58 protein-coding genes and 1 pseudogene (1 of these 59 running past the window's edge) are annotated in these 55,295 nt (G+C 63.2%); 34 read left to right on the top strand and 25 right to left on the bottom strand.

Annotated features, from left to right (window positions below; genetic code table 11):
* Nucleotides 1-276 carry the 3' portion of a peptide antibiotic transporter SbmA gene (gene sbmA, locus NKI95_RS27455; RefSeq protein ID WP_352720653.1) on the top strand. It extends 1,002 nt beyond the left edge of the window, so only the last 276 of its 1,278 coding nucleotides appear in the window; the start codon falls outside the window, past its left edge; it ends in the stop codon at nt 274-276.
* Between the two features lie 27 nt (nt 277-303).
* Here sbmA and NKI95_RS27450 read toward each other — a convergent pair whose 3' ends face one another.
* Entirely contained in the window at nt 304-1,296 is a 993-nt protein-coding gene (locus NKI95_RS27450; RefSeq protein ID WP_352720701.1) for a polysaccharide deacetylase family protein, read from the bottom strand.
* A gap of 204 nt (nt 1,297-1,500) precedes the next feature.
* Here NKI95_RS27450 and NKI95_RS27445 point away from each other — a divergent pair, with 204 nt between their 5' ends.
* Together NKI95_RS27445 and der are read left to right on the top strand one after the other, a co-directional pair.
* Nucleotides 1,501-2,166, top strand: a complete 666-nt coding sequence (locus NKI95_RS27445) for a tetratricopeptide repeat protein (RefSeq protein WP_023674063.1) — start codon at nt 1,501-1,503, stop codon at nt 2,164-2,166.
* Between the two features lie 6 nt (nt 2,167-2,172).
* Nucleotides 2,173-3,606 (top strand): ribosome biogenesis GTPase Der, encoded by a 1,434-nt coding sequence (der, locus tag NKI95_RS27440; protein WP_352720650.1) that lies wholly within the window; start codon nt 2,173-2,175, stop codon nt 3,604-3,606.
* 248 nt (nt 3,607-3,854) lie between these two features.
* On the opposite strand, the gene NKI95_RS27435 is transcribed toward der, so the two are convergent.
* Nucleotides 3,855-4,610, bottom strand: coding sequence for an SDR family NAD(P)-dependent oxidoreductase (locus NKI95_RS27435; protein WP_352720648.1), 756 nt, complete (start codon nt 4,608-4,610; stop codon nt 3,855-3,857).
* A 188-nt stretch (nt 4,611-4,798) separates the two neighbouring features.
* Here NKI95_RS27435 and NKI95_RS27430 point away from each other — a divergent pair, with 188 nt between their 5' ends.
* From NKI95_RS27430 to NKI95_RS27405, 6 genes are all read left to right on the top strand, one after another.
* Complete coding sequence (locus tag NKI95_RS27430) at nt 4,799-5,371, top strand: L,D-transpeptidase (RefSeq protein ID WP_292659955.1); 573 nt, start codon at nt 4,799-4,801, stop codon at nt 5,369-5,371.
* Nucleotides 5,372-5,570: 199 nt separating this feature from the next.
* Complete coding sequence (locus tag NKI95_RS27425; protein ID WP_292659957.1) at nt 5,571-5,705, top strand: ABC transporter; 135 nt, start codon at nt 5,571-5,573, stop codon at nt 5,703-5,705.
* Between the two features lie 148 nt (nt 5,706-5,853).
* Nucleotides 5,854-6,426: a hypothetical protein gene (locus tag NKI95_RS27420; RefSeq protein WP_352720699.1), complete on the top strand. Its 573-nt coding sequence runs from the start codon at nt 5,854-5,856 to the stop codon at nt 6,424-6,426.
* A gap of 201 nt (nt 6,427-6,627) precedes the next feature.
* Nucleotides 6,628-7,215, top strand: a complete 588-nt coding sequence (locus NKI95_RS27415; protein WP_352720697.1) for a protein-S-isoprenylcysteine O-methyltransferase — start codon at nt 6,628-6,630, stop codon at nt 7,213-7,215.
* 18 nt (nt 7,216-7,233) lie between these two features.
* Nucleotides 7,234-8,013: a hypothetical protein gene (locus NKI95_RS27410; RefSeq protein ID WP_352720645.1), complete on the top strand. Its 780-nt coding sequence runs from the start codon at nt 7,234-7,236 to the stop codon at nt 8,011-8,013.
* Entirely contained in the window at nt 8,010-8,900 is an 891-nt protein-coding gene (locus NKI95_RS27405) for an SDR family NAD(P)-dependent oxidoreductase (protein WP_352720643.1), read from the top strand. The genes NKI95_RS27410 and NKI95_RS27405 overlap by 4 nt, the downstream gene beginning before the upstream one ends.
* Before the next feature lie 451 nt (nt 8,901-9,351).
* On the opposite strand, the gene NKI95_RS27400 is transcribed toward NKI95_RS27405, so the two are convergent.
* Nucleotides 9,352-10,269, bottom strand: coding sequence for a LysR substrate-binding domain-containing protein (locus NKI95_RS27400; protein ID WP_352720641.1), 918 nt, complete (start codon nt 10,267-10,269; stop codon nt 9,352-9,354).
* 120 nt (nt 10,270-10,389) lie between these two features.
* Here NKI95_RS27400 and NKI95_RS27395 point away from each other — a divergent pair, with 120 nt between their 5' ends.
* From NKI95_RS27395 to NKI95_RS27365, 7 genes are all read left to right on the top strand, one after another.
* Nucleotides 10,390-11,709 carry an MFS transporter gene (locus NKI95_RS27395; protein ID WP_352720639.1) on the top strand — a complete coding sequence of 440 codons (1,320 nt, stop codon included), beginning with the start codon at nt 10,390-10,392 and terminating at the stop codon, nt 11,707-11,709.
* 107 nt (nt 11,710-11,816) lie between these two features.
* On the top strand, nt 11,817-13,001 hold the full coding sequence (locus tag NKI95_RS27390) for a cell wall hydrolase (protein WP_352720637.1): 1,185 nt from the start codon (nt 11,817-11,819) through the stop codon (nt 12,999-13,001).
* Between the two features lie 255 nt (nt 13,002-13,256).
* Nucleotides 13,257-13,655, top strand: coding sequence for an AtpZ/AtpI family protein (locus NKI95_RS27385; protein ID WP_352720635.1), 399 nt, complete (start codon nt 13,257-13,259; stop codon nt 13,653-13,655).
* 70 nt (nt 13,656-13,725) lie between these two features.
* A complete protein-coding gene (locus NKI95_RS27380) occupies nt 13,726-14,484 on the top strand; it encodes a F0F1 ATP synthase subunit A (protein ID WP_352720633.1) in 759 nt (252 codons plus the stop codon).
* Between the two features lie 67 nt (nt 14,485-14,551).
* On the top strand, nt 14,552-14,776 hold the full coding sequence (locus NKI95_RS27375) for a F0F1 ATP synthase subunit C (RefSeq protein WP_006206606.1): 225 nt from the start codon (nt 14,552-14,554) through the stop codon (nt 14,774-14,776).
* An 81-nt stretch (nt 14,777-14,857) separates the two neighbouring features.
* Nucleotides 14,858-15,433: a F0F1 ATP synthase subunit B gene (locus NKI95_RS27370; RefSeq protein ID WP_352720631.1), complete on the top strand. Its 576-nt coding sequence runs from the start codon at nt 14,858-14,860 to the stop codon at nt 15,431-15,433.
* Nucleotides 15,434-15,443: 10 nt separating this feature from the next.
* The gene (locus NKI95_RS27365; protein WP_023674071.1) at nt 15,444-15,935 is read left to right on the top strand and encodes a F0F1 ATP synthase subunit B; all 492 of its coding nucleotides are present in this window, start codon (nt 15,444-15,446) and stop codon (nt 15,933-15,935) included.
* A 247-nt stretch (nt 15,936-16,182) separates the two neighbouring features.
* Here the strand turns inward: NKI95_RS27365 and rnhB are convergent, their stop codons facing one another.
* Both rnhB and NKI95_RS27355 read right to left on the bottom strand, forming a co-directional pair.
* Nucleotides 16,183-16,878, bottom strand: a complete 696-nt coding sequence (gene rnhB, locus NKI95_RS27360) for a ribonuclease HII (RefSeq protein ID WP_352720629.1) — start codon at nt 16,876-16,878, stop codon at nt 16,183-16,185.
* A gap of 168 nt (nt 16,879-17,046) precedes the next feature.
* Complete coding sequence (locus NKI95_RS27355; protein WP_352720627.1) at nt 17,047-18,201, bottom strand: PA0069 family radical SAM protein; 1,155 nt, start codon at nt 18,199-18,201, stop codon at nt 17,047-17,049.
* Nucleotides 18,202-18,352: 151 nt separating this feature from the next.
* On the opposite strand from NKI95_RS27355, the gene NKI95_RS27350 reads away from it, so the two are divergent.
* Together NKI95_RS27350 and NKI95_RS27345 are read left to right on the top strand one after the other, a co-directional pair.
* Nucleotides 18,353-18,856: a glycosyltransferase gene (locus tag NKI95_RS27350; RefSeq protein ID WP_292664385.1), complete on the top strand. Its 504-nt coding sequence runs from the start codon at nt 18,353-18,355 to the stop codon at nt 18,854-18,856.
* Between the two features lie 181 nt (nt 18,857-19,037).
* Nucleotides 19,038-20,012, top strand: a complete 975-nt coding sequence (locus tag NKI95_RS27345; RefSeq protein WP_352720625.1) for a phytanoyl-CoA dioxygenase family protein — start codon at nt 19,038-19,040, stop codon at nt 20,010-20,012.
* Between the two features lie 32 nt (nt 20,013-20,044).
* On the opposite strand, the gene moaB is transcribed toward NKI95_RS27345, so the two are convergent.
* The 6 genes from moaB to NKI95_RS27315 form a co-directional block, all read right to left on the bottom strand.
* Nucleotides 20,045-20,587, bottom strand: coding sequence for a molybdenum cofactor biosynthesis protein B (gene moaB, locus NKI95_RS27340; protein WP_352720623.1), 543 nt, complete (start codon nt 20,585-20,587; stop codon nt 20,045-20,047).
* Nucleotides 20,574-21,476, bottom strand: coding sequence for a 4-(cytidine 5'-diphospho)-2-C-methyl-D-erythritol kinase (locus tag NKI95_RS27335; protein ID WP_352720621.1), 903 nt, complete (start codon nt 21,474-21,476; stop codon nt 20,574-20,576). The genes moaB and NKI95_RS27335 overlap by 14 nt, the downstream gene beginning before the upstream one ends.
* 26 nt (nt 21,477-21,502) lie before the next feature.
* A complete protein-coding gene (locus tag NKI95_RS27330) occupies nt 21,503-21,688 on the bottom strand; it encodes a hypothetical protein (RefSeq protein ID WP_292665400.1) in 186 nt (61 codons plus the stop codon).
* Nucleotides 21,689-21,769: 81 nt separating this feature from the next.
* Complete coding sequence (locus NKI95_RS27325) at nt 21,770-22,627, bottom strand: S49 family peptidase (RefSeq protein ID WP_352456850.1); 858 nt, start codon at nt 22,625-22,627, stop codon at nt 21,770-21,772.
* A gap of 87 nt (nt 22,628-22,714) precedes the next feature.
* Nucleotides 22,715-23,515 carry a tRNA1(Val) (adenine(37)-N6)-methyltransferase gene (locus NKI95_RS27320; RefSeq protein WP_352720619.1) on the bottom strand — a complete coding sequence of 267 codons (801 nt, stop codon included), beginning with the start codon at nt 23,513-23,515 and terminating at the stop codon, nt 22,715-22,717.
* Entirely contained in the window at nt 23,515-23,739 is a 225-nt protein-coding gene (locus NKI95_RS27315; protein WP_023674082.1) for a putative signal transducing protein, read from the bottom strand. Before NKI95_RS27315 ends, NKI95_RS27320 begins: the two co-directional genes overlap by 1 nt.
* A 160-nt stretch (nt 23,740-23,899) precedes the next feature.
* Between NKI95_RS27315 and NKI95_RS27310 the strand changes: the two genes are divergently transcribed.
* Nucleotides 23,900-24,916 carry a polyprenyl synthetase family protein gene (locus tag NKI95_RS27310; protein ID WP_352469050.1) on the top strand — a complete coding sequence of 339 codons (1,017 nt, stop codon included), beginning with the start codon at nt 23,900-23,902 and terminating at the stop codon, nt 24,914-24,916.
* A gap of 27 nt (nt 24,917-24,943) precedes the next feature.
* Here the strand turns inward: NKI95_RS27310 and NKI95_RS27305 are convergent, their stop codons facing one another.
* Nucleotides 24,944-26,377, bottom strand: a complete 1,434-nt coding sequence (locus NKI95_RS27305; protein ID WP_352720617.1) for an MFS transporter — start codon at nt 26,375-26,377, stop codon at nt 24,944-24,946.
* A 105-nt stretch (nt 26,378-26,482) separates the two neighbouring features.
* Between NKI95_RS27305 and NKI95_RS27300 the strand changes: the two genes are divergently transcribed.
* From NKI95_RS27300 to NKI95_RS27290, 3 genes are all read left to right on the top strand, one after another.
* A complete protein-coding gene (locus NKI95_RS27300) occupies nt 26,483-27,088 on the top strand; it encodes a TetR/AcrR family transcriptional regulator (protein ID WP_352720615.1) in 606 nt (201 codons plus the stop codon).
* A 210-nt stretch (nt 27,089-27,298) separates the two neighbouring features.
* Nucleotides 27,299-29,077, top strand: a complete 1,779-nt coding sequence (locus NKI95_RS27295; RefSeq protein ID WP_352720695.1) for a tetratricopeptide repeat protein — start codon at nt 27,299-27,301, stop codon at nt 29,075-29,077.
* Nucleotides 29,078-29,141: 64 nt separating this feature from the next.
* Nucleotides 29,142-30,209 (top strand): glycine--tRNA ligase subunit alpha, encoded by a 1,068-nt coding sequence (locus NKI95_RS27290; RefSeq protein ID WP_352720613.1) that lies wholly within the window; start codon nt 29,142-29,144, stop codon nt 30,207-30,209.
* Here NKI95_RS27290 and NKI95_RS27285 read toward each other — a convergent pair.
* Entirely contained in the window at nt 30,206-30,379 is a 174-nt protein-coding gene (locus tag NKI95_RS27285) for a hypothetical protein (RefSeq protein WP_352720611.1), read from the bottom strand. The two genes, NKI95_RS27290 and NKI95_RS27285, sit on opposite strands and share 4 nt — an antisense overlap.
* Before the next feature lie 263 nt (nt 30,380-30,642).
* On the opposite strand from NKI95_RS27285, the gene glyS reads away from it, so the two are divergent.
* Together glyS and NKI95_RS27275 are read left to right on the top strand one after the other, a co-directional pair.
* On the top strand, nt 30,643-33,237 hold the full coding sequence (glyS, locus tag NKI95_RS27280) for a glycine--tRNA ligase subunit beta (protein ID WP_352720609.1): 2,595 nt from the start codon (nt 30,643-30,645) through the stop codon (nt 33,235-33,237).
* Between the two features lie 132 nt (nt 33,238-33,369).
* Nucleotides 33,370-33,672, top strand: a complete 303-nt coding sequence (locus tag NKI95_RS27275) for an ATPase (RefSeq protein ID WP_352720607.1) — start codon at nt 33,370-33,372, stop codon at nt 33,670-33,672.
* Between the two features lie 75 nt (nt 33,673-33,747).
* Here the strand turns inward: NKI95_RS27275 and NKI95_RS27270 are convergent, their stop codons facing one another.
* A complete protein-coding gene (locus NKI95_RS27270) occupies nt 33,748-34,140 on the bottom strand; it encodes a hypothetical protein (RefSeq protein ID WP_352720605.1) in 393 nt (130 codons plus the stop codon).
* Between the two features lie 200 nt (nt 34,141-34,340).
* On the opposite strand from NKI95_RS27270, the gene NKI95_RS27265 reads away from it, so the two are divergent.
* The 3 genes from NKI95_RS27265 to NKI95_RS27255 all read left to right on the top strand — a co-directional run bounded on the left by NKI95_RS27265 (nt 34,341) and on the right by NKI95_RS27255 (nt 37,522).
* Nucleotides 34,341-35,330, top strand: a complete 990-nt coding sequence (locus tag NKI95_RS27265; protein WP_352720603.1) for an L-threonylcarbamoyladenylate synthase — start codon at nt 34,341-34,343, stop codon at nt 35,328-35,330.
* 9 nt (nt 35,331-35,339) lie between these two features.
* The gene (locus NKI95_RS27260) at nt 35,340-36,770 is read left to right on the top strand and encodes an FAD-binding oxidoreductase (protein ID WP_352720601.1); all 1,431 of its coding nucleotides are present in this window, start codon (nt 35,340-35,342) and stop codon (nt 36,768-36,770) included.
* Nucleotides 36,771-36,955: 185 nt separating this feature from the next.
* Nucleotides 36,956-37,522, top strand: coding sequence for a DUF6101 family protein (locus NKI95_RS27255; protein WP_023674094.1), 567 nt, complete (start codon nt 36,956-36,958; stop codon nt 37,520-37,522).
* On the opposite strand, the gene ubiA is transcribed toward NKI95_RS27255, so the two are convergent.
* Complete coding sequence (ubiA, locus tag NKI95_RS27250; protein ID WP_352720693.1) at nt 37,523-38,506, bottom strand: 4-hydroxybenzoate octaprenyltransferase; 984 nt, start codon at nt 38,504-38,506, stop codon at nt 37,523-37,525. It abuts the gene before it with no gap.
* A 155-nt stretch (nt 38,507-38,661) separates the two neighbouring features.
* Here ubiA and purD point away from each other — a divergent pair, with 155 nt between their 5' ends.
* Entirely contained in the window at nt 38,662-39,939 is a 1,278-nt protein-coding gene (gene purD / locus NKI95_RS27245) for a phosphoribosylamine--glycine ligase (protein WP_352720599.1), read from the top strand.
* Between the two features lie 20 nt (nt 39,940-39,959).
* Here the strand turns inward: purD and NKI95_RS27240 are convergent, their stop codons facing one another.
* From NKI95_RS27240 to NKI95_RS27230, 3 genes are all read right to left on the bottom strand, one after another.
* Nucleotides 39,960-41,066 (bottom strand): glycoside hydrolase family 25 protein, encoded by a 1,107-nt coding sequence (locus NKI95_RS27240; RefSeq protein ID WP_352720597.1) that lies wholly within the window; start codon nt 41,064-41,066, stop codon nt 39,960-39,962.
* 195 nt (nt 41,067-41,261) lie between these two features.
* On the bottom strand, nt 41,262-41,765 hold the full coding sequence (locus tag NKI95_RS27235) for a GNAT family N-acetyltransferase (protein ID WP_352720595.1): 504 nt from the start codon (nt 41,763-41,765) through the stop codon (nt 41,262-41,264).
* On the bottom strand, nt 41,762-42,049 hold the full coding sequence (locus NKI95_RS27230; protein ID WP_292664465.1) for a type II toxin-antitoxin system TacA family antitoxin: 288 nt from the start codon (nt 42,047-42,049) through the stop codon (nt 41,762-41,764). The genes NKI95_RS27235 and NKI95_RS27230 overlap by 4 nt, the downstream gene beginning before the upstream one ends.
* A gap of 223 nt (nt 42,050-42,272) precedes the next feature.
* Between NKI95_RS27230 and NKI95_RS27225 the strand changes: the two genes are divergently transcribed.
* Together NKI95_RS27225 and NKI95_RS27220 are read left to right on the top strand one after the other, a co-directional pair.
* Nucleotides 42,273-44,036, top strand: coding sequence for an acyl-CoA dehydrogenase family protein (locus tag NKI95_RS27225; protein ID WP_352720593.1), 1,764 nt, complete (start codon nt 42,273-42,275; stop codon nt 44,034-44,036).
* 53 nt (nt 44,037-44,089) lie between these two features.
* On the top strand, nt 44,090-44,842 hold the full coding sequence (locus tag NKI95_RS27220; protein WP_352720591.1) for a crotonase/enoyl-CoA hydratase family protein: 753 nt from the start codon (nt 44,090-44,092) through the stop codon (nt 44,840-44,842).
* Nucleotides 44,843-44,913: 71 nt separating this feature from the next.
* On the opposite strand, the gene NKI95_RS27215 is transcribed toward NKI95_RS27220, so the two are convergent.
* The 3 genes and pseudogenes from NKI95_RS27215 to pdxH form a co-directional block, all read right to left on the bottom strand.
* Nucleotides 44,914-45,189: a hypothetical protein gene (locus NKI95_RS27215; RefSeq protein ID WP_023674100.1), complete on the bottom strand. Its 276-nt coding sequence runs from the start codon at nt 45,187-45,189 to the stop codon at nt 44,914-44,916.
* 133 nt (nt 45,190-45,322) lie between these two features.
* Nucleotides 45,323-45,567 (bottom strand): annotated as a pseudogene (locus NKI95_RS27210) (CopG family ribbon-helix-helix protein).
* A 169-nt stretch (nt 45,568-45,736) separates the two neighbouring features.
* Nucleotides 45,737-46,354: a pyridoxamine 5'-phosphate oxidase gene (gene pdxH / locus NKI95_RS27205; protein ID WP_292663882.1), complete on the bottom strand. Its 618-nt coding sequence runs from the start codon at nt 46,352-46,354 to the stop codon at nt 45,737-45,739.
* Between the two features lie 39 nt (nt 46,355-46,393).
* On the opposite strand from pdxH, the gene NKI95_RS27200 reads away from it, so the two are divergent.
* Both NKI95_RS27200 and NKI95_RS27195 read left to right on the top strand, forming a co-directional pair.
* Entirely contained in the window at nt 46,394-46,855 is a 462-nt protein-coding gene (locus tag NKI95_RS27200; protein ID WP_352720589.1) for an RT0821/Lpp0805 family surface protein, read from the top strand.
* 100 nt (nt 46,856-46,955) lie between these two features.
* On the top strand, nt 46,956-47,882 hold the full coding sequence (locus NKI95_RS27195) for a DnaJ C-terminal domain-containing protein (protein WP_352720587.1): 927 nt from the start codon (nt 46,956-46,958) through the stop codon (nt 47,880-47,882).
* A 140-nt stretch (nt 47,883-48,022) separates the two neighbouring features.
* On the opposite strand, the gene NKI95_RS27190 is transcribed toward NKI95_RS27195, so the two are convergent.
* From NKI95_RS27190 to NKI95_RS27175, 4 genes are all read right to left on the bottom strand, one after another.
* On the bottom strand, nt 48,023-48,724 hold the full coding sequence (locus NKI95_RS27190) for an adenylate/guanylate cyclase domain-containing protein (RefSeq protein ID WP_352720585.1): 702 nt from the start codon (nt 48,722-48,724) through the stop codon (nt 48,023-48,025).
* Between the two features lie 167 nt (nt 48,725-48,891).
* On the bottom strand, nt 48,892-50,436 hold the full coding sequence (locus NKI95_RS27185; RefSeq protein WP_352720583.1) for a S8 family serine peptidase: 1,545 nt from the start codon (nt 50,434-50,436) through the stop codon (nt 48,892-48,894).
* Nucleotides 50,437-50,445: 9 nt separating this feature from the next.
* Nucleotides 50,446-51,468 (bottom strand): phosphatase PAP2 family protein, encoded by a 1,023-nt coding sequence (locus NKI95_RS27180; RefSeq protein ID WP_352720581.1) that lies wholly within the window; start codon nt 51,466-51,468, stop codon nt 50,446-50,448.
* A gap of 83 nt (nt 51,469-51,551) precedes the next feature.
* The gene (locus NKI95_RS27175; RefSeq protein ID WP_352720579.1) at nt 51,552-53,132 is read right to left on the bottom strand and encodes a hypothetical protein; all 1,581 of its coding nucleotides are present in this window, start codon (nt 53,130-53,132) and stop codon (nt 51,552-51,554) included.
* 556 nt (nt 53,133-53,688) lie between these two features.
* Here NKI95_RS27175 and fabI point away from each other — a divergent pair.
* Nucleotides 53,689-54,507, top strand: coding sequence for an enoyl-ACP reductase FabI (gene fabI, locus NKI95_RS27170; RefSeq protein ID WP_031211054.1), 819 nt, complete (start codon nt 53,689-53,691; stop codon nt 54,505-54,507).
* A 31-nt stretch (nt 54,508-54,538) separates the two neighbouring features.
* On the top strand, nt 54,539-55,126 hold the full coding sequence (locus tag NKI95_RS27165) for a histidine phosphatase family protein (RefSeq protein WP_352720577.1): 588 nt from the start codon (nt 54,539-54,541) through the stop codon (nt 55,124-55,126).
* Nucleotides 55,127-55,295 lie beyond the last annotated feature (169 nt).

Genomic DNA, 55,295 nt, shown 5'->3' with positions numbered 1-55,295 from the left:
AATATCTTCGCCATGCTGATCCTTGGGCCATCCTTCGTGGCTCACAGGATAACTTTCGGACCCTTCCAGCAGATTTCCAACGCCTTCGGCCGAGTAACAGGGTCGCTCCAGTTCCTGCTCACATCCTGGTCGACCATCGTTGAATTGCAGTCGGTGCACAAACGCCTACGCGCCTTCGAGGCGACGCTGGAAGGGGAACCGCTGCCTGAAATCGACCAGCGCTATCTGGAGCGTGAGCAAGCCGGCCTGCGCCCCGAGGATCAGCCGGTAAGCTAAAGAGTAGCGGGCGGCGAGCGCTTCCGCTCAGCCGCCCACCGCTGCCTGCCGTTCGCCTCGCCGCGAAACATAATCGCGAAAGCTGATACACTCGACTTGTTTCATCACGCAGACCTCGCCGGCAAAGCGTTCCAGCGCGTTCCAGTAGGCGCCGTCGTTCATCAGGGTGAAATGAAAGCCGAGCTGCAGCGGGATACGCTTGCCCCGGTATTGCGCATCGAAGGCGGCGCGGAATGCGGCGTAGGTCCGCTCGGCGAATTCGGCCGCCATGCTCGGCCGCTCGAAGCCGCCGGAATGCCTGACATAGAGATTGTAATCCATGGCGATCACCCGCCTTGAGCTCGGCCCTTCCGGAATCTGCGGCAGCGAAAAGCGCGTGACGCCGTTGACGGTCGGCGGCTCGACCGGCCCACGCGAGACGCCGCTTGCGTCGAGTAGGAAGCCGGCCGCGGGCAGCGCCTCGTAGAGCGCCTTGTTTGCCGACAGATAAGGCGCGCGAAACCCGACCACCGATTTGCGGGCGAAATCGCGCCAGCCCTTCGGTTCAGGAGCAATGCCGTTGATCGAATAGGCGTTTTCGAGAATATGCCTGAATGAGCCGAACTCGCTCAGCCAGTCGGCTTTGCTCCAGTCCTTGCCGTCGAAATGGCCGCAGCCATGGCTGCCGATATCGTGGCCTTCGGAGGCGGCGAGGTCGATCTGCTCGAGCCGGTCGGCGACTTCCTGTCTGGAGGCGGCAAAGCCGATATTCGATTTGCCTTCTGTCTTGCCCGGCGCGGTGTATTCCTTGCGTGTCTCGGGCGACAGCAGGAACACGCAGGAGACGAAATAGGTGAAATGCGCACCGGTGCGCTGGGCCAGCGCCCGGCTGCGCTGCCACTGCGAAATGTCCCGGGCACTGTCGAACGAGATGATGATGATCTGCTTCGGTTTTGCCGGCGCCGCCGGCGGGTCGGCAAAAGCCGCGCCGGTTGCAAGCGCGGCAATCGAAAACGCAACAACGCGGGACAAACGGGGCAAAGGCATCTGACCGGATCAAGGAATGTAGAAGCACCGCCTACCGGTGAAATATGGCACGGATACGATCGACCCGTGCGGCCGCCTTTGGCGGCGACTGCCTCGTGAATAGGCGATTTTCCTGCCGAACCCCTTCCATGCCGGCAAAATTTCGCTAAAACGCGGGCTCATCAACCGCCCCGGCCGGGGCATGAATGGTTTTGATCCATGTCGGACGACAGTTTTATCCGCGAAGTCAACGAAGAGATTCGTCGCGACCAGGCGCATGCGCTGTGGGACCGTTTCGGTCCCGCCTTGCTCGTGCTGGCCGTGCTGGTGGTGCTTGGCACTGCTGCTGTCGTCGGCTACCGCTATTGGGACGAGACCCGCGCCAACCGCTCGGGCGATGCTTTTTCGCAGGCGCTCAAGCTCGCCAATGACGGCAAGAACGACGAGGCGCTTGCCGCTCTGGAGGCGTTGGAGAAGGACGGCTACGGCGCCTATCCGCTGCTCGCCCGCATGCGTGCGGCAACCGTCAAGGCGGACAAGGGCGACGTCGACGCCGCCGTCAAGGATTTCGACGAGGTCGCCGCCGACACCAAGATCCCCTCCGGTATTCGCGACATGGCTCGTCTCAGGGCAGCGCTGCTTCTGGTCGACCACGGCTCTTTCGCCGATGTCTCCAGCCGCGTCGAGGCGCTCACCGCCGACACCAACACACTGCGCCATACGGCGCGCGAAGCGCTTGGCCTTGCTGCCTGGAAGGAAGGCAAGGCGGCGGATGCATTGAAGCTGTTCGACCAGATCGCCGCCGATGACGGCGCCCCGCGCAACACGCGCGAGCGGGCGACTTTGATGTCGGAGCTGATCCGCGGCTCGGGCGGTGTATCGTAACAACGGATGACCTTCAAAGTCGCCATCATCGGCCGGCCTAACGTCGGCAAATCGACCCTTTTCAACCGGCTGGTGGGAAGGAAGCTGGCGCTTGTCGACGATACGCCGGGCGTCACCCGCGATCGTCGCGTCCATGCCGCCAAGCTCTACGATCTGCATTTCGACGTCATCGATACCGCCGGCTTCGAGGATGCGGCGGCCTCGACGCTGCCCGGCCGCATGCGCGCCCAGACCGAGATCGCCATCCGCGAGGCCGACCTGATCTTTTTCACAATCGATGCCAAGTCCGGGCTGATGCCCGACGACAAGACCTTCGCCGAGATCGTGCGCAAGTCCGGCAAGCCAGTTGTCGTCGTCGCCAACAAGGCCGAGGCGCGGGGCGCCCAGGGCGGCATGCTGGAGGCCTGGGAGCTCGGCCTTGGCGAGCCGATCCCGGTCTCGGCCGAACACGGCCAGGGCCTGCCTGATTTGCGCGACGCCGTGATCGCGGCACTTGGCGAGGCGCGCGCCTTCGGCGAGGACGAAGAGGCCGGCGAGGAGGAGGTCGCCGCCAGCGAGGTGCTGATCGGCGAGGACATCACCGACCCGGACGCCGAGCCGAGCTATGACGACACCAAGCCGATGCGCATCGCCGTCGTCGGCCGCCCCAATGCCGGCAAGTCGACGCTGATCAACGCGCTGATCGGCGAGGAGCGGCTGTTGACCGGCCCCGAGGCCGGCATCACCCGCGATTCCATCTCGGTCGACTGGGACTGGCATGGCCGCCGGTTGAAACTGTTCGACACCGCCGGCATGCGCCGTAAGGCCAGGATCCACGAAAAGCTGGAAGTGATGTCGGTGCAGGATGGCTTGCGCGCCATCCGCTTTGCCGAGATCGTCATCATCGTGCTCGACGCCACCATTCCCTTCGAGAAGCAGGATCTGCAGATCGCCGACCTGATCATCCGCGAGGGCCGTGCCCCGGTGATCGCCTTCAACAAATGGGACCTTGTTGATCATCCCCAGGAGTTGCTGGCCGAACTGCGCGAAAAAACCGAGCGGCTTCTTCCGCAGGCGCGCGGCATGCAGGCGGTGCCGGTCTCAGCCGAGACCGGGCGCGGTCTCGACAAGCTGATGGATGCGGTGATCAGGACGCATCGCGTTTGGAACAGTCGTGTCTCGACCGGCAAGCTCAACCGCTGGCTGGAAGGCATCCTGGCACATCATCCGCCGCCCGCCGTCGCCGGGCGTCGGCTGAAGATCAAATATGTCACGCAAGCCAAGACGCGGCCGCCGGGCTTCGTCGTCTCCTGCTCACGCCCCGATGCGATGCCGCAATCCTACGTCCGCTATCTCTCGAACAGCCTGCGCGAGGCTTTCGACATGCCCGGCGTGCCGATCCGCATCGCCTTGCGCACCTCGGACAATCCTTTTGCCAGCAGGGCGAAGAAGCGCCACTGACCGCCACGTCTTCTGGGCGCCCGCATCAGGTACGCTCCGCCGGCCGCTCGCGGGCAGCGCCTGCACATTTTCGGGCAGGCGATTCCACCGCCACCTGCAGCAGGATGTCGGCAAGTCGCGCCGCCACCGGGTCTGGCTCGGCCTCCCTTGCGACGCGGGAACAGCGCCATCTCAGGCAGTGTGGGCAGTCAGGCGATCTGCGTCATTGCCCTGACAATAGCCAGCACGAGTGGGGACAGCCACTGCACCTAATGGGCGGTGTAAGCTCCGTCCACCAGATGGTAGCTCCCAGTGATAAAGCTGGCCTGGTCGGACAAGAGGAAGCACACAAGAGCCGCTACTTCTTCCGGTTTCCCGCGCCTGCCCATCGGCTGCAGGCCTGCCATGCGCCGGGTGGCTAATGCCTCCATTTGCTCCGATAAAAGAGGCGTTTCGATCAAGCCGGGGCCGACTACATTGATCCGGATGCCCATCCTCGCATATTCGATCGCCGCAACTTTGGTTAGTCCAACGACTCCGTGTTTCGCTGCCGTGTATGCGGACGCAGTTGGCAAGCCGACGGAACCGAGAACGGAGGACATGTTCACGATGGCGCCTCCGCCTCGATCCAGCATGGCGGCGATTTCGTACTTCATGCTGTAGAAAACGCCATTAAGATTGACGTTTATCAGCTTGTGCCAGTTGTCGAGCGGATAGTCTGCTGTTGCTTTTCGAACGCCGTCGATACCTGCATTGTTTACCGCCATATCCAGTCCGCCGCATTTCTGGACAGTGAACTCGATCAGCTTTTCCACGGCTGCCGCATCCGTGACATCTACCGCAAAGTCGTAGGCCCGGCCTCCTTGCGAGCTTATTTCGGCGGCTTTGCAGTGCGCGGCCTCGGCATCAAGGTCGGCGACAACAACCTCGGCTCCTTCTTGCGCGAGTTGCCGTGAAACAGCCGCCCCTATTCCGGAGCCTGCGCCGGTCACAATCGCGACTTTACCGTGGAAGTCAGGCTTCATCGTCTCTGTCCTATGCCCATTTGACATAACCGAACAGAGGCAGACGGTTATCGCAAGAAGTTTCGCTCCAATTCGCTTGTTAATCCTGTGAATTCATTTTTGCCACCACACAGCGAGACTTGGCCCGCAGGCCTTGGAATGGTAGAGACGAGGGCGGCGGTAGATGACCAGTTTCCTAGCAGGTACAAATGGAAGAACACCACATTGCGCGCCGGGGGCTCGTGCTGGGTAGTCTGGCTCTGATGATCTCCGGATGCACGTCGATTTCATCCGCGTTCGGACCAAGGCGTGGCCTGAATCCTCGTTACCGACGGCAGCATGTGCGGTACGACGGAAACGAGCCGGCCGGAACGATCGTCGTCGATACTTCGCAACGTTTTCTCTATGCCGTCGAGACGGACGGGTGGGCGACGCGCTACGGCGTTGGCGTCGGCGAGCAGGGACTTTCGTTCAAGGGTACAGCGACCGTCGGCCGCAAGGCGGACTGGCCGTCGTGGACACCCACCGCCAGCATGATGCAGCGCAAGCCGCGCCTGGTGCAGTATGCAGGGGGGGTCCCTGGCGGACCAAACAACCCGCTTGGTGCGCGTGCCCTTTATCTCTATCGCGACGGGCGCGACACCCACTTCCGGATACATGGTACAAACGAGCCATGGACGATAGGCACAGCGGTATCGAACGGGTGCATCCGTATGATAAATGACGACGTCATTGACCTCTACGACCGTACTCCTTTGGGCACGACGGTGGTGGTTGTTTGATGGTGGGCAGGCCTGATCTCCGTTGGACGGTGAACCCTGCCAGCACGTCACCGCAAAGGTGCCGCCGACAACCGGGTGCCAACTGTGTCATTTCTGCACTAGGCGTTGGTGTAGATCGCAGCTAACTTCGTGGGGCTGCATATCGTTTCATTTGTGGCGATTCTATAGGCTATTCCGCCCCCGGGGAAAGGATTGCTTGATGAGCAGGATATTGATTGCAATGGTTGCTGTGCTCGCCGTTGCCAGCCTGAGCGGCTGCGCGAACGACTGGATCGGCAAAGGAAAGGGTAAAGCTCCGGCGCCCGCTCCGGTAGAGCAACCAGTGATTAAGTAAGGACCGGCTTGTATGGGGAAGGGGTGCCAAGCCCTTCCCCATACATACGCAGCCGGGGCTTTGGCCGGCTTCATAGCCTAGGGCGCGGTTGGCGGGCATAGGCCGTTATTAAGTCTGTGCTTTGTGAAGTTCGGGAATGGACGCGGCGATGACGCTTGTAAATAGCCGTCTCTTGCTTGTGGCGTTGGTGGCCCTCCCGGCAGCGGCATGTCAGACGAAAGACCTGCCGCCCCAGCCGAATTTCATATCTTATGCCGATGGCGGAGCTGCGCCTCAAAAAAACGACGAGCGGTACTTCATCGAGTTCCGCTCCCGCTACGCCCTAAGCTACGGCCACACCTACGCAGTTTTTGGGCGCGTGGACCGGGCCGGGAGAATGATCGATCCCCAAGTCGCGGGCCTTCACCCGGCTTCGAACAGTGCGGTTCCCTATGTTCTGGGCCATGTCGTGCCGGTGCCAGCCGAAACCGGGTGGAGCGACGGTGATCTGGAAGAACCATACAGATCCGCAAGCTGGCAAATCATACTGACCCGGGCCGAATACGACAAAGTCGTTGCCTACATCCGCAAGCTGCAGGCGAGTTCGCATGTCTGGCAGGCGACGGTCTTGAACTGCAACGGGTTCGTGGCGAACATCGCTCATTCCATGGGATATAAGACTCCCGCCATTCAGCTCCGGCCGCAACAATTCATAACCGAGCTTCGGGAGATGAATACATAACCAAGATTCGAGGGATGAATGGGACCGAATGCGATCGGTACTGCCCCTCCTGCTTTCGCGTCTGCGGACTAACTCGGAGAGGATCGCTGCGCCTGAAGGTCGGCCGGTGACGAAATCGAGGGCGATGGGTGAAGTGGCCATACCCAGGGGCAGCTGCTACAGTCGCGATCGCAGAAAGGGCGCTGGTGACCTGAAGTGAGCATTGCGGCAGCCTCACTTGGCGAGGTCATTTGGGTGATCGGCATCGTTGCTTGGTACGTGATCCGGTATCCCTTCGAGCGCCGGGCAAGGCGCGTGCGAATTGTAACTGGCTACCGCTCACGTTCAGAGATCGTCGGGCTTGCATCTGCTCTGTTTGGCCTCGCAATCCTGCCTGCCTTCTATGTTGTCACCGGCATGCCCGCAGCGGCTGACCACCCGGCCAGCGCGTGGGCCGTGGCTCTCGGCACAATCATCTTCTGCTCCGCGCTATGGGTTTTTCGCAGGTCCCACAAGGAACTTGGCCGGAACTGGTCGATTACGCTGGAGATCCGCGAACGGCATGAACTCATCTGCGCCGGACCATACGCCTTGGTCCGCCACCCGATGTATACCTCGTTCCTGCTCATGGGCCTCGGCCAGGTCTTTCTGCTGCCGAACTGGATTGCGGGCATATCGGGTTTGATTGGGTTCGCAGTCCTTTTCCTGCTGAGAGTGGACAAGGAAGAGCGTATGATGCTGGAGAATTTCGGCCCGCAATACCGTGCCTATATGGAAAAGACCAAGCGAATACTCCCTTATCTTTATTAGAGATTAGAGGTACGTTTGATGCGAGGCCGAGCCCTCAAGCTTTCCGCGCCCCGGCGCCTTGTTGGCGACCTGATGAGGTTTTCGATCGGCGTGCCACGGGTCGCGGTACAGCGTCAGATGAACCTCGGCCCCCTCGTAACGGCTCGAATGGGGCAGCAGACCAGGCCCTCGTGGACCGCGATCTTCCTGAAAGGATATGCGCTTCTCGCCCTAGAGATGCCGGAACTGCGGCGCGCCTATGTCAAGTTGCCCTGGCCGCAGCTTTACGAGTATCCGGCAAGCGTAGCCTCGATTGCCCACGAGCGCGAATATGATGGCGAGCCGGCGGTTCTGCTGAGCTGCATCAAGCGCCCGGAGCGCTACTCCATCACGGAACTTGAGGGATCCATCCACGCGGCTCGATCACGGCCGATCCTGGAGGTCCCGGAGTTCCGGCGTGCCTTGCGGATGGCAGGTGCGCCCGCGCCAGTCAGGTGGCTGCTTATGTGGCTAGGGTTGAACATCGCCCGGCAAAGGGCAAATTACTTCGGTACCTTCCAACTGTCCGTCTATTCTGGTCTCGGTGCCGAATCACTCAACCCGCTGACTCCATTGACCACGCTTCTCAACTACGGTCCGATCGGCAAAGACGGATCGGTGAATGTCCGCATCCACTACGATCACCGGGTCATGGATGGAGCGAACGTTGCACGAGCACTGGAGAGATTCGAAAAGATCCTGAACGGCATTGTCGCCGATGAAGTGATGCTGCTCGATCCAAGTGTTGCCGCTCCTGCAGGACAGAGGAACGCGACATGATTTCGCACTGTGAATTCCGGCCCGCCGTCGTCGTGATTGGCGGCTCGCGTGGAATTGGCCGGGCAATTGCGAGCGTCGCTGCACGGGAGCGCGGTGCGGTTGTGCTGGTTGCCCGCTCGCCCGAGGGTTTGGCCGCTGCGGCGTCTGAGGTTCGGGAGAGGGGTGGCGAGGCATTCACGCTCGAGTTGGATCTCGTGGCAGGCGATGCGCCAACGCGCCTGGAGGGCTTCCTGTCCGCACACGGCCTGGTCTGTGATGTCCTGGTCAACAGCGCCGGCTATGGCCTGCGGGGCGCGACGACGGCGCTGCCTATTGATAGTCAACTCGGCATCATCGATCTCAACATACATTCCCTCACAGAACTGACCCTCCATTTTCTGCCGGGGATGGTGGCGCGCCGACGGGGCGGGGTGCTCAATCTCAGTTCCGTGGCCGGGTTCGTTCCCGGGCCTTATATGGCTCTGTACTTCGCTAGCAAAGCTTTCGTGCGCTTCTTCTCAGAGGCGCTTCACCAGGAATTGCGCCGAACCGGTGTGACGGTCACATGCGTTGCACCAGGCCCGGTGTCGACGGAGTTTCTCGCAAGGTCAGGCGCCAATCAGACGGTGCTCTTCAACATCTTGCCCAAGGTGGATCCGGAGTATGTGGCCGAACGGGCGTGGCGAGGGTTCAAATCCGGTCGTCGCCTCGTCGTACCGGGAATCTCGGCCAAGTTGGCTGCCCTTGCAGCGGCGCTCCTGCCTTCCGCAGCGCTGCTGCCCCTGGTCGGCCGGCTGCAACGCGGCGGCAATGATCAATGTCCTTGCGGTTCAGGTATGAAGTTCAAGAAATGCTGCGGTACCCGCCAGATTCAGCTACGCCGGGGCCCTCGGGGAATTATCCCCTGACCGGGACCAGCACGCCACCGAAAAAGCTCGTTGAAGCAAGAGACCGCTCGCCGATGACTGGCGTTAAGCATGTTGGTAGCATAGAGGCGAGGCTTTCGACATGCCCGGCGTGCCGATCCGCATCGCCTTGCGCACCTCGGACAACCCGTTCGCCGGCAAGGCGAAGAAGCGCCGTTAGATCATCATTCGCGGAACCTTGCGAGACGTCGGCGGGACAGCGCCCCCCTCTGCCCTGCCGGGCATCTCCCCCACTTGGGGGAGATTGGCCGTCCCCTCCGCTTTAGCCAATCTCCAACGCCGAAAGACGGGTGGGACGGCGAAGCTGCTAATCTCCCCCCTCGTGGGGGAGATGTCCGGCAGGACAGAGGGGGGCGCGAGGGATCGCCAGCATTACTGCTTCTTCGACCGACTAAGTCATAGAGCGCCCTGCGGCCCTTTCGGCTCGTCTGCGCTAGGCCGCTTTCCTCAGACCATCCGCGTCGCCACTTCCTGGCAACGCTTCCAGCGCCGCCTGCAGCAGGATGTCGCCAAGCCGCGCCGCTACCGGGTCGGGCTCGGCCTTCTTGCGGTGCAGGAACAGCGCCATCTTGGGCAAGGCGGGCAGCCCGGCGATCTCCGGCGTCATCGCCCTGACCGTGGCCGGCAGGCCGATATCGGTGCGGATCGTCAGTCCGAGCCCCGCGGCGACGGCTGCCCAGATGCCGCCAAGGCTCGGGCTGGAGAAGGCCATCCGCCATGCCAGGCCGGCACGGTCCAGCGTTTCGGTCGCCACACTGCGCAGCAGGCACGGCGCCTCGAGCGCCACCAGCGGTAACGGCTCGCCTTCGCGCAGGCTGGTCTCGATCTGTTTTGCCGGGCCGATCCAGCGCATCTGGACGTCGGCGACATGCCGGCTGTAAGGCAGCGTCGCGCCATTGTGCCAGGCAAGCGCGATATCGAGGTTGCCCGAAATGATCCGTTCGGCGAGCTCATGGCTGCGTGCGATCCTGGCTTCGATCTTGACCTTGGGATGGGCGCGGGCGAAGCGCCCGAGCACCTCGGGCAGCACCGCCTCGCCGAAATCCTCCTGTAGCCCAAGCCGCACCCAACCCTCCAGCTCGACATCGTGGATGGCGGAGGCGGCCTCGTCATTGAGCTCGATCAGCCGCCGCGCATAGCCGAGCATGGTCTCGCCCGCGTCCGTCAGCGCCAGGCCGCGCCCCGATTTGCGGAAGATCGGCGTCGCCGCCTGCTCCTCCAGCTTCCTCAGTTGCGCACTGATTGCCGAGGTCGAGCGGCCGAGCCGGTCGGCTGCCTTGGCGAAGCTGCCCAGCTCCATGCCGGTGACGAAGCTGCGCAGGACGTCGAGATCGAATGTCACGCGTCGCATGGCAATAGTCCTGATATTTGGGACATTTCGTACAAAATTTCCTGATATTCAGTACGAAGCTATGGCGGTAGAGACAGCGCGTCAAGACCGAACGCAACCAGCCCATGCAGGAGCTGAACCATGTCCGCTGTCGCCACAGGACCAGATTGCAAACCGCTTCGCCCAGGCGCCGTTGCCGCCCCGTCGGAAGCGGCGGCGCTTCGAGCCAATCATCGCTGGAAGGTGCTGGGCATCGGCGTCGCCGCCAACACCTGCTTTTCCGCGACCTTCTCCGGCATTCCGGCGACGGCGGTGTTCCTGCGCTCGGGCTATCATCTCTCCAATGGCGAACTCGGCCTGGCGCTTGGCCTTCTCGGCCTGGGCGTGGCGCTGAGCGAATTGCCGTGGGGGCTGCTGACCGATCGCTGGGGCGACCGCCGCGTGCTGCTGACCGGGCTTGGCGCAACCGCGGTTTGGCTGCTTGTCATGGCCGCGCTGGTGGTGCCGTCACCGGCCCATATTCCCGGCGTCGCGCTTCTCGCCGCTGCCCTGCTGGTCACCGGATTGCTCGGCGGCAGCGTCAACGGCTCCAGCGGCCGCGCCATCATGGCCTGGTTCGGCGAAGGCGAGCGCGGCTTTGCCATGAGCATCAGGCAGACGGCGGTGCCGCTTGGCGGCGGGCTTGGCGCGCTCGTGCTGCCATCGCTCGCTTCAGCCCATGGCTTCACGGCGGTCTTCGGACTTCTGGCGGCTGCATCCGCCGTCTCGACCTCGCTCGCCTGGCGCTGGCTGCATCAGCCGCCGGCGCATGACGGCGCGCATTCGAGCAGCACGGCATTGCCGGCCGGCCCGGCGCCGCTGCGCAACCCGGCCGTCTGGCGCATCGCAACAGCCATCGGCCTGCTATGCTTTCCGCAGGTGGCGGTGCTCACCTTTGCTTCCGTCTTCCTGCATGATTTCGCCGGCATGGGCACAGCCGTGATCAGCGCCAGCCTGGCTGCCGTGCAGGTCGGCGCCATGGTCATGCGCGTCTGGAGCGGTCGCTACACCGACCGTCATGGCAATCGCCGGCCGTTCCTGCGTCTGTGCAGCATGCTGAGCGTGGTCGCCTTCACCGTGCTTGCCGCGCTCGTCTTGTTGGCGGCCCAATTCTTGTCAGGCCAAGTGCCGATGCTTTCGCTGGCGATCGTTGCGGTGCTGGTCGTGGCCGGCATCTGCGTCTCCTCCTGGCACGGCGTCGCCTACACCGAGCTTGCGACGCTGGCCGGCGCGAGCCAGGCCGGAACGGCGCTCGGCCTCGCCAACAGTCTGGTCTTCATTGCCTTCTTCCTGGTGCCGATCGCCATTCCCGGGCTTCTCGTGCTCGGCTCGTGGGCAGGCGTCTGGCTGGGTGCGGCTATTTGCGCGCTGATCGCCTGGCCGATCTTTCTTCCGTCAACGGATAGCCGCAAAAGCGCCTGACTTCGACACGAGATGGGAAAACAACGTTCTAAGCTGTTAACGCCCCATCAAGGTTAATGCATCATTGTAGCTCTCCAGTGGGGTCCGTCGCGTTTCTGGAGAGTTCCGTGCATCGACGTGTTTTGACGCGGCTTGTCGCCGCCGCCGGTGAGAAAAAGCGTTCCTTCCTGTCTCCGTTTATTATTGGTCTTGGCATCTGGGTCGGCTTTCCGACGGTCGTTGCCTATCAGGACATGACCAGCCTGGTCTCCGGCCTGGAGGCGCCGAGCGTCCGCTGGAACGCCTATGTCGAGAAATCCGTCGCCGGCTCCGTTCACGCCGCCGAAATGCCCTTCCTCGATTCCAGCAGCACCGGCTCGCTGTCCGGCTCCGGTGTCCAACTGCCCGGCATCGGCACCGTTTCGTTTCGCGGCAAGGGCGGCAGCGCCGGCACGACGCCGGACGAGGAACGCATCATGCGCGCCGACAAGAAGGGCCGCATCATCCAGGTCTCGCCCGTTTCGCCGCCGAAGAACTTCAACGCCGGCTCGATCTTCGAGCGCACCTCTTCGCTGCTCCGCCCAAGCATGGACAGCGGGCTGAGGATGGCCTTCGCCAAGCCCGAGATCAAAGGCAAGGAAATCCAGATCGCCGCCGCCTTCCACACGCGCGTCGACAAGAAGCCGGATCCCGGCGTGCCGGCGATGCTTGCCGCGCTGGTCAACAACGATCATCCCGACGTGCTGGCAACCGCCTATGCCTCGTCGGCTCCCGATTACGCACAGGCGTCGCCTTTCGAGGCCTTGCTGCAGGACGAGGACCCGAACGATGGCCGCTTCATTCCGCCGCTGAGCAAGGGCGATCATTCTTGGATGCAGACGCCGCTGCCGGCGAGCGTCTTTTCCAAACCGGAGCAGGCCTGTCTCGCCAACGGCATCTATTTCGAGGCGCGCGGCGAATCCGTGCGTGGCCAGGCCGCCGTCGCCCAGGTCATCCTCAACCGCGTCCGCAACCCGGCCTATCCGAACTCGATCTGCGGCGTGGTCTACCAGAACGACAATTGGTTCAACCGCTGCCAGTTTTCCTTCGCCTGCGACGGCAGGAAGAAGCGCATCGACAACCCCGCCGCCTACCAGACCGCCCAGGATGTCGCCATGGCCGTCACAGCCGGCAAGATCTTCATTCCGGAAGTCGGCTCGTCGACGCATTATTACGCCAACTACGTCCATCCGGGCTGGGCGAGGACGATGAAGAAAATGACCAGGATCGGCCTGCACATCTTCTACCGCACCTATGGCGGCGGCTGGAGCTGAGTGCTCAGGCAGCCCTTGCATCTTTCGCGGGAGAGCGGCCGATCGAAGACGCATCGCCGCGGGGATTCGGCCACAGCCCGTCGGGGACGGCGTCGGGCACGATGTCGCACCCAGGCAAGCGGCTGATTTATAACGAAAAAATACTTGAGCTTGAACGTCCGCCCGTGGCTTGACGGGCGCGGACCCTCTAACTATGTTGCCGGCGACTTTAAGAAGCGGACGGACGGTGACGGTCTGACCGGGCAGGGGGGTTGCGTGGCCGACAAGAATGGGCCAGACGGAACCGGAAAAACCGGCCGCGGCAAGCAGCATGAAGCCGACATCCGCGACGACGATCTTGAGCGCCGCCGGCGCGACCTTGAAGCATCGCTTGCGACAAGGCGGCCGGATCGGCTCGAGGGGAAAGACGACGCGAAAGCGGGCAGTGTGGCCGGGTACGGCCAGGCGCTCAAGCTGTCCAGCGAGTTCATCGCCGGGATAGTGGTCGGTGCGGCTCTCGGCTGGTTTATCGATCGCGTGGCGGGGACATCGCCATGGGGTCTGATAGTCGGGCTGCTGCTGGGTTTTGGCGCCGGCGTGCTAAATGTCCTGCGTTCAGCCGGGCTTGTGTCGGATTTCGGAACGGGCGACAAACCGCGCGATCCGAAAGAATGAATTGAGGCGCCGCATGCCGGCGCATTGAACAGGATACTGAAGCCGTCTGCGGCTTTGATGGGGATTTAAAGTGACTGCTGACAAGGTCGATCCGATTCACCAGTTCCAGATCCATCCGATCATTCCGATTCACATCGGCGGCTACGACCTGTCTTTTACCAATTCGGCTCTGTTCATGCTTGCAACAGTTGCTGTCGCAGCGGCGTTTCTCTACCTCAGCACGTCGAGCCGCAGCCTCGTCCCGGGCCGCCTTCAGTCGGTCTCGGAAATGGCCTATGAATTTGTCGGCAATATGCTGAGGGACGCCGCGGGCACGCAAGGCATGAAGTTCTTCCCCTTCGTGTTCTCGCTGTTCATGTTCGTGCTTGTCGCTAACCTGCTTGGCCTGTTCCCGTATTTCTTCACCATCACCAGCCACATCATCGTCACCTTCGGCCTCGCTGCGCTGGTGATCGGAACGGTCGTCGTCTACGGCTTCACCAAGCACGGCCTTGGCTTCCTGAAGCTGTTCGTCCCGCATGGCGTGCCGATCTACCTGCTGCCGCTGGTGGTGCTTATCGAGGTGATTTCCTTCGTCTCGCGTCCGGTCAGCCTCTCGGTTCGCCTGTTCGCCAACATGCTCGCCGGTCACATCACGCTGAAAGTGTTCTCGGGCTTTGTCGTCAGCCTGAGCGCGCTCGGCGCGGTCGGCGTGGCGGGCTCGGTTCTGCCGCTGGCGATGGCCGTGGCGCTGACGGCGCTGGAGCTGCTGGTCGCGTTCCTGCAGGCCTACGTCTTTGCCGTGCTGACCTGCATGTATCTCAACGACGCCCTGCATCCCGGGCACTGACAAGGTTTCCGGCATTGCCGCCGGATCGATTTTGCAACGGAATTTTAGATCCAAAGGAGTTGAACAAATGGACGCAGAAGCAGCAAAGTACATCGGCGCCGGCATCGCATGCCTCGGCATGGGCGGCGCGGGCATCGGCCTCGGCAACATTTTCGGCAGCTATCTGGCGGGCGCGCTGCGCAACCCGTCGGCCGCCGACGGCCAGTTCGGCCGCCTGATTTTCGGCTTCGCCGTGACCGAAGCGCTGGGTATTTTCTCGCTTCTCATCGCGCTTCTCGCCCTGTTCGGCTGAATACTTGTTCGGCTGAACATTGGGAAGAATTGAACAGGCCGGCCGCGATCTTGCGGCGGGCCTGAATTTCGGGGATAGTCCATGTTCGTGACATCTGCCTTTGCGCAAGAGTCCGCGCCCGCCGTCGAAGGCGGCAGCGCCGCCACCGGCGTGCCTGCCGAGGCGCACGGCACGTTCCCGCCATTCAATCCGGCGACGTACCCGTCACAGCTGCTGTGGCTGGCAATCACTTTCGGGCTGTTCTACCTCTTCTTGAAACGGGTAGTGATGCCGCGCGTCGGCGGCATCATCGACGTTCGCAACGACCGCATCACGCAGGATCTCGATCATGCTGCCCGGCTGAAAAGCGAGGCCGATGCCGCCGTTGCCGCCTATGAGCAGGAATTGGCGGAAGCCAAGGGCAAGGCCAATGCGATCGGCCAGCAAGCCAACGATGCGGCCAAGGCGGAAGCCGAAGCTGCCCGCAAGACGATCGAGGCAGCGCTTGACCAGAAGCTTGGCGAGGCCGAGGCGCGTATTTCTTCCATCAAGGCCAATGCCATGAAGGAAGTCGGCACCATCGCCGAGGACACCGCTTCGGCCATCGTCGAGGCGCTTGTCGGCGGCAAGGCCAGCAAGGCCGAAATCGCGGCCGCCGTCAAATCCGTGGCCGGGTGAGGAGCGCATCATGGACGCCACATCTCTCGCGACGCTTTGGGCAACCGTTGCCCTCGTAATCTTCCTCGGCATTGCCATCTACATCAAGGTGCCGGGCATGATCGCCAAGGCGCTCGATGCGCGGGCCGACAAGATCAGCTCCGAGCTCGAGGAAGCGCGCCGGTTGCGCGAAGAGGCCCAGCAGCTGCTCGGCCAATACCAGCGCAAGCGCAAGGAAGCCGAGCAGGAGGCCGCGGCCATCGTCGCCGCCGCCAAGCGCGAAGCCGACATGCTTGCCGCCGAGGCGCACAAGAAGACCGAGGACTATGTCGCCCGGCGTACCGCCTTGGCCGAGCAGAAGATCGGCCAGGCCGAGCGCGAGGCGATCGGCGAAGTGCGCGCCAGCGCCGTCGACATCGCGGTCGAAGCCGCGCGCGCGCTGCTGGCCGGCAAGATCGACGCCAAGGCCGGCGCCGACCTGTTCAACGCCTCGCTGCAGGATTTGAAGTCGAAGCTGAACTGAACGGCTGCATCAACAAGTCATCGAAAGCCGCCTGAGAAACCTGGCGGCTTTTTTGTTAGCGAAAGCAGAGCGCGTAATCTCCCCCCTCGAGGGGGAGATGGCCGGCAGGCCAGAGGGGGTCGCCGCGCGTGGAGCGCCAGCCATTTCTGTCGTTCAACATGGTGTCGCGCCAGGACGTACCGACCCCCTCTGTCGCCTTCGGCGACATCTCCCCCTCGAGGGGGGAGATTACGCCTGGCCGGATCGCTCAATCCAGGCCCGAAAGGCCCTCTTCCTCCAGCACCTCGGTGCCGCCGAACCGGAACGGCGCGAAGGAGGCGCGGTGCAGCCGCGCCACTGGTCCATGCAGATCGATCGCCGTGCGATGGCGGACAGTGGCGTAGCCCATATGCAACTCGAAGCCGTAATGCACATGATGGCTGCCGCAGCCGCACATCATGCGGTCGCGCATCACCTTGGCGACGATCGAGGCTGCGGCGATCGACTGCGAGCGCTGGTCGCCCTTGATCAGCGCTCTGCCCTCGCAGGGCAGGCCAGGCGGCACGTCGCGGCCGTCGGCCAGCGCCAGCTTCGGCCGGATTGACAGGCCTGCCACGGCACGGCGCATCGCTTCTAGGCTGGCCTTGAGGATGTTGGAGGCATCGATGCCTTCGGCGCTGACCGAGGCCATCGATACGGCGAGCGCGGAGCCGAGGATTTTCAGGAACAGTGCCTCACGCTGCAAATGCGTCAGCCGCTTGGAATCATCGAGGCCGTCGGGGATGTTGGCGGGATCGAGAACCACCGCTGCCGCCACGACCGGCCCGGCGAGCGGGCCGCGGCCGGCCTCGTCCGTTCCCGCCACCGGCCACAGGCCTTCGGCCATCGCCTTCGTCTCGAAGGAGAAGTCGGGTCTCTCGACGATTTCGAAGAGAAGCGGAGAATCGGAACGCGGGCGAGCCATGGTGCGGCGAGGTTCGCATCGGCTCCGATTCTCCGCAAGTCCCTCCGGGTCGGGCGGGGCACCGGACCAGGAGGGGGCTACCGTCTGCAAGCCCGGGGACAGGACAGGCCGGACGGGATTTTTTCGCCTGCTGCCGGCCGTTTCAATCGGCTGGCGCGAGACGCTTTGTCACAGCAGCATCAGCTGCTCGGTTGCCTTGGCAGCAGGGATGAACCGGTCGGTCCTCAGCGAGCGCCGCTCGGCATTGAGGCCGAGCCGTTTGGCAGCGATCTCGAAGCGCCGGCCGATCTGCCAGGCATAGGGGCCGGAGCCTTTCATGCGCTTGCCCCATTCCGAATCGTAGTCCTTGCCGTCGCGCATCGAACGGATCAGCGACATGACATGGCGATAGCGGTCGGGATAGTGGCGCAGCAGCCAGTCCTTGAAGATCGGCGCGACCTCCAGCGGCAGGCGTAGCAGCACATAGCCGGCCTCGCGCGCGCCCGCTGCCTGCGCCGAATCGAGGATGCGCTCCATTTCCGGGTCGGTCAGTCCGGGGATGATCGGCGCGACCATCACCGAGGCCGGAATGCCGGCGTCCGAAAGCTGCCTGATCGCCTCCAGCCGCTTAGTCGGCGTCGACGCGCGTGGCTCCATGGTGCGCGCCAGCATGCGGTCGAGCGTCGTCACCGACAAGGCCACCTTGGCCAGCCCGCGTTCCGCCATGCGCGACAGAATGTCGATGTCACGTGTCACCAGCGCCGATTTGGTGACGATGCCGACCGGATGCCCGCGCGCCTCCAGCACTTCGAGGATCTCGCGCATGATCCGGTATTGCTTCTCGATCGGCTGGTAGGGATCTGTATTGGTGCCGATGGCGATGGTGCGCGGCTGGTAATTATCCCTGGACAATTCCTTGTCGAGCAGCCGCGCCGCATCCGGCTTGGCAAACAGCTTCGATTCGAAATCCAGCCCCGGCGACAGGCCCATGAAGCTGTGCGTCGGCCGCGCGAAACAATAAACGCAGCCATGTTCGCAGCCGCGATAGGGATTGATCGAGCGGTCGAAGGAGATGTCCGGCGATTCGTTGCGCGTGATGATGGTGCGCGGCTTCTCGACCTGTACCTCGGTCTTGAACGGCGGCAGCTCCTCCAGCGAATTCCAGCCATCGTCGAACACATGCCGGCTGACCGGCTCGAAACGGCCAGACGGATTGATGCCCGCCGACCTGCCGCGATTGCGGTCCGGGCGGACGCGCATGCCGCTCTGCTCGATCATCGCATTCGCCATCTCTGCCCTGCCAGCGCCGAAGGCGGCAATGTCGGCACGCACGATCTGTTCCATTTTGGCCCTTTCCCAGGGACTGTCCGCCCGTTGTCGAATCGCTCTGCTCATGAATGTATTCCTATCGCATCGATGAGAACAAAGCAAGAACTTTCTCGCAGCGCGCCGCAAAAACTGGCGCTGCCCACCGCTTTCCGCTATTCGGCTAAACATGCTCAGCGTCCTGATCGAAACCTTGAATGACGAGGAGGGCCTTGCCCGCACGCTCGCCTCGCTGATCGGTGGCGCGGTCGAAGGCGTGGTGCGCGACGTTCTCGTCTGTGACACCGGCTCGACCGATCAGACGCACCGCGTCGCCGAACATGCCGGCTGCCACTATGTCAGCGGCGGCATCGCCGCCGGCATCAGGCAGGCCAAGGGCGACTGGCTGCTTTTGCTAGAACCAGGCGCGCGGCTGGGGGAGGGCTGGATCGACGAGGTCGTCGCCCATACCGCCAGGCAAACCATGGCGGCGCGGTTCTCGCGGGCTCGCGGCAGCCGCGCGCCCTTCCTGTCACGCGTCTTTGCCGGAAATCGCGCTCTCGCCGAAGGCTTGGTGATCAGCAAGCGTCAGGCCGCGGCGCTGTCGAAGAACGCCCGCAGCGCCGAAGCGATCGCCCGCGGCCTGGCGACCAGGAGGCTCCACGCCGAGATCTGGGTCGCGCCGCGGAAGTGACGGCTTACCGTCCCGGTTCAGGGGCCCAAGCAAATTTTCTGGCGGCTCGTCGTTTATTGTGCATTGCACAAAATCTGGCCGGGCGTTACCATTCCCAGCGATATGGGCGAATAGGGTTTGGGGTGTGCCGGGCGGCGACGGCTAACGTCGATGCTGTTCCCTCGACATTTTGAGGACCCCGATGACCCTTTCAAGCCCTGAAAAGTCCGGCGCTGCAAGCCTCGAGGCGATCGCACGCAACGGCGGTACGCTGCGCCGCATCGCCGCCCGCATTCCGACCTATCTTTCGGACCTTCGCGAGAATCCGGCATGGCTGCCAATGTTCATGCTGGCGCGCACCATGCCGGCGCGGCGCCTGCACTGGCGCGGTGCGAAGCCCGTTCCGCCGGCGCGCAATGTCGGTGAAACGATGTTCGCCGGCGTCGATCGCGATGCCGTCGTTGGCGCGCTGCAAACGGAGGGGCTCTATTCGGGCCTGATGCTGCCGGCCGCCATCCATGAGGAGATCGCCAGCTTCGCCGAGCACACGCCATGCTTCGGCAATTTCGACCGCCGGCTGGAATTCCTGCCCGAAAAACACGCCGATGCCGAAAAGCATTTCGGCCGTCCGCTGCTCAGCGGCCATTATTTCGAGCGGGTCCTCGACTGCAGCGCTGCGGTCGCCGTGCAGCGCGATCCGCTGCTTCTCGACATCGCGGCGCACTATCTCGGCAGTCAGGCCAAGCTGATCACCACCCGCGTCTGGTGGAGCTTTCCGACCGGTGGCGTCTCGGACGCCGACAAGAACATGGCCTCGCTCGGCAAATACCATTTCGACCTCGACGACTGGCGCATGCTGAAGTTCTTTTTCTACCTGGTGCCGGTCGACGCCGACACCGGGCCGCATGTCTATGTCCGCGGCTCCCACAACCGCCGCATCCTGAAGCACCAGCTGACGCTGCTAGTCGGCCATTCGGCGGAAGAGGTGCTGGGCGTCTATGGCGAGCAGAGCCCGGTTACGCTGACCGGGCAGGCCGGCCTCGGCTTTGTCGAGGACCCGTTCGGCTTCCATATGGGCACCGTGCCGACGCGCACGCCGCGGCTGATGATGGAGGTTGGCTTCGGCGTGTCGCCGCCCTCGCGCCGCCGGTTTCACGGTGAGCCGGTCATTCGCTGAAGGGATCAGCCGGCTGACCCCCTTGGCTCGCTTCAGCCGCGCCGCAAATGCTCGTCCAGGCGCGGCATGATCTCGACGAAGTTGCAGGGCATGTGCCGGTAGTCGAGCTGCGGCTTCAAGATGCCGTCCCAGGCGTCCTTGCAGGCGCCCGGCGAGCCCGGCAACACGAAAACAAAGGTGGCATTGACGACGCCGCCGGTTGCCCGGCTCTGGATCGTCGAAGTGCCGATCTTGTCGTAGGAGATGCGGTGGAACACTTCGGAAAAGCCGTCCATGCGCTTTTCGAAGCTCGGCTCCAGCGCTTCCGGCGTCACGTCGCGGCCGGTGAAGCCGGTGCCGCCGGTGGTGATGACGACATCGATCGCTTCGTCCTTCGACCAGCCCAGGACCTTGTCGCGGATCTTGTCGCGGTCGTCGGTGACGATGTCGCGGGCGGCGAGGATATGGCCGGCCTCGGCAATGCGGTCGGCCAGCGTCTGCCCGGATTTGTCGTCGGCGAGGCTGCGCGTATCGGAAACGGTCAGTACCGCGATGCGCACGGGAACGAAGGGGCGGCTCTCGTCAATCCTGGCCATGGGCATCAGCCTCCGATGTCACGCTTCGCGTCGCCGCGACAAACCAGCCTGGATGGCGGCTGCGAATATCGACGGCCGCGCGCTTGGCCACATTGCCGGTCTCGAACAGGCCGAAGCAGGTGGCGCCGGAACCGGACATCCTGGCAAAACCGGCTCCGGCCTTGTTCAGCACGGAAAGCGCCTTGCCGATGGCGGGCTGGATTGCGCGCGCCGCAGGCTCGAGATCGTTGCGGGTGATCTCCAGCCAGTTGCGGATGCTGTGGAAGTCGAGGTTGCGCGGCAGCGGCGGCAGCCCCGCATTGTCGCGGCGGCCAAGCGCCTCGAACACGTCGGCCGTCGAGACGGCAGTGCCGGGATTGGCGAGCACCAGACCCAGCGCCGGGAAACCCGGCACGAGCGTCAGCTCGTCGCCGATGCCGCAGGCGATCAGCGGCTTGGCGGCGAGGCACATCGGCACGTCGGCGCCGAGCGACAGGCCGATCCGCGCCAGTTCGGCATCGCCGACATCAAGTCCCCAGATCTGGACCAGCGCGCGCAGCACAGCCGCCGCATCGCTCGATCCGCCGCCGACGCCGGACGCGACCGGCAGGTTCTTTTCGAGCCTGATGGCGACAGCCGGCGCGTGCTGGGGACCGGCCTCCCGCCGCAGCGCGTCGCGCGCTTTCAGCACCAGGTTACTATCGTCGGCCGGCACCGCGGAGGCGTATTTGCCGGACACCGAAAACCCATCGCTGTCGGCAAGTTCCGTCTCGATGCGGTCGCCGAAGCGCGTGAACACAGCCAGGCTTTCGATCATGTGATAACCGTCGGCGCGCCGGCCGGTGACGTGCAGCGCGAGATTTATCTTGGCATGCGCATGCGACGCCCGAATGCTGGCCCCGGAATTCATTGGCTCGGCCGCGAGGGGGACGACGGTCAATCCTTGGCCAGACGGTATTCGCCGGTCTTCGGATCCTTGACCAGTGTTCCCATGGTGCCGTTGGCCGTCTGCTTTTCGGCCCGACGTACCTTGGCGGTCACCCGCTCGGCTTCCCTGACGAAGGAGCGGTAGCCGAAATAGGCGGCAATGCCGACGACGGCGAAGAAAATGATCTGCGGCATGTCAAACTCCTCCCTCGCAAGGCCGGCAAGGCGGCCGGTCGGGTCGGTTGATGATTTATGCTAGACGTTTTCACCGGCTTTTCAAAGCCCGAAGCGCGCCCACAGCGCGCGCTCTTCCGCCGCATCGATGACGCCGCTTGCCGCGGCGGCGGCGATATCGGGCGCCGAAAAGCTCGAGCCGAACAGGCCGAAGCGGCCGAACAGGCCGCGCGGCGCGGTGATCAGCTTGAGCTGGGTCTTCGGCCCAAAACGGCTCTTCAGCACGCTGCGCATGTCGCCGAGCGCATCGACCAGCCCGAGCTCTAGCCCCTTCTTGGCCGTCCAGAACAGGCCGGTGAACAGGTCGGGATCGTCCTTGAGCTTGCTGCCGCGCCTGTCCTTGACGAGATCGATGAAGGTCTCGTGGACCTCGAGCTGCAGCGCCTTCAGGCGCTCGACGTCTTCCTTCTTTTCCGGCTTGAACGGGTCGAGCACCGCCTTGTTCTGGCCGGCGGTGTGAACGCGGCGCTCGACGCCAATTTTCTTCAACAGCTCCGGAAAGCCGAACGAGGCCGACACCACGCCGATCGAGCCGACGATGGAGGACGGGTCGGCAAAGATCTCGTCGCCGGCGACAGCGATCATGTAGCCGCCAGATGCCGCCACGTCCTCGACGAAAACCAGGACCTTCTTGTTCTTCTCGCTCGCCAGGTCGCGGATGCGCCTGAAGATCAGCCGCGACTGCACCGGCGAGCCCCCTGGCGAATTGATCGAGATGGCGACCGCCGGCGCGTCGAATGAAAACAGCTTTTCGAGAAGGCCGGCGGTGGAAGCGAGCGACAGGCTGGGCCGGAACTGACCGCCGCCGGGCATGATCGTGCCGTGCAGCCGGATGACTGGAATGGTGACGACGGTGGAGCGCCAGGATTTCGGCAGCAGGCGGTTGAAAAGACGTTTCACGAGGGGGCGGTCTCCGGTCGATTTGCTTGAGGCATGTAGGAATTCGCCGGCCAACGGCAATGCCGTCGCCCTGGCAATCAGAATGGATCAGTCTCCGAACAGCGACGCCAGCCCGTTATTGATCAGCTCTGCCCGCTCCGAAGGGCCATTGCCTGAATAGGCATGCAGCATCAGCGGCGGCTGGATCGACAATTTGCCGCGTGCGCCGAGTGCTGCCCGGACGACGATGCGGATCGCCGCCGCTTCCGGGCGAGGGTGGACGGCCAGCATCTCGGGGTCGCCGAAGCGGCCGGCAATGGCATCGAGGATGGCGCCGAGCTGTTCCGGCCGGGCGATGACGGCCAGCCCGCCGCTCGGCCTGACCACCGCGGCCGCGCTGCGGATCCAGCTGTCGAACAGCCCGTCCTCCGAGACATGCGCGGCCTTTCTCAGCGGATCGGGCGTCGCGCGATCCTCTGCGGCATTGAACGGCGGGTTCATGATGACGAAATCGAAGCTGTTGTCCTCGAGGCCGGCGGCCGCTCGCGCCCGGCCCGACAGCGCGACATCGGCGACGAGCACCGAGGCGCGGTCGCTGAGATGCGCATTGCCAGGATGGGCAAGCGTGGTGGTGGCGAAGGCCGCCATTTCCGGGGAACGCTCGACAAGCACGGCCTCGGCAGCGGGGCAGCGCGACAGTACCGCCAGGCCGGCGGCACCGGCACCCGCGCCAAAGTCGGCTAGCCGCCCAGCGAAGGAGGACGGCACGGCAGCCGCCAGCATCATCGCATCCATGCCGGCGCGGTGGCCGGCCTTTCTCGGCTGCACCAGCCAGAAGCGACCGCGATGGAAGGCGTCGACCGTATGAGCCGGCATGTCCGGGACAAGGGCAGCGGGCGACGCGGACATTATTTTTGGCGGATCTCGTTGGCGATGCCGGCATCCGTCAGGATGCGCCGTGCCGCATCGGCCTTGTCTGCGTCCACCATGACACGGCGGGGCAGGATGCCGATCGAGCCGTCGAGCACGCTCATGTTCTGGTCGGCGACGAAACAGCCGATACCGGCATCGCGCATCAGCGATTCGACAAACGAAATGATGACGGCGTCGTTGGTGCGGATGAGCTCTATCATCGGATGAAACTCGCAGTTTGCGGCGTTGATGTAAACGTAGGCGTGATCATGTACCAGAGCCGGCGCGCCAATTCGCCTCTTGCCGCGCCGGTGGGTGACACCCTAGAGTTTGTCCAGGGACCATGTTGCCGTCGTGCATATCGAGGTTGGGAGTTTTGCCGTGGGTGTCGTTCTCAATATTGAAAACGGGAAGCGCGAAGCCGCCTCGATAAAGGACCTCATGGACCTGACCGCGGCCGACATGGGGCGCGTCAACAAATTGATCCTGTCGAAGGCCGGCTCCGATGTCGAGATGATCCCGGAGATTGCCAACCATTTGATCTCATCCGGCGGCAAACGGCTGCGGCCGATGTTGACGCTCGCCGCCGCCCAGATGTTCGGCTATTCCGGCGACGGCCATGTCAAGCTCGCCACATCGGTCGAATTCATGCATACCGCGACACTTCTCCACGACGACGTCGTCGACGAAAGCGGCATGCGGCGCGGCAAGAAGACCGCCCGCATGATCTGGGGCAACCAGGCAAGTGTTCTGGTCGGCGATTTCCTGCTCGGCCAGGCCTTTCGCATGATGGTCGATGTCGGCTCGCTGGAAGCGCTCGACATCCTGTCGAGTGCGGCCTCGGTGATCGCCGAAGGCGAGGTGATGCAGCTTGCCGCCGCCAAAAACCTCGAGACCACCGAGGACGAGCATTTCGCGGTGATCAAGGCCAAGACCGCAGCGCTGTTCTCCGCTGCCGCCGAAGTCGGCCCGGTCATCGCCCAGGCGACGCGCAACGATCGCGCAGCACTCCGCTCCTACGGCATGAATCTCGGCCTTGCCTTCCAGCTGATCGATGACGCGCTGGATTACGGCGGCACCAGCAAGGATCTCGGCAAGAATGTCGGCGACGATTTTCGCGAGGGCAAGGTGACGCTGCCGGTGATCCTCGCCTATCGGCGCGGCACCAAGGCCGAGCGCAGCTTCTGGAAACGCGCCATCGAGGACAATGCCGCCGACGATGCCGGGCTGGAGAAGGCCATCGGCCTGATGCTCCGCCACGGCGCGATTGCCGACACCATCGGGCGCGCCCGCCATTTCGGGGAAATCGCCCGCGACGCGCTGGCGCCGCTCGAAGCGACGCCGCAGAAATCGGCGCTGATCGACGTCATCGATTTCTGCATCAGCCGGGTGAACTGAGAGGCGTCGGCGCCCCCGCGCCTGTTCTCATCGCCCCTTTGCCGGAAGCACCATTGCTGCCAGCAGGCTGACGACGATGCCCGCCGCCGCGAGCCAGAAGGCGACTTGGATGCCGTCGGCGACGGCAATTTTCAAAGCATCGCCTGACAATTCGCCGATTTGGCTGTTCGCAATCGCAATCAGCACGGCCATGCCGATGGCGTTGCCGACATTGAGCGTCGTCGAAGCCATCCCCGAGGCGACGCCTTGCTGGTCATGGGCAACACCGGAAGCGGCGGCAATCCACATTGCGGTCCAGACGATGCCTTGTCCCACGCCGGAGACGATCAGGCCAGGTACCAGGGACAGATAGCTGCTCTCCGCGCTCGCGCCTGATACCATCAATGCTGTGCCGACCGCGCCGACGATCATGCCGCCGACCAGCGTGCTGCGTGTCGAAAAACGCGTTGCCAGACGCTCGCCGGCTTGCGTGCCGGTGGCGATGGCGACCGACGGCACGAGAAAGGCGAGGCCCGTCTGCAAGGCGGTGAAGCCGTGCACGTTCTGCAGCAGCACGGTGAGGAAGTAGGGCAGCGCGCCGAAGGTCGCCATGTAGAGGAAGGTGATCGTCATGCCGGCGACAAGGCTGCGGTTGTGGAACAGGCGCAGCGGCATCAGCGGATCGGCGCTGTTGGCCTCGATCACGGTGAAGGCGATCAGGAAGAATGCCGCCAGTGCCGCGCTGACGATGATTGCGGTCGAGCCCCAGCCATATTCGGGCCCCTGAACCAGGGTGAAGACAAGCAGCGTCGCGCCGGCGGTGACGGTCAGTGCGCCCGGCAGATCGAAGCTGCGCTGCTCGTGCGGCTTGCGATCGCGCGGGATGATGGCGAAAGCCGCGATGATGGCGATCCCAGCCAGCAGCACGTTGACGTAGAAGACCGACGGCCAGCCGAAGGCGCTGGTCAGAAACCCGCCGGCAAGCGAACCGAGCGTCAGGCCGCTGGCGCCTGCGCCGCCCCAGACCGCGAGCGCCCGGTTGCGTTCCGCTCCCTCGGCGAACAGGCGGTTGATCAGCGACAGCGTCGCAGGAAACAGGAACGCGGCGCCGATGCCTTGTACCGCGCGTGCCGCGATGATGATTTCCGGCGACCATGCGAGGCCGCCGACAAGCGACGAAAGCGCGTAGAGCCAGAGCGCGAAGATGAAGACGCGGCGCTGGCCGATCAGGTCGGCAGCCCGGCCGCCGAACAGCAGGAAGCCGCCGGTGAACACGGTATAGGCGCTGACCACCCACTGCAGGGTCTGGCCTGAAAATCCGAGGCCGGCGCCGATCTCCGGCAACGCCACGAACACGATGTTGAGGTCGAGCGAGATGATGAGCTGCGCGAAGGCGAGGAGCGCCAGAGTTGCGCCGTGTTTCGCCCTGCTTGCTCCTTGCGTTATCGCCCCGAGCGGCGCGCCTTGATCGAGTGAACTCATGCCGGTCTCCTTGTCGACAATTATTTAATGATCGACAAAGAATTGAAATTTGCAATCCGAAGTCAAGCGGATTATTTGTTGATCGACAAAAAATTGGAGACCGCCATGGCAGGCAGGCCAAGGGAATTCGACCGCGACCAGGCGCTGGAGAAAGCCCGTGACGCCTTCTGGAGACGCGGCTACGAGGGCACCTCGATGGCCGATCTCGTATCGGCACTTGGTCTCGCATCGGCGCGCATCTATGCCGCCTTCGGCTCGAAGGAGGACCTGTTTCGCGAAGCGGTGGCGCTTTACGAAGCCAATGAGGGCGGCTTCGCCACGCGCGCGCTAGAGGAAGAACCAAATGTCCGGCGCGTCATCGAGCGCATGCTTCGCGACGCCGTCGAAATCTATACGAGGCCGGGTCGGCCGCAGGGCTGCATGGTGGTGACGGCCGCCACCAATTGCGCCGTCGAAAATGACGCCGTGCTGCAATGGCTGGCGGAGCACCGGCTGGCGCGCACCGCATCGATCGTCGAGCGGTTGAAGCAGGCCGTGCGCGATGGCGAATTGAAGCCGGATACCGATGCCGAGGCGCTGGGTGACTATTACGCCACGCTGATGCACGGCCTTTCGGTCCAGGCACGCGACGGCGTGCCGAAAAAGCGGCTGCACGATCTTGTCACCGTCGCCATGCAAGCGCTCGACGCAAGGCTTTCGCAAACGTCCTGAGTTTCAGGGCCGTGACGCCTGTTTCTCATTGCCGGATTGTGGCAATGCGGTCGTGCGACCTCTTTCGGCATGGTTTATTAATTGCTTGACCCGATTGTGAATTCGGGCCGGGTTGAAGCACGACCCCAAAAAGGCCATGCTTTACCTGTAAAGATCGAGTCTACGGCGATCCCGCTGACGCGGAGATGGCGTTTGGCTGAAAGGGATATGATGCGGCAAGGATATGCGCGCTGGCTGACGGGGCTGGCAATCGCGACGGGCATGGCGATCTCGGCTTTGCCGGCGCATGCCAAACAGACCGCCGAGCCGGTCAGGATCACATCCTTCTCGGGAGCCTATCTCGCCGCGCGGATTGCCGAAGGCGACAACGACCTCGACAGCGCCATTTCCTATTACAAGCAGGCGCTTGCGTTCGATCCGAACGATACGGGACTGCAGCAAAGCCTGATGCTGTCGCTGATCGCGCAGGGGCGCTTCGACGAGTCCCTGGTCTATGCCGACAAGCTCAAGGCGGTTCCCGACGTCGAGCGCTTCTCGCGCCTGGCGCTGGCCATCGATTCCTTCCACAAGAAGGATTTCTCCAAGGCCGAATACTGGCTCAAGCTGTCGCTCGAATCCGATCTCGACCGCCTGATCTCCGGCGTCATGACCGGCTGGGCCAAGCAGGGTGCGGGCGACGCCGGCGAGGCCATGGCTTCCATCGACAAGCTGCAGGGCCCCGACTGGTTCAGCCTGTTCAAGTCCTTCCACCGCGCCTTGATTGCCGACGCCTCGGGCCTGCCCGACAGGGCGGATGCGCTCTACACCGCCACCCTGCAGGACACGGCGGCAGGCGGTGCCGCCCCCGAAACATGGATGCGCAGCGCGCAGGCCTATGCCTCTTTCCTCGCCCGCAAAGGCGACAAGGCCAAGGCGCTGTCGGTGCTCGACAAGGCCGAGACGTTTGCGCCCGGCAAGGTCGAGATTGCAGCGCTTCGCGACAAGATCAACAAGGGCGAAAAAAAGATCCAACCCTTCGCTGCCGGCCCGTCGGACGGCGCCTCGGAAATCCTGCTCGATCTCGCCACCGCGCTCAACCGCGGCGGCGGCGAGCCGTTCGTGCGGCTCTATCTGCAATACGCGCTGGCGCTGAGGCCCGACAACGACGCGGCGCTCGTTCAGCTCGCCGCCGTTGCCGAGCAGTTGAAGGACGGCGAGGGCGCCATCGCGCTCTATCGCCGCATTCCGGCCAGTTCGCCGCTGAAGGAGCTTTCGGACCTGCAGCTTGGCCTCAACCTTGCCGATCTCGACCGCAACGACGAGGCGATCGCTCACCTCAAGGCCATCGTCGATGCGCATCCAGACGACATGCGCGCGTATCTGGCGCTCGGCGGCGTCTATTCCTCGAAGGAGGATTTCCGCTCCGCCGCCAATCTTTACGACAAGGCGGTAGAGGTGCTGAAGACGCCGACCGCCGCCAACTGGAACATTTTCTACCAGCGCGGCATCGCCTATGAGCGGCTGAAGGAATGGCCGAAGGCCGAGCCGAATTTCCGCAAGGCGCTGGAGCTCTACCCCGACCAGCCGCAGGTTCTGAACTATCTCGGCTATTCCTGGGTCGACAAGAACATGAACCTCAAGGAAGGCCTCGCGATGATCCAGAAGGCCGTCGACCTGAGGCCGAGCGACGGCTACATCGTCGACTCGCTGGGCTGGGCCTATTACCGCCTTGGCCAGTTCGACGACGCTGTGCGCGAAATGGAACGCGCCGTTTCGTTGAAGCCGGAGGATCCGGTGCTCAACGATCACCTCGGCGACGCCTACTGGCGCGTTGGCCGCAAGCTGGAAGCCACCTTCCAGTGGAACCAGGCCCGCGACCTGAAGCCGGACCCGGATGTGCTTGCCACCTTGCAGCAGAAATTGATGAAGGGCCTGCCGCCGATCGAATCCAACACGGCGCAGGAAACCCCGAACGTAAAGCCCGAGCCGGCGCCCGCGCCGAAGGGGTGACCCCATCGCCTTGACGGTCGCGGAGCGGCACTCTACGAGGTGCCGCATCCCGCCGGAGGCCGCCGTGACCGTTGATATCCCTGCCCACATGCATCCCAGCCGCTCGTTCCAGGGGCTGATCCTGACCTTGCATAATTATTGGGCGGACTATGGCTGCGTCGTCCTTCAGCCTTACGACATGGAAGTCGGCGCCGGCACATTCCATCCGGCAACGACGTTGCGCGCGCTCGGCCCAAAACGCTGGAACGCGGCCTATGTCCAGCCCTCGCGCCGCCCCAAGGACGGCCGCTATGGCGAGAACCCGAACCGGCTGCAGCACTATTACCAATACCAGGTGATCCTGAAGCCCAATCCGCCCAATCTGCAGGAGCTTTACCTCGGCTCGCTGGCCGCGATCGGCATCGATCCGCTGCTGCACGACATCCGCTTCGTCGAGGACGACTGGGAAAGCCCGACGCTGGGCGCCTGGGGGCTGGGCTGGGAGTGCTGGTGCGACGGCATGGAGGTCTCGCAGTTCACCTATTTCCAGCAGGTCTGCGGCATCGAATGCGCACCGGTAGCGGGTGAGCTCACCTACGGGCTGGAACGGCTGGCCATGTATGTGCAGGGCGTCGACAATGTCTACGACCTCAACTTCAACGGCCGCGAAGGCGCCGACAAGGTGACTTATGGCGATGTCTTCCTGCAGGCCGAGCAGGAATATTCGCGCCACAATTTCGAATTTGCCAACACCGCGATGTTGCTGCGCCATTTCGAAGACGCCGAAGCCGAGTGCAAGGCGCTGCTACAAGCCGGCGCGCCCATCTCCCCCCTTGAGGGGGAGACGCCCGCGAAGCGGGCAGAGGGGGTCGCCTCAGAAGGCACCACAAGCCAGGCGTCGAGCACTGCACGGGCGACCCCTCCCGGCCAGACTTTGTCTGGCCACCCTCCCCTCAAGGGGGAGGGATACCACCGCCTGGTATTCCCGGCCTACGACCAGTGCATCAAGGCCAGCCATGTCTTCAACCTGCTCGACGCACGCGGCGTGATTTCGGTCACCGAGCGCCAGAGTTACATCTTGCGGGTGCGCAATCTGGCCAAGGCCTGCGGCGAGGCATTTTTGCTGACTGACGCTGGTGGGCTGGCGGCTTAGCTCCAGGCGATTTCGACGGGAGCGCTGATTTGTAACGCGCCCTGGCCACTGGAGCCGGCCATTGTCCGCAGCGCTTGCCTGACGCCCGGCATCGTGAACGTGCCATGGGCCTGCGCTGCAAAACAGGCGCTTAGCGCGAGGATCTGCAGGAATGTCGATGCCGTTTTCATGGTCGTCCAGCCAATAGCTCTCTGCCTGAGCGTTGGTCGCTTCAGCGCTGCGTTCGGTTCATGGAAATCTTTGATCCAAGGACGGGCGGACCGGCGCGTGTCCGACAGGCGGCTGAATTTTTTCGGAAATCGCCGTTGGACGCCTTGATCTTGCTGGGAAGGGTGACAGCAGCCGACCGAGTTGCTATGCCCCGCTTACCTCCGCCTCGATGGGGGAGGACGCCGCGAAGCGGCGGCTGTTTTTTGTCGCGTGAGCTCTTTCAATGCCTGACCTGCTTCTAGAACTTCGTTCCGAGGAAATCCCCGCGCGCATGCAGCGCAAGGCGGCCGGCGACCTGAAGAAGCTTTTGACGGACGGTCTGGTCGAAGCCGGGCTGACCTATGAGGCTGCGCGCGAATATTGGACGCCGCGCCGGTTGGCGCTCGACATCCGCGGCCTGACCGCCCGCTCGAAGGACATCAGCGAGGAGATCAAGGGGCCCTCGACCAAGGCCCCCGAGCAGGCGGTGCAAGGTTTTCTGCGCAAGGCCGGCCTTGCCTCGATTGCCGAGGCGCATGTTCATTCCGATCCGAAGAAGGGCGACTTCTACGTCGCCCATATTTCCAGGCCGGGCAGACCGGCGGAGCAGATCATCGCCGAGCTGGTGCCGGGCATCATCCGCAACTTCCCCTGGCCGAAATCGATGCGCTGGGGGCCGGCTTCGGCCAAGCCCGGCTCGCTGCGCTGGGTGCGGCCGCTGCAATCGATCCTGTGTACCTTCGGCCCCGAAACCGAGGAGCCGGTGGTGGTCGATTTCGAGATCGACGGCATCCACTCCGGCAACGTCACCTACGGCCACCGTTTTCATGCGCCGGGCGCCATCACGGTGCGCCGCTTCGACGATTATGTCGCGAAGCTGGAGGCAGCCAAGGTCGTGCTCGATGCCGACCGGCGCAAGGAGATCATTCTTGCCGATGCCAGGAATCTTGCCTTCGCCAGCGGGCTCGACCTCGTCGAGGACGAGGGGCTGCTGGAGGAAGTGTCGGGCCTGGTCGAATGGCCCGTCGTGCTGATGGGCGAATTCGAGCAGGATTTTCTGGCCATTCCGGCCGAGGTGATCCGGCTCACCATCCGCGCTAACCAGAAGTGTTTTGTGACGCGGCCGCACGCCGGCGAAGAGCTCTCCAACCGTTTCATACTGACCGCCAATATCGAGGCCAAGGATGGCGGCAAGGAGATTGCCCACGGCAACGGCAAGGTGGTGCGCGCCCGCCTGTCCGACGCGCTCTATTTCTGGAAGACCGACCAGGGCGACCTGCCGGATCTCGACCAGCTGCAGGCATCGACGGAAAAGTTTGGGCTTGATCTCAAAAAGCCGCTCGACCAGCGCATGGCCCGCCTCGACCATCTCAATGTGACGTTTCATGCCAAGCTCGGTACGCAAGGCGAGCGGGTAGAACGGATTGCGCGCTTGGCCGAAGAACTGGCACCAATCGTGGCGCAGTCGATCTCCCCCCTCGAGGGGGAGATGGCCGGTAGGCCAGAGGGGGTCGCTTCGCGTGAAGCGCCGGCATCCTCTGTCCGCGATAGAGCGTCGCGTCAGGACGTGCCGACCCCCTCTGTCGCCTTCGGCGACATCTCCCCCTCAAGGGGGGAGATTACCGCGCTCGCTCGTCGCGCTGCCGTCCTCGCCAAGGCCGACCTCACCACCGAAGTGGTTGGCGAATTCCCGGAACTGCAAGGCGCCATGGGCCGCAAATACGCGCTGCTGCAGGGCGAGCATCCTTCTGTCGCCGCCGCGATCGAGGAACACTACAAGCCGCAGGGACCGTCAGATCGTGTTCCCACCGATCCGGTTTCGATCGCAGTAGCGCTCGCCGACAAGCTGGATACGCTGGTTGGATTCTGGGCGATCGATGAAAAGCCGACCGGATCGAAGGACCCCTATGCGCTGAGGAGGGCGGCGCTGGGCGTGGTCAGGATCTTGGTTGAGAACGGCGTGAACATTTCGCTTCTCCGTTCGATGATGTCTCCGATAGTAGCGGCATATATGAAATTCCAACGTGACGGATCGCAGCCTTACCTTGAGGCCGCAGATCGACTGACGTCAGCTGGTCTTGCTACAACAACTTACAGAGCTGAAGTTTATGACCGCCTTGTAGGGCTGTCTGGAAAAGAGGCCTTCGCCGAAAAGACGCCTGAGATGGCGTGGCGCTTGAGTCACGACCTCCTCTCCTTCTTCCACGACCGCTTGAAAGTCTACCTCCGCGACCAGGGCGCGCGGCATGATCTGATCGACGCGGTGCTGGCGGCAGGTTCGCGCCCGATCTCCCCCCTCGTGGGGGAGATGTCGGCGCAGCCGACAGAGGGGGGCGCTGTCCCGCCGGCCTCTCGGCGCGAGGCACCCCCCTCTGCCCTGCCGGGCATCTCCCCCTCAAGGGGGGAGATTGGCCAAAACGACGACCTGCTGCAAATCGTCCGCCGGGTCGAAGCACTCGGCTCCTTCCTCGACACCGAGGACGGCAGGAACCTGCTTGCCGGCACCAAGCGCGCCGCCAACATCGTGGCTGCCGAAGAGAAGAAGGCGACGGCGATTGCAAGCAGCGTTGAGCCGGCTCTGTTCCGGGAGGACGCAGAAAAAATACTGTTCGCGGCGGTGAATCAGGCCGAGAGGCAAGCCGGCGAAGCAATTCAAAACGAAGACTTTTCCGCCGCCATGCTGGCGCTTAGCCTGTTGCGCGAGCCGGTTGATTCATTTTTTGAGAAAGTCCTCGTAAACGATGAGGACCAGGCGGTGCGCGCCAATCGCCTGGCATTGCTCGCCCGCATCCGCGCGGCGACCGACCGGGTCGCGGACTTCTCGAAGATAGCCGGCTGACATCGGCGAAAAAATCATCGCTTACCGGCCATTCGAGCCGGCTTATAGTCATACGCCGATGATCTGTGCGTGGCAAAAGGAACGTGTTCCCAACCCACGGAGGCTTCCATGAATTCCGCTCACGACATCGAAGTGACAGAAGAGACCGAGACGCTTGAACCCACCTCCGAAACGACGCTCGACGAGGCCGCTGCCGCCGCCATCGAGGCTGCCGATCTGTCGGATGACGAGGACGGCGACGATGAAGACACCGACAAGGAAGCTACTGAAGACGATAAGTCGGCTACCCTCTCCGACGACGACGACGACGATGACAACGAGGAAGAGGAAGACGACGAGGACAGCGTGAAGGCCGAAAGCGCCGTCGGCGAAAAAGACGCTGACGGCGACGAATCGGACGACGCCGACGATACGGACGAAGAAGAAGCGGCCTGAGACTTCACGCCGCTTCAGTCAGTAAACCAGGGCGGCGCTTTCGCGCGGCCCTGGTTTCCGGCGCTGCTTCAGGCGCTATTTCGGCTGGTCGGGAGCTGCTAGCGGCGCCGGCTGCGGCGCTACGGGCTCGGGGGTTTTGCTGGCGACCTTTGGGTCGGCTTTGCTGTCCGCGGCGGGCGCGGCAGCGGTGGCCTGCGCGGCTTTGGGCGCGGGCGTTGCAAAGGCGTCGCCGACGATACCGCCGCGAATGATCATCGGGCTTCCGGTGAAGCCATGACTCGGCTGGCTCGGGATTGCCGCGACCTTTTCATCGGTGACGGTTTCATTGACGTTGGGCGATTTCTCGCCGAGCGCGACGATCGACGGTGTTTTCGCGCGCTCGACAGCGCCCACCGCACCAACCACAGAAGGCGCCCCCGTCGTCTGCCCAAGAAAAACCAGTGACGAGGCCTGTGCCGTGCCGGCCATAAACGCCAGACCAAGCGCTCCAACGATACGCATCGAAAGCATCATAATTCCCCTTGCCCAACAAGACGGCACCCTAGCCGAGGGCAATTGATGCCGGCTTGCGGGGAAACATCGCATTTTAGCGATTTATCATTCGCCAACCCTGGGCTTGCTCGCCCGGCCTCGCCGTATTAGGCACCCGCATCCGTGAGGTGACGACAGTGGCTGAAATTCGTGCCGTCGGCGAGGCGATGGAAAGGGCGTTGGCGCTGCTCGAGAGCGGCGATGTCGTCGCCATACCGACCGAGACCGTCTATGGGCTGGCCGGCGACGCGACCAATGGCGTTGCCGTGGCCCGCATCTTCGAAGCCAAGGGCCGCCCGCGTTTCAACCCGCTGATCGCCCATATAGCCGATCCGGCGATGGCTGAGCGTATCGCGCTGTTCGATCCGCTGTCGGAAAGATTGGCGCAGATATTCTGGCCGGGGCCGCTGACGCTGGTGCTGCCGCAACGGCCCGGCAACGGCATTCATCCGCTGGTCACCGCAGGGCTGGACACCATCGCGCTGCGCATGCCGAAAGGCTTTGGCGGCGAGCTGATCGCCAGGTTCGGCCGCGCGCTTGCGGCGCCCAGTGCCAATTCCTCGGGCAGGATCAGCGCTACGACGGCGGAAGCCGTGGCCGCCGACCTCGGCCCCAGGATCAAGCTTGTGGTCGATGGCGGCGCGACGCCGGTCGGGCTGGAATCGACCATCCTCAAGGTCGAAGCTGGAAAGCTGCGGCTGCTGCGGCCGGGCGGCATTGCCGCCGAAGAGATCGAAGCGGTCGCCGGGACAAAGTTGCTGCGCGGCGCTTCGGTCATCGAGGCGCCCGGGATGCTCGCCTCGCACTATGCACCAGGTGCGGCGGTGCGGCTCAATGCTGCGGAGGTCGCACCGGGCGAAGCCTTGCTGGCCTTCGGTGGCCGCCGTGCCGAAGGCTGGCGCGATGCAGCCGCACTGCGTAACCTGTCGGAGACCGGCGACCTGCGCGAGGCGGCAAGCAATCTCTTCGCCCATCTGCAGGATCTCGATCGCAGCGGCGCCAAAACCATCGCCGTCGAGCCGATCCCGTTCGACGGCCTGGGCGAGGCGATCAATGACCGGCTTTCGCGCGCCGCCGCCCCGCGTGACAAGATCGCCCCTCGTGACAAGATGGATTGGGCACCATAGTTTCCACCTATGAACGACATTTCCCCCGACCTCGACCCCGCCGTCGTCGCGCGCTTTGCGACAATCGTCGGTGACAAATATGCGCTGCGCGATCAGCAGGACATCGCGCCTTACCTCGCCGAGCGGCGCGGACTTTGGCATGGCAGGACGGCTCTGGTGCTGAGGCCGGGGACCGTCGAGGAGGTCAGCCGCATCATGCGGCTGGCGAGCGAAACGGGCACGCCGATTGTACCGCAAAGCGGCAACACCGGGCTGGTCGGCGCCCAGGTGCCGGACGCGTCCGGCCGCGAGATCGTGCTGTCGCTGTCGCGGCTAAACCGCATCCGCGAGATCGATACCCTGTCCAACACGGTGACGGTCGAAACCGGCGTCATCCTGCAGACGCTGCAGGAAGCGGCCGATGCCGCCGACCGGCTGTTTCCGCTGTCGCTTGCCGCGCAAGGCTCCTGCCAGATCGGCGGCAATCTCTCTTCCAACGCCGGTGGCACCGGCGTGCTTGCCTACGGCAATGCGCGCGAACTCTGCCTCGGCGTCGAAGTGGTGCTGCCGACCGGCGAAGTGTTCGACGATCTGCGCAAGCTGAAGAAGGACAATACCGGTTATGATCTGAAGGACCTGTTCGTCGGCGCCGAGGGTACGCTCGGCATCATCACCGCCGCCGTGCTCAAGCTTTTCCCCAAGCCCAAGGGGCGCGAGGTGGCGTTTGCCGGCCTGTCATCGCCGGAGGCGGCACTGTCGCTGTTCAGCCTGGCGATGGACCGTGCAGGGGCAGCGCTCACCGCCTTCGAGCTGATCGGCCAAAGGCCCTACGACTTCACGCTACGCCACGCACAAGGCGTAGTGCGGCTGCTGGCCGGCGATTGGCCGTGGTATGTGCTGATGCAGATCTCGTCGGGCCGCTCGGCCGAGGATGCACGGGCGCTGATCGAGGAGGTGCTGGAGGCAGGCCTCGAGCAAGGGATCGTCGGCGATGCGGTGATCGCGGCAAGCATGGCCCAGGGCGACGCGTTCTGGAATTTCCGCGAGGTGCTGCCCGAGGCGCAGAAACCGGAAGGTGCCTCGATCAAGCACGACATCTCGGTGCCGGTGGCGTCGATCCCGCCCTTCATCGAAAAGGCCGCCGGCGCCGTGCAATCGGTCAGTCCCGGCGCACGCGTCGTCTGCTTCGGCCACATGGGCGACGGCAATCTGCACTACAACATCTCCCGGCCGGTCGACGGCGATGACGAGGCGTTTCTCGGCCTTTACCACGTCATGAACAAGGCCGTGCACGACGTCGTGCGCTCGTTTCACGGCTCGATCTCGGCCGAGCACGGCATCGGCCAGTTGAAGCGGGACGAATTGATCGCGACGGCGCCGACAATGGCGATCGAGCTGATGCGCAGGGTGAAGGCCGCGTTCGACCCGGCCGGCATCATGAATCCGGGTAAGGTTATCTGATCCTTTCGCCGGCCTGCGCCGGTTCGCATTCCGATAACCATCCGCCCCGGATCAGCAAAATTTAACCGACTTTCTTAAGCGCGAGGATAAGAAGCTCGCGCTAATGTTTCTCCACAACGAGGCTGGGAAAACCGGCCCGGAGAACCGGAAACACCGGCTCTCAGGAGAAACAGGAAAGGCACGATATGAACACTGGACTGAAGCCAGTCTGGGCCGGCCGCAATATGCGTCTCGACCCATTCCGCCTGCCGCAGGTGGTGAGTTACGCCACGCGCGACGACTATGGCGACGTCACCTTCACCATCGACCAGCGCGGCGCGGTTATCCGCCGCACGCTGGAGATGAGTGGCGTGCCGGCGATCATCGCTCTGCCCGCCAACGCGTTTCGCGGCGTCGCCGCCCGCGCCATGGAGGATCCGGATGGCAATGTCACAGTGACGCTCGAGCTTCTGCACAACGACCCGATGCTGTCGGTGCCGCTGCTGGTGGCCGACGATCTCGACGACGTCGCCGCCGACTGGCGCGCCTGGGCCGATGCCTACCGCCTGCCGATGCTGCTGATCGAAGCCGACGGCATTGCCCGTACGCTCGAAGAATCGCTCGGCGCCGCCATCAAGGCGCTGCCGGCGCAGGACCGCCGCAAGGGCCGCGTCTCGACCATGCGCCGTCCGCGCTTCCTCGCCCGCCGCCGCGCCGGCGACCTCGGCCTCAGGCTGGTCATCGGAGGCGAGGAGCTTATTTCGCGGGAGTAGCTAAACCAGCGGCTTCAGCGCCACCCAAGCCGCGCCGCCGATCAGGCCGAGGAAGATCAGCCAGCCGACCTGGTTGTTCGATCTGAACAGCCTCAGGCACTGGTCCGGATCGTCGATGTCGAGCACGGCGATCTGCCGCGCCATATGCGCGCCGGCGGCGATCAGCCCAGCCAGCGCCGGCACGGGTGCCTGCGCCGAGGCAAAGGCAATGGCGAAGCAGACCAGCGCTCCGCCATAAAGCCCGGCCAGCCAGGCCTTGGTATTGTCGCCGAACAGGCGCGCCGTCGAGCGCACGCCGACGATGGCGTCGTCTTCCTTGTCCTGATGCGCATAGATCGTGTCGTAGCCGATCACCCACAGGATCGAGCCGATATAGAGCATGATTGCCGGTCCATCGAGATCGCCGAACTCGACCGCCCATCCCATCAGCGCTCCCCAGGAAAAGGCAAGTCCGAGAACGAGTTGCGGCCAATTGGTGTACCGCTTCATGAATGGGTAGACGGCGACGATGACCAGCGAGCCGATGCCGAGCGAGATGGCGAAGCTGTTGAACTGCAAAAGCACGGCAAGGCCGACCAGTGCCTGTACGACAACAAACATCCAGGCCTGCCGGCGCGTGACCTTGCCGGCCGGCAGCGGCCGCGAGCGCGTGCGTTCCACCTGGTTGTCGATGTCCTCGTCGACCAAATCATTGTAGGTGCAGCCGGCGCCACGCATGGCGAACGCGCCGAGAAAAAACAGCAGCAGATACCACGGCGACGGCAGCAGCGAGAGCAGCGGATCCGCCGGACGCGGATAGGCGCTCGCCGCAAGGGCAGCCGACCACCAGCATGGCCACAGCAGCAATTGCCAGCCGATCGGCCGGTCCCACCGGGCAAGCTGCGCATAGGGCCACAACCCCCGCGGCAGCGCGCGATAGACCCAGTGGCCGCTCGGCGCATCGGCGACGCGGCCCTGGGCCGCTTTCGACTGGACGGTTTCCATTTTGCTGGAGTGGCAGCAGAGGCGAATGCCGTCAAGCGTCAAGCAGGCCGGATCCGCTCGCGGCGCGGAATCGCCGCCGCGGCAGCCAAATGTCTTGACCCGCCGCCCGGGGCGCAATAGCGCAGTCCTGATCGGAACGGGCAAGGAATCCAGGCATGCGTGTTTTGCTGATCGGCTCCGGCGGACGAGAACATGCGCTGGCCTGGAAGATGGCGGCGTCGCCGCTGCTGACCAAACTCTACGCGGCGCCCGGCAATCCGGGCATCGGCGGCGAAGCCGAGCTGGTGAGGCTCGATGTTTCGGATCATGCAGCGGTGGTCCGGTTTTGCCGCGAGAAAGAAATAGATCTCGTCGTGGTCGGCCCGGAAGGGCCGCTGGTTGCCGGCATTGCCGACGACCTTCGCGCCGAGGGCATCCGCGTCTTCGGCCCCTCAAAGGCAGCGGCGCGGCTGGAAGGCTCGAAGGGTTTTACCAAAGACCTCTGCGCCAGATACGGCATCCCGACCGCCGCCTATGGCCGCTTCGGCGATCTGGGTTCGGCCAAGGCCTATGTCGAGAAGACGGGTGCGCCGATCGTCATTAAGGCCGACGGTCTTGCTGCCGGCAAGGGTGTCACCGTCGCCATGACGCTTGACGAGGCGCTGGCCGCGCTGGACGCCTGTTTCGACGGCTCCTTCGGCCAGGCCGGCGCCGAAGTGGTGGTCGAAGAGTTTCTCAGCGGCGAGGAGGCAAGCTTCTTCTGCCTCTGCGACGGAACCACCGCGCTGCCCTTCGGCACCGCGCAGGACCACAAGCGCCTCAGTGACGGCGACACCGGCCCGAACACCGGCGGCATGGGCGCCTATTCGCCGGCGCCGGTGATGACGCCGGAGATGATCGACCGAACCATGCGCGAGATCGTCGAGCCGACCATGCGCGGCATGGCTGAAACAGGCGTACCGTTTTCCGGCGTGCTGTTCGCCGGACTGATGATATCGGACAAGGGCCCGAAGCTGATCGAATACAACACCCGTTTCGGCGACCCGGAATGCCAGGTGCTGATGATGCGGCTGAAGGACGATCTCCTGGTCCTGCTCAACGCCGCCGCCGACGGCCAGCTGGCACACACCTCGGTGCGCTGGCGCGACGAGGCGGCGCTCACCGTGGTGATGGCAGCCAGGGGTTATCCCGGCACGCCGGAAAAGGGCTCGGTCATTCGCGGCGTCGAGGCGGCAGCAGGTGGCGGCGTCGAGATATTTCATGCCGGCACCGCCATCAACGGCGGCGCACTCGTCGCCAATGGCGGTCGCGTGCTCAACATCACGGCGACAGGCCGAACCGTCGGCGAGGCGCAGAAGAAGGCCTACGCCGCGCTCGACCGGATCGACTGGCCGCAAGGCTTTTGCCGCCGCGACATTGGCTGGCTGGCAGTGGCGCGCGAGCAGTCGAACTGACGTTTAAGGCGGCCTCGACCTCAACGCAGGCGATTGTCGAATTCGGTCGAGACAGTGCTGACCGTATCGGCGGTGGGGGCAATTGCAGACACCGAGGCGGCACGCTTTTTTTCGTTTCGCGTCCAGGCGACATATTCGGCAATCCCGCGCGGAAGGCTCGGCACCGTCTTGGCCGCAGGCATTTGAAAGCCGCTGCTGAATTTGGCCAAGCGCGTTCTAAATACCGCGACCAGTTGCTCGAGGCTCGGGGGTGCTGCCACGGTGGCGTAGGTCATGGCAGTGCCGGCGAGCCCCGCCTCGCGTGAGAGCGGCACCGGTATCGAGGCGAGATAATCCGGCTGCACGTCGATCAGGCCGCCGAACGGCCACTGCGCGCGCAATTCCGTGGCGCTCATCGGCGCGACGCTGACGTCGATATCGTTGGGTGTGCCTGCGACCCGATAGGGACAGCGGAACCGGCCGCAATTTGCTCGCGCCGAAAACTGCCAGAGCGCATAACCCTGCCAGTTGCCCATTGGAAAATGCACGCCGATGTCTGGCTTGTAGCGCGCATACCACAGCGGCAGCCGGGACAGGAGCGGGTATTTATACTTGTTGTCGGCGATATGCCTGGCTGTCGTGCCGTTGGTGTAGAGCACTGGAAAGCGGCCAACCCGACGATGCACATGGCGCACGAATTCCTCGGCATCCTCGAGCGACATCCATTGGGTGGGATCATCGTCCTCGATGTCGAGGGCAAGCAGGTCATCCGGCCCGGGTTTCACGAAATTGATGAAATTATTGGCCTGTCCCACGGGGTTGCCGGGGCGGGCGAGATGATAGGCACCCCATTTCAGGCCCAGCGCCTTGGCCACCACCTTGCGCGTCTGGAACAGTTCCTGTGCCATCGCATGGCGCTTCCAAAGCGTCTTGCACAGCCGCATCTCGGTCTCGTCGCCGAAACAGAAATAGGGTGGCGGCATTCCGTCGGAAGCTTTGTTGATGAAACCGACAAGACGCTTGTCGGCGGCTAGCCGGGTCCAGTCGATGGAATTGTATTCGTAGGCATCGACGACCAGCGCCCGGTCCGCATCCTTCCACGGTTCGGAGAAATCCGAGGCCCTTGTCGGCGCCGGCGCCAGCGTCATCGTGGCCGCGACAAGGAGAAGCGCTAAGCGGATAAGAGGGTGCGCCGGCGTTTTCAAACAGCAGGTCCTTGCTGGCCAAAGCCCAATCCTGAGCCGCCATGGTTAAGGAAATGCTTCGGGTGCCGAGTGGGCGAGTTGGAGCGCTGGCGAAGCGACCCTTGGTGCTCCTCAAGAGCAAAGCGATGGTTGCGATTGTCAGCCAAATAGCTTCAACGCTGTTGCTATGGGCAGGAACAGTGATAGCGGGCGGCTCTGAAATGAGGTGAAGCCATGTTTGCGATAAAACGCCACCGCCTGGTCATCCGTTGCATCGACAATCAATGCGAAGGCTGCCGGGGATGCGCTAACGCTGCGTCTTAGCGCATCCACGATCAGCGCCGACCCGATCCGCTGCCCCTGGTATCGGGCATCGACGGCCAGCCTACCGACCAATATCGCAGGCAGGACTGGGTAGCGTGGTAGATGTCTTGTCTGTTCGTCAGGCAAGGACGCGATTGGTATGCTCGACGCCGCCAAAGTGTAATATCCGGCGATCGCGCCGCCATTGCGATCCACGGCAACGAAGCAATTGCAAACTCGGCGTTTGACATCTTGGCTGGCTTGCTCCCGGATGTAGCGGTCGAGCGCCGGTACCCCGCAGCTGAAAGCCTTGCGATCATGCAATCCGCCGAGCGGTTCGATAATGACGGCGAAAGTCACCGGGTTTCGACGACCAGCCGTTTGTGGGCGTCGGCAGCTTTGCGCAGTGCTTCATTGGGCTCGGGCGGATTGAGAATTGCCTCCATCATGGCGCGCTGATCCTCGACGGAAATACGCATGATGGTGGTGTTCTCGATGGTACGCTGAGCCGCCTCTTGAGCGGCAGCGACCACGAAGTCGCTGACGCTACGGCCCTGGATTTCGGCGGCGCGTTTCACCACGTCCAGAATATCCGGCGAAATACGAGCTTCGAGACGAGCGGTACGGGTCTGTTGGTTCGGCATTATCGTCACCCCTGATGGACGACTTGTACGGGAAATAGCCGTACAGATCAAGTGCGTGGTGCGACTTTGCGTAATTTCGCAGGCGAGCCAGCAACTGCAAAATCTGCGTGACAAAAGTTGACGTTTACGTAAAAAGAAGATGGGCAGGGAATTCCAAAAGCAGATGGTTTTGCATCGGCACGGGTCTTAAGTTGATCCGCTGGACTGAGGAGGAGCGAGCGCGATGTATCGGGCACCGGTCGAGGAAATCGCCTTCACCCTGAAGCATGTCGCTGGCTTGAAGGCGGCGCTCGATGCCGGCACCTTTGGCGAACTCGGCGAGGACCTCGTCGACGCCATTCTGGCCGAAGCTGGCCGTTTCGCCAGCGAGGAGGTGGCGCCGCTCTACAAGGTCGGCGACCAGCACGGCGCGGTGCTCAACGGCGCTGCCGTCACTACCCCGCCCGGCTGGAAGGAACTTTATCGCCGCTGGATCGGCGGCGGCTGGAATGCGCTGTCCGCGCCGGAAGCTTATGGCGGCCAGGCGCTTCCGGCCATGCTCGGCGTCGCCGCGCTCGAAATGTGGAACTCCGCCTCGATGGCGTTCGGCATCGCCCCGACGCTGACCATGGGCGCGGTCGAAGCACTCGACAAGCATGGCTCGCAGGCACTCAAGGCCAAATATCTGGAAAAGCTGGTCTCCGGCGAATGGATGGGCACCATGAACCTGACCGAGCCGCAGGCAGGCTCGGACCTGAATGCCTTGCGAACCCGCGCCGAACCGGCCGGCGACGGCACCTACCGCATCTTCGGGCAAAAGATATTCATCACCTATGGCGAGCACGATTTCACCGACAACATCATCCATCTGGTGCTGGCGCGGCTGCCGGACGCGCCGCCCGGCACGCGCGGCCTGTCGCTGTTCCTGGTGCCGAAATTCCTGGTCGGCGACGACGGCGCGCTGGGCGCACGCAACGACGTCTTCTGCTCGGGGCTGGAGCACAAACTGGGCATCCACGCTTCGCCGACCTGCACCATGATCTATGGCGACGGCTTCGAAGGCAGCAGGCCCGGCGCGATCGGCTGGCTGGTCGGCGAGGAGAACAAGGGCCTCGCCTGCATGTTCACCATGATGAACAATGCGCGCCTTGCCGTCGGCATGCAGGGCGTGGCGGTCGCCGAGGCGGCGATGCAGAAGGCGCTCGCCTATGCAAACGACCGCCGGCAAGGCAAGGCGGCGAGCTATCGCGGTGCCGGCATGGCGCCGATCGTGCATCACCCCGACATCCAGCGCAGTCTTCTGACCATGAAGGCGCTGACCCAGATTGCCCGCGCCATCTGCTATTCCTGCGCCCACGCCATCGATCTTGCGTCGCACAGCGAAGATGCAAAGCACTGGCAGGAGCGCGCCAATCTGTTGACCCCGCTGGCCAAGGCCTTTTCGACCGATGTCGGCGTCGAGGTCGCCTCGCTTGGGCTGCAGGTGCATGGCGGCATGGGGTTCATCGAGGAGACAGGGGCCGCAGCGCTTTATCGCGACGCGCGCATCGCGCCCATTTACGAAGGCACCAATGGCATCCAGGCGATCGATCTGGTGACGCGCAAGCTGCCGCTCGGCGGCGGCCGGCATGTGCATGGCTACATCGCCGAACTCAAGGCCGCCGCCAATGCGGTGCGAGCGTCGAACCTTGAAGGCTTCGGCCGCACCGCCGATCGCCTCGACCAGGCGCTCGACGACCTGTCACAGGCGAGCCGTTTCCTGCAAGACCTGCAGGCCGAAGGCCGTTCGGACGAGGCGCTGGCCGGCGCCACACCTTATCTCAGGCTGATCTCGCTTGCCGCTGGCGGGGCCTATCTGGCGTGCGGCGCGCTTGCCGACCAAAACCGCATCGCGCTGTGCCGCTTCTTCGCCGAGAACCTGCTTGGCGAGGTGGGCGCGCTGAAGGAGCGCGTCATCGGCGGCGCCGACAGCCTTGCCGTTGCCGGCAAGGCGCTGATTTCAGTCTGACGTTCGCACGCGCCGAAATTCACAAAGGCCCGAAATTCACAAAGGACGAATCCGTGACAGACCACATCCTCGTCGAGCGCCAGGGCGCCATCCAGATCATCCGCATCAACCGTCCGGACAAGAAGAACGCCCTGACCCGCGCCATGTACGCGACGATGTCGGCGGCTCTTGCCGGCGGCGACGCCGATCCGGCGATCCGTGTTCATGTCTTTCTCGGCGTGCCCGGTGCCTTCTCGTCCGGCAACGACCTTGCCGATTTCATGGTCGTCGCCTCGGGCGGCGAAGGCGGTTCCGAGGTCTGGGATTTCCTGATGGCGCTGGCCAAGGTGGAAAAGCCGATGGTTTCCGGCGTCGACGGCATTGCGGTCGGTATCGGCACCACGCTCAACCTGCATTGCGACCTGACCTTCGCCACGCCGCGCACAATATTCCGGACGCCCTTCGTCGATCTCGGCCTTGTGCCGGAGGCCGGTTCGAGCCTGCTCGCGCCGCAGATCCTCGGCCGCCAAGGCGCCTTCGCGCTGCTTGGCCTCGGCGAGGGCTTTTCGGCCGAGCGGGCGAAGGCCGCCGGGCTGATCTACGAGGTGGTCGAGGAGGGGGAACTCGAAGCATCGGTGTTGGCGGCGGCGGGCCAGATCGCCGCCAAGCCGCCGCAAGCGCTGAAGATAGCGCGCGACCTGATGCGCGGCTCGCGCGACGCCCTTGTCGAGCGCATCGGCCAGGAAAGCCAGCATTTCCGCGAGCGGCTCAAATCCGACGAGGCCCGCGCAGCCTTGACGGCCTTCATGACCAGGAAAAAGGCCTAGACCTTCTGGCCTTGTCTCGCATCGTGGACCCGCCGGCAACAACCGGCGGGTTTCTTGCCACGATCTCTTTGTCACATCGCCATTTTTTTACATTCGGCCTGGGCCTTTGCCGAAGACGTGTCGATCATGAATGTCTTGCCTTTGGCGTCGGTCATCAACATCATGCAATGCTTGATCGGTTTCGCCATTTTCATCATTTCGGCGCTCATCTTCGCGTCGGGCATCATAGTGCCCATATGCCCATCGGGCATGATCGCCATGACCTCCCCACCCTTCATCACCGTCATTGTCCCCATCGCGTCCTCCGCAAAGGCTTGCGAAGCGAAAAGGCAGGCAAGACCGGCCATCGTGACCAACCTGAGTGAATGCATTGCTTCCTCCTGAATTTGCGCCAGCGGCGCGTTGAGCCCTTTCCTGGTTCGTTGCGGCAAGCTGGAACGTTTCACGCACACGAGATCGTGATAGTGGGAATTGGGTGGCTTATGCCTGGCGGGTGGACTTTACGTATTTCCCGACAACCGCCTTCACCTCGCCGGCACTGGCAAAATCGCCGCGCGAGGCGTCAGCCAATCCTGCCTCGACCTCGGCGAGTTGCCATTCTTCACTGGCTACAAAATCCTCGATGGCCTGCGCAGCCACATAGGAGCACGAGCGGTCGAGCTTTCTGCAAGCTGGCCTAACCTGTCTGCAGTTTCGTCTGGAACGCGCACGGTAAAAGCGGTCATGGTCACATTCTTCTGGTTCACTATGATGAGTGTGAACCAAAGTGGTTCGTCAAGAACCACTCAACCGTCACCGGTGCTCGGTCGCGATCCGGATGCCGAGCCCGATCAGCACCATTCCAGTCACGCCCTCGATGCCGCGGCGGATCGGCGGCCGGCGCGGCATCGTTTTCTACGGATAAAGCCTCACCTTGTCCCAGCCGCCCTCGGCGTTGCGCGAAAAGACGACACGGTCGTGCAGCCGGAACGGACGGTCGTGCCAGAACTCGATGGTCTGCGGCACGATGCGGAAGCCCGACCAGTGTTTTGGCCGCGGAATGTCGCCGATCGCGTGGCGCGCCGTATATTCGGCAACCGCCTTTTCCAGCGCGAAGCGGCTTTCCAGCGGCCGCGACTGTTTGGAGGCCCAGGCGCCGATGCGGCTGCCGCGCGGGCGGGTCGCGTAATAGGCATCGGCTTCGGCGTCGGTGACGATCTCCACCGGGCCGCGCGCCCGCACCTGCCGGCGCAGAGATTTCCAGTGGAAGCACATCGCCGCTTTCATGCTGCCCAGGATCTCGCGGCCCTTGGCGCTCTCGAAATTCGTGTAGAAGACGAAGCCGCCCTCATCGAAGCCCTTGAGCAGCACCATGCGCACGTTCGGCATGCCCTCGGCATCGACCGTCGCCAGCGCCACGCTGTTGGGGTCGTTGATCTCGCTCTTCGTCGCGTCGTCGAGCCACGCCGCAAAAAGCCGGAACGGCTCCGCCGCCTCGGTAAAGTCACCGCTTGTTAACCCGGTTTCGCTCATAGTTTTCCCAAATTTGTCGCCGGCTGGGGAGATTGCCGATTGTCGCGTATCGCGCAAGCTTTTGACAGTGGGCAATGGAGCGTTATCGCTTCGGCCAGCGCCAAAGCCATGATCGTGATAATCGTCCTGCCGCTTGTCGCCTGTGGCGGTGGCGGCTTCAGCCTGGAACAGGCGGAGGTCGACCGCTCGGTGCTGACCTCGAGCACGCCGGCCTCGGTCACGCCGCTCGATCAGGACCGCGCTTCCGACCAGGCCACGATCCGCAACGCCGTGTCCTCCGCCGACGTCGAGCAACTGGCCGGGCAGGCCGTTCCCTGGGCGAATGCCGACACCGGCTCACGCGGCTCCATCACCGAGCTCGCAGAATTCAGAGCTAACGGCGAGACATGCCGTCGCTTCACAGCGTCGCGCGAAAGCTTCGACGGCGTCGCGCTGTTCAAAGGCGAAGTATGCCTGGTCGGTGGCAGCGCCTGGCGAATGCAGGACTTCAAGGCGCTCTGATTTTCCTTCGCCGATGTGGCGGTAACCCACTGGAATTTCTTCCTATGCAAGCGCATATAGGAGGCGATCATGGTTCCACTCCTTCTCCAGGGCAGTAAGCATGCGCGACCCCTATGAGGTGCTGGGCGTTGCCAAGAACGCATCGGCCAAGGACATAAAATCGGCGTACCGGAAGCTCGCCAAGAAGTATCATCCGGACCAGAACCCGGATCCCAAGGCAAAGGAGCGTTTTGCCGCCGCCAACCAGGCTTACGAGATCGTCGGCGACGAGAAGAACCGGGCGGCTTTCGATCGCGGTGAGATCGATGCCGAAGGCAAACCGCGGTTCCAGGGGTTCGAAGGCGCGACTGGCGGCGCCGATCCTTTCGCCGGTTTCCGCCGGCAGCAAGGGCCGGGCGGCGCGCATTTCGAATTCCGCACGGGCCGTCCCGGCGGTGATCCGTTCGACGGCAACAGCGACATCTTCAGCCAGATCTTCGGCGATGCTTTCACCCAGCAGCGCGGCGCCGGCACGGGCGGCCGCCGTCAGGCCTCGACCGCCGCCGATCTGAACGTGACGCTGGACGTCACCATCGAGGAAGCCGCCACCGCGGAGAAGGTGACGGCGATGTTCCCCGACGGCCGCAAGATGGCGGTCAAGCTGCCGGCCTATGTCGAGGACGGCCAGACCATCCGCCTGAAAGGCCAGGGTGAGCAAGGGCCGGGGCAGCCGGGCGATGCACTGGTCAAGATCCGCTTTCGCCGGCACCCTCGCTACCGCGTCGAGGGCCGCGACCTGCATGTCGACCTGCCGGTGGAACTGGCCGATGCGGTGCATGGCGCCAAGGTGGCGGTCGAAACCCCGACCGGCAGGATTGCGGTCAATGTCCCCCCTTGGTCGAGCTCGGACAAGGTTCTGCGGCTGAAGGGCAGGGGCCTGCCGGAAAAGGCCGGCGGTCACGGCGACCTCTACGCGCATGTGCGGCTGATGCTGCCGGAAGGCGGCGACACCGAGCTCGAGGCGCTGATGCGCCGGCGAAAGGGCTGACGGTCGAAAAGGCCAGCGCTTGATACCGCGTGCGAAAAGCGGGCATGAGTGGTTTCATGCCGTCGATTATCGACAGGAAACGAGCAACCAGCGCCAGGAGCCGCTATTTGGCCGAAGTAGGTTCAACGTCAGCTAACGCCTCAAAGGCCGACATTTGCACGCGCCATAGTTCTGCTTCGCGAACACGGCCGACGCCAGTCGACCGACTGGCGATGAGCCAGTTCGGCGGGGGTTAGCCGCACAAGCTTGTAGGGGTCGATCGATGCAGTCGCCATGCCAGCAAGGTGGAGGGTCGCACCGCTGACCATCACCAGCGCGTCGACGCCTGCGCCATTCTCCCTCTTGCCAGCCTGCTCGACGTGGCGGGCGAAATTTACCTCCGAGCCGACCAGAAAAGAGAAATCCCACTGGCGATCGTTGACGAACATCACCTCGCCGGAGTGTAGGCCGATCCTGATGCGGCGCGACAGGGAGCCCATTGAGCGCTTCCAAGCGTTGCCGAGCGAGATTTCCGGTACCAGTTCCGCGACGGCGGCCAGCGCCTTTAGCGCCGTTTCGCTGGGCGTCATTTCGCTCCCCAGCCAGAGAGCTAGCACGCCGTCGCCTGTAAAGTTTTGGACGATCCCCCCTTGGGCCACCACGACCTGGCGGGTCAACGTGAAGTGCTCGATCATGAACCGCGTGGTTTCGACCAGGCCAAGCGCGCTCGCCAAGCCGGTCGAGTCCTCCACGTCGGTAAACATGATCGTGGCGATGGCGCGCTGGAATTTCGTTTCACCCATGCCGAATGACGGGAGCACGCGGTCAGTCTGTGAATTCGTATAGGCAGTGATCGGATGCATTGGAGTCCGGTCCCCGAGCGGTTTCAAACGTCGCTCGAATATGACTGGACGGCGTAGGCGGATCGTAAGCCCGCCGTGGCGGGCACGTCAGAATTACGTCAGAAATCCATTCGGGCCCTGCTTTAGCGGCTTGCAGCCGACCTTTTTAGTCAAATTCGGCGGGACCCTCAGCTCAGCAACTTACGGAGGTCAAGCAGCCCCGCTCCAAACTGCTGATCGAACGAAGGCACCCTTCTCTCGCAATTAGGGCTGTCCGGTAGAATCGGAACGTCAGCTTTTTCAAGCCAAGCCCATGAAACCTCCTTTGCGCCCGACTGGCTCATCTTCGCCTTAACCTCTATGCCGTTGAGCGGCCTACCGGTGGAGCGATGTTTCGACTGCAACAAAGCGGCTGCTCCCGCGACGATGGCCGAGGCTGCAGATGTTCCGCCAAATACCGTGTAGAGCCCGGCGCGGTCTCTGCTTTCGACGCCCGGTGGCTGGATCCCTTCCAGCTGTCCGCCGGAATAGCCGTGGTGGCCCGGGATGTCGGTGGTGAGCACGCCCTGTGGCGCGTATTCAACCTGGGGGAGCTTCTCGTAGATCTCGAAATTGTGGTCACGTGAACGCGGCGACTCCCTGTCCAGTCGTATTTGGCAGCGCGTAAACACCTCCTGGTCGTCGGACGGCGCGGAAATGGTGACGGAATTGTCGGTCGGATCGCCGCTGTAGTTGGAATATGCTGAACGTCTCGCCAGATAGGTGGCGGCCGCCACCGCAACCACGCCGTTGCTTTCGCCCGCCTTGCTCGCCGGGTAAATCAGATGGTCGTAGCCATTGTTGCCGGCTGCGCAGATGATGGGGATTTCCTCGCTGATCGCCTCGAAAACCTTCTCGAAATAATCCCAAATTGGCTTTGCCTGTTCGACCGAAGTATATCTGCTGTCGCCATATCCAGAATAGGAACGGTGCGCTCGCCATGGATCGGGTACTTCCCGGGGAAAGTGTATGACTGAAACCTTCTGGTCGCGGGCATAGAGGAACGCCAGAATGAGCTGCGCTGCGTCGGGCCGTGCTGAAATCTCGATCGGCAGGAGTTCAGCGCCTGGGGCGACCCCCCAATAAGGTATTGCGCCTTCACCGTTGCTAAATTGCCTCAACTTCGCGGGCGAGGCCGCAGGGGCGCCGACCATCAGCCCAGCGCAGGCGGTCCCGTGCGCTGAGTAGCGCATACGCGAGGTCTCAGCAGTCTCCTGAATTACGCCGCGCCCATCTTTCAGTGCTCGAAGCAGCGATTTCTGAACCTCGACTTCCTGCGCATTGTTTCTCGATTTGATCAGGCCTGCCGCCCATGCCCAGGTATCGTCGCTCACAAAGCTCTTGCTCTGCTTTTTTTCCGGCCCTCGCAAGACGGGCGGTTGCTTGGGTGTGACGTAACTCAACCCGAAAGGGTGAGCGGCGAAGCTGACCGCAGCGCGGATACGAGGCTCGAGATTGGGATGGCTTGAGTTCACCCCCGTATCGATCTGGGCAATGACCTCGCCGTAACCGGGCTTGTCAGTACCCAACAAATCCCAGGCGTCGGCCTCCAGCAGGTATGCGGCCTCGTGCGGCAACCGCGCTTCAGGGATGCGCGGACGATCACGTAAGGCGCCGATTGCGATCAGGTGCCACAGGTAGTGATACCAGTCATAACAAAGATGGCCTTCGCCCTTCTTGATGTCGTCCGTCATGGCACCTACCTACCATTCGCTCTGGGCGCGTCGGATCGTTTCATCCATCGCGTCCACCAAATACGGAGAAATGCGCGCAGCCAGTTCCTCGCCGGCATCGGTGTCGCTGGCGTAGTGCAGCCCGGCCCATTCCCTATTCTCGGCCACCCGGCGGGCGCGCTCATAAAGCGCGGTTACGCCGGCGTGCTCGGGCAACATCCGTTGCAGAACGTTCGCCACCGCAAATGACTGAAATGAATGGTTGGACGGGTAGGAAGCGTGCGAAGGAACCGGAAGCGCCGGCCGCAGCCTCGGCTCAATGATGTTGGGCCGTGGCCGATTGAATCGATCTTTGTAGTTGAGCCCGATCTCCTCCGTGAGTTCAAGGATCGCAACAATCAATGCGCATGTCCCCTCGAAGCCCGCGAGAGTGTCTATTCCGAGCGGTGCCGTGTAGTCCAAAATCCCGAACGATGCCTGGCGGACGATCTCCTCGCGCCGCAGCGGGTCACCTTCCCTCCTCTTCTGCAGATCGATAAGCGCTTCTGTCTCCCTGAGGCTCTCTGAAGGTCCGGGCGGGGGATCGATAAGAATGTCCTCCCAGATCGCGCCGAGATATTTGTTGGCGACGCTTAGTCCGATCCTGTGCAAGGCGCGCTTGTCATGCCACGCCGGCAAAGCCTCCTCGCCAGTTTCGAAAGCCGTTTGCCCCCTGCCGCGTCCCCGTCCTCGTCCGCGCCCTCTGCCCCTGCCTCGACCTCGACCTGCGCTCGGCCCCGCCCGGAAGGCTGGCGAAAGGCGCATGACACCCTCCACAGGGTCATCAGAAATCGTTATCACGATCTGCTCTTCTTGAATCGACAGAAGGCTGCTCTTGGTCATCATAGACACGAAAGGATGCAGTTTTTCGCCGCCTTTATTTTTGATGTATTCCTCAAGAGATTTTTCAGGTTTTGCGTCACCCAATATCAGTGGATATTGCCTTATGTCCGATCCACTGACTAAGAAGCGGGCGTTAAACAACTTGTTATTAAGATCAATTATCGACATCATGTCCACCCTCAACTAAAGCTTCTAATTCGATCCGCGCCAAACTGGTGGTCGGAGCCTCGACGTGACGCCTGCGGTGCGCAACGCTAGGGTGCGTACCTTGGCAGCGTTATCCGCGACAGCCCGCTCTTGATAACCGAAACTCCGAGTACGCCTGCAATTGGATAATTCTCCTCTGAAAGCAGCTCGAGCGAGAAATCCGGCTCCCAGGCGCGCAAGCGTTCGACAGTTCGAACTGCTTCCACAGTCTGCCCCAGATGCCCGTGGCAGGCAGCCGAGTATCTCAAAGCGGGTAGGTATGTGGGTTGCTGCGCAAGGACACGCTCGCCGTGACGTATCCCCTCCTCGAAGCGCCCGTTCAGAGTTGCCAAGATGCAGCACGTGGTATCGATGCAGTAACGATACAGGGGAGGCCCGCCCAGTGCACGTGCGCGCATCGCATCCTCATAGCCACGCGTCACCTCGCCGAGATAGCCGAGCGTCAAGGCACGCATGTCCCAGCAAATGGCTTGTAGCGGGTTAGCGGCTATCGCTCGATCGGCGAGTTCCAGTGCCTGTGCGTATTCACGAAAGACGAACGAATGGGCATGAGCGGCCATCGCCAGGGTGATAGGATTGAAGGGGGCCACTTCGACGGCGCGACTGGCGCATTCCCGAACCTGATCGTGAAAGGTGTCCGAGCGGCCGACCCGTCTCTCGCCAAAGCGGGTGACAAACACAAACAGCTGCCACCCCAGATACGTGCTACGCGGGTCGAGCTCATATGCTTCAGCGAGCATGCGCTCCGCCGAATCTAGGTCCGTATCGCGCATGCGGAATACCTGTCGCAGCGCTGTCAATGCAAGCCGAGACGCCCGGTGTCGGGGCTCGTCGCGGATGGACTTAGGATCGAGAACGAATTCGAGGATCGAAAATACGATCTGATTGACCAAGGACATCAGCTTCAGGCTCGTCGGGCCAGTCAGGTCGGCCAGCTCGAGAAAATCCGTATGCGACCACAAGAGCCGGCTGTCACCGGGCGCAATCAATGCAAATGTCAGGCCCACGCTGTCGCCCATCACCGTTGCCCTGGTTTGCAACAGCCAGTCTGGTAGCGCAGTGTCAGGCGCTTGGGTCAGCGGTCCCTGCGCTTGAAAATCCACGACGTCGACCACTTCGAAATTCAGGATCGATCGAACCACCAGATCCAGGACGAGGTCGCTGACGGCCCTGTTAGCGGAGCCCTCCGTCCACCTGGCATCGCGAAGCAGGCCCAAGCATAGCCGCGACGAATTCAGAAGTGAGGCGCTTCGCTGTCCGGACAACTGATCTGCCGCGGCAACAGGAGAGACGTTTGCTGTCACTGTGCGTGGCCGGGGCCATTGGCTTCTTTGCTCACGAAGCCAATCCTCGAACTCTGGATCGCGAATATCGAGGCCCTCAAGCAGATCACGCGTGGCAGAGCCTTCGGGCGGATCGTTCAAATCGATGCCGATCGAAGCGACGTCGAGTCGAACCACATCACGATCGGTCGAGATTAGATCAAGGCCGGCGCTGCGGAGCGACTTCCGAACCTCGGACAGTTCCTGCCGCAAGCTTGCTGCACCCTGCTCCTCGCCGCGAGTGCTCCAGAGCTTGCTTTGCAGCCATTTTCGGCTCCGCGTACCGTTGGGTGCCAGAGCGAGCATGGCCAAGAGCGCTTTAGACCGTCTGCCATGCGGCGTGACGTCCGCGCCGTCCGCGCTCTCAATCGCGAATGGCCCAATCAATCTAAGGAAAGGATGGCCATCCGAGTACACTAGCGGCCCCTCGCGTCCCCGTACGCTAATATGTCATCCACTAATATAAGTCTATCTGTAATTCTCGGCTTCCGTAAGGTCAAACCTACACGTGGCAAAGGATTCGAGACGGGATTTCTGCTGTGACGGAAGGACTCGGTAGCGACACCAGCGGTCGTTCGATGTAAGCGGTCCCATTGTCTGAGTTGGGTCATGAGCGTGACTTCGGCCACGGGCCAAAGGGTCATCTTCGGCCGTGCCACACCGATACCAAGTGTCCGATCTTTCCACTGGCCCACGACTGCAAGGTCAACGTGCTACAGCATTCTTTGCGCGTCCAAAGGATGCGCGGCTCTGTAGACCAGCGGCTTTGTCCCCCGAACTGTCCGCTTTGAACGCTTGAAGGGGCACTGTGGCTGTGCGATAGGCACTCCACAACGTAGAGAACCTTGCGGAGAGCGCTGACATGGCGGGTGGACGGGGCCTTATGGCCGGCAAGCGCGGCCTTATCCTTGGCATCGCCAACAATCGCTCGATCGCTTACGGCATCGCCAAGGCCTGTGTCGACCACGGCGCCGAGATCGCGCTGACCTATCAGGGCGAGGCGTTCAAGAAACGCGTCGAGCCGCTTGCGGCCGAACTGGGCGCGCATGTCGCCGGCCATTGCGACGTGACCGACCCGGCCAGCCTCGATGCGGTGTTCGCCGATATCGCCAGCCATTGGGGCAAGCTCGATTTCCTCGTCCACGCCATCGCCTTTTCCGACAAGGACGAGCTGACCGGTCGCTATGTCGAGACGACGCGCGACAATTTCCTGCGTACCATGGATATTTCGGTCTATTCCTTCACGACCATCGCCAAACGTGCCGAGGCGCTGATGACCGACGGCGGCTCGCTGCTGACGCTGACCTATTACGGCGCGGAAAAGGTAATGCCGCACTACAACGTCATGGGTGTCGCCAAGGCGGCGCTCGAAGCCAGCGTGCGCTATCTGGCCGTCGATCTCGGCGCCAAGAAGATCCGTGTCAACGCGATCTCCGCCGGCCCGATCAAGACGCTTGCCGCATCCGGCATCGGCGACTTCCGCTACATCCTGAAGTGGAACGAATACAATTCGCCGTTGAAGCAGACGGTCACGCAGGAGGAAGTTGGCGATTCCGGCGTCTATTTCCTGTCCGACCTTTCGCGCGGCGTCACCGGCGAGATCCATCATGTCGATTCCGGCTATCATGTCGTCGGCATGAAGGCGGTCGACGCGCCGGATATTTCGACGGTCAAGGACTGACGCCACCGCCTGATCTCTTCCGGAAGACCTGATGTACCCGCTCGTCTATATCGTGCGCCACGGCCAGACGGCGTGGAACGCCGAGGCCCGGCTGCAGGGGCAGGCCGATACCGACCTCAACGAGCTTGGCCGCGAGCAGGCTAGCCGCAACGGGCGTAGGCTGGCCGACCTCATCGACAAGCCCGAAGATTTCGACTTTGTTGCCAGCCCAATGCGGCGCACGCGCGAGACGATGGAGCGCCTGCGCGCGGCGATGAAGCTCGATCCGCATGCCTATCGTACCGAGCCGCTGCTCGTAGAATTGAGCTTTGGCGACTGGCAGGGTTTCACCTTTGCCGAACTCGAGGCGAACAATCCCGGTTCAACCAGGCAACGCCGCCTCGACAAATGGAATTTCCAGCCGCCCGGCGAGGGCGCCGAAAGCTATCAGATGCTGCTCGAACGGGTGAAGCCGTGGTTCGACGCGCTCGATCGCCAGACGGTCTGCGTGACCCATGGCGGCGTCATGCGCGCGCTGTTCCGCTTCGTGCTGGGGATGTCCGAACAAGATGCGGTCAGCATGGAAGTGCCGCAGGACCGCGTGCTCAGGCTGGACGGCCGGCGCCTGGAGTGGCTTTGAGGGGTCAAACTCTCAACGATCAGCCCCTTCTCAGGCATTGAAGGCAGTCGGGACGATGCAAGGTGACCCGACTTCCAGATGGCGAGCCGCGAATAGCCGCTTCGCGCCTAAAGTCGGACATTTAAGCGCAATTAGGGACTGCCAGAAAGCAGACGTTGCGCACGAATCC

The organism is Mesorhizobium sp. M0306 (genome assembly GCF_040321655.1).
Lineage (GTDB): Bacteria > Pseudomonadota > Alphaproteobacteria > Rhizobiales > Rhizobiaceae > Mesorhizobium.
This window is presented reverse-complemented; position numbering and strand designations above follow the sequence as displayed.

Excerpts from the sequence above, each read along its gene's own strand:
- NKI95_RS27445 (WP_023674063.1), top strand. The coding sequence starts at position 1,501 with ATGTCGGACGACAGTTTTATCCGCGAAGTCAACGAAGAGATTCGTCGC.
- der (WP_352720650.1), top strand. The coding sequence starts at position 2,173 with ATGACCTTCAAAGTCGCCATCATCGGCCGGCCTAACGTCGGCAAATCG.
- NKI95_RS27435 (WP_352720648.1), bottom strand. The coding sequence starts at position 4,610 with ATGAAGCCTGACTTCCACGGTAAAGTCGCGATTGTGACCGGCGCAGGC.
- NKI95_RS27430 (WP_292659955.1), top strand. The coding sequence starts at position 4,799 with ATGGAAGAACACCACATTGCGCGCCGGGGGCTCGTGCTGGGTAGTCTG.
- NKI95_RS27425 (WP_292659957.1), top strand. The coding sequence starts at position 5,571 with ATGAGCAGGATATTGATTGCAATGGTTGCTGTGCTCGCCGTTGCCAGC.
- NKI95_RS27420 (WP_352720699.1), top strand. The coding sequence starts at position 5,854 with ATGACGCTTGTAAATAGCCGTCTCTTGCTTGTGGCGTTGGTGGCCCTC.
- NKI95_RS27410 (WP_352720645.1), top strand. The coding sequence starts at position 7,234 with ATGCGAGGCCGAGCCCTCAAGCTTTCCGCGCCCCGGCGCCTTGTTGGC.
- NKI95_RS27405 (WP_352720643.1), top strand. The coding sequence starts at position 8,010 with ATGATTTCGCACTGTGAATTCCGGCCCGCCGTCGTCGTGATTGGCGGC.
- NKI95_RS27400 (WP_352720641.1), bottom strand. The coding sequence starts at position 10,269 with ATGCGACGCGTGACATTCGATCTCGACGTCCTGCGCAGCTTCGTCACC.
- NKI95_RS27395 (WP_352720639.1), top strand. The coding sequence starts at position 10,390 with ATGTCCGCTGTCGCCACAGGACCAGATTGCAAACCGCTTCGCCCAGGC.
- NKI95_RS27375 (WP_006206606.1), top strand. The coding sequence starts at position 14,552 with ATGGACGCAGAAGCAGCAAAGTACATCGGCGCCGGCATCGCATGCCTC.
- NKI95_RS27370 (WP_352720631.1), top strand. The coding sequence starts at position 14,858 with ATGTTCGTGACATCTGCCTTTGCGCAAGAGTCCGCGCCCGCCGTCGAA.
- NKI95_RS27365 (WP_023674071.1), top strand. The coding sequence starts at position 15,444 with ATGGACGCCACATCTCTCGCGACGCTTTGGGCAACCGTTGCCCTCGTA.
- rnhB (WP_352720629.1), bottom strand. The coding sequence starts at position 16,878 with ATGGCTCGCCCGCGTTCCGATTCTCCGCTTCTCTTCGAAATCGTCGAG.
- NKI95_RS27355 (WP_352720627.1), bottom strand. The coding sequence starts at position 18,201 with ATGGAACAGATCGTGCGTGCCGACATTGCCGCCTTCGGCGCTGGCAGG.
- NKI95_RS27350 (WP_292664385.1), top strand. The coding sequence starts at position 18,353 with ATGCTCAGCGTCCTGATCGAAACCTTGAATGACGAGGAGGGCCTTGCC.
- NKI95_RS27345 (WP_352720625.1), top strand. The coding sequence starts at position 19,038 with ATGACCCTTTCAAGCCCTGAAAAGTCCGGCGCTGCAAGCCTCGAGGCG.
- moaB (WP_352720623.1), bottom strand. The coding sequence starts at position 20,587 with ATGGCCAGGATTGACGAGAGCCGCCCCTTCGTTCCCGTGCGCATCGCG.
- NKI95_RS27335 (WP_352720621.1), bottom strand. The coding sequence starts at position 21,476 with ATGAATTCCGGGGCCAGCATTCGGGCGTCGCATGCGCATGCCAAGATA.
- NKI95_RS27330 (WP_292665400.1), bottom strand. The coding sequence starts at position 21,688 with ATGCCGCAGATCATTTTCTTCGCCGTCGTCGGCATTGCCGCCTATTTC.
- NKI95_RS27320 (WP_352720619.1), bottom strand. The coding sequence starts at position 23,515 with ATGTCCGCGTCGCCCGCTGCCCTTGTCCCGGACATGCCGGCTCATACG.
- NKI95_RS27315 (WP_023674082.1), bottom strand. The coding sequence starts at position 23,739 with ATGATAGAGCTCATCCGCACCAACGACGCCGTCATCATTTCGTTTGTC.
- NKI95_RS27305 (WP_352720617.1), bottom strand. The coding sequence starts at position 26,377 with ATGAGTTCACTCGATCAAGGCGCGCCGCTCGGGGCGATAACGCAAGGA.
- NKI95_RS27300 (WP_352720615.1), top strand. The coding sequence starts at position 26,483 with ATGGCAGGCAGGCCAAGGGAATTCGACCGCGACCAGGCGCTGGAGAAA.
- NKI95_RS27295 (WP_352720695.1), top strand. The coding sequence starts at position 27,299 with ATGCGGCAAGGATATGCGCGCTGGCTGACGGGGCTGGCAATCGCGACG.
- NKI95_RS27285 (WP_352720611.1), bottom strand. The coding sequence starts at position 30,379 with ATGAAAACGGCATCGACATTCCTGCAGATCCTCGCGCTAAGCGCCTGT.
- glyS (WP_352720609.1), top strand. The coding sequence starts at position 30,643 with ATGCCTGACCTGCTTCTAGAACTTCGTTCCGAGGAAATCCCCGCGCGC.
- NKI95_RS27270 (WP_352720605.1), bottom strand. The coding sequence starts at position 34,140 with ATGGCCGGCACGGCACAGGCCTCGTCACTGGTTTTTCTTGGGCAGACG.
- NKI95_RS27260 (WP_352720601.1), top strand. The coding sequence starts at position 35,340 with ATGAACGACATTTCCCCCGACCTCGACCCCGCCGTCGTCGCGCGCTTT.
- NKI95_RS27255 (WP_023674094.1), top strand. The coding sequence starts at position 36,956 with ATGAACACTGGACTGAAGCCAGTCTGGGCCGGCCGCAATATGCGTCTC.
- ubiA (WP_352720693.1), bottom strand. The coding sequence starts at position 38,506 with ATGGAAACCGTCCAGTCGAAAGCGGCCCAGGGCCGCGTCGCCGATGCG.
- purD (WP_352720599.1), top strand. The coding sequence starts at position 38,662 with ATGCGTGTTTTGCTGATCGGCTCCGGCGGACGAGAACATGCGCTGGCC.
- NKI95_RS27240 (WP_352720597.1), bottom strand. The coding sequence starts at position 41,066 with ATGACGCTGGCGCCGGCGCCGACAAGGGCCTCGGATTTCTCCGAACCG.
- NKI95_RS27230 (WP_292664465.1), bottom strand. The coding sequence starts at position 42,049 with ATGCCGAACCAACAGACCCGTACCGCTCGTCTCGAAGCTCGTATTTCG.
- NKI95_RS27225 (WP_352720593.1), top strand. The coding sequence starts at position 42,273 with ATGTATCGGGCACCGGTCGAGGAAATCGCCTTCACCCTGAAGCATGTC.
- NKI95_RS27215 (WP_023674100.1), bottom strand. The coding sequence starts at position 45,189 with ATGGCCGGTCTTGCCTGCCTTTTCGCTTCGCAAGCCTTTGCGGAGGAC.
- pdxH (WP_292663882.1), bottom strand. The coding sequence starts at position 46,354 with ATGAGCGAAACCGGGTTAACAAGCGGTGACTTTACCGAGGCGGCGGAG.
- NKI95_RS27195 (WP_352720587.1), top strand. The coding sequence starts at position 46,956 with ATGCGCGACCCCTATGAGGTGCTGGGCGTTGCCAAGAACGCATCGGCC.
- NKI95_RS27190 (WP_352720585.1), bottom strand. The coding sequence starts at position 48,724 with ATGCATCCGATCACTGCCTATACGAATTCACAGACTGACCGCGTGCTC.
- NKI95_RS27185 (WP_352720583.1), bottom strand. The coding sequence starts at position 50,436 with ATGACGGACGACATCAAGAAGGGCGAAGGCCATCTTTGTTATGACTGG.
- NKI95_RS27180 (WP_352720581.1), bottom strand. The coding sequence starts at position 51,468 with ATGATGTCGATAATTGATCTTAATAACAAGTTGTTTAACGCCCGCTTC.
- NKI95_RS27175 (WP_352720579.1), bottom strand. The coding sequence starts at position 53,132 with ATGCTCGCTCTGGCACCCAACGGTACGCGGAGCCGAAAATGGCTGCAA.
- fabI (WP_031211054.1), top strand. The coding sequence starts at position 53,689 with ATGGCGGGTGGACGGGGCCTTATGGCCGGCAAGCGCGGCCTTATCCTT.
- NKI95_RS27165 (WP_352720577.1), top strand. The coding sequence starts at position 54,539 with ATGTACCCGCTCGTCTATATCGTGCGCCACGGCCAGACGGCGTGGAAC.